This window comes from Streptomyces sp. NPDC050263, assembly GCF_040655955.1.
Classification (GTDB): domain Bacteria; phylum Actinomycetota; class Actinomycetes; order Streptomycetales; family Streptomycetaceae; genus Streptomyces.
Genome location: NZ_JBFAKW010000078.1, coordinates 1 through 43,917, shown reverse-complemented (window position 1 = coordinate 43,917; position 43,917 = coordinate 1). Strand labels below are relative to the sequence as shown.

General features: G+C 70.0%; 31 protein-coding genes and 2 pseudogenes. 22 read left to right on the top strand and 11 right to left on the bottom strand.

Features of this window, described 5'->3' with window-relative positions; translation table 11 throughout:
- Window positions 1-46 precede the first annotated feature (46 nt).
- Entirely contained in the window at window positions 47-1,030 is a 984-nt protein-coding gene (locus AB0J04_RS29390; protein WP_363171586.1) for a Gfo/Idh/MocA family oxidoreductase, read from the bottom strand.
- Window positions 1,027-1,647: a TetR/AcrR family transcriptional regulator gene (locus AB0J04_RS29385; protein ID WP_363171585.1), complete on the bottom strand. Its 621-nt coding sequence runs from the start codon at window positions 1,645-1,647 to the stop codon at window positions 1,027-1,029. The genes AB0J04_RS29390 and AB0J04_RS29385 overlap by 4 nt, the downstream gene beginning before the upstream one ends.
- Before the next feature lie 184 nt (window positions 1,648-1,831).
- Between AB0J04_RS29385 and AB0J04_RS29380 the strand changes: the two genes are divergently transcribed.
- The 7 genes from AB0J04_RS29380 (at window position 1,832) to AB0J04_RS29350 (ending at window position 12,034) form a co-directional block, all read left to right on the top strand.
- The gene (locus tag AB0J04_RS29380) at window positions 1,832-3,055 is read left to right on the top strand and encodes a family 1 glycosylhydrolase (protein ID WP_363171584.1); all 1,224 of its coding nucleotides are present in this window, start codon (window positions 1,832-1,834) and stop codon (window positions 3,053-3,055) included.
- Window positions 3,052-6,099, top strand: a complete 3,048-nt coding sequence (locus AB0J04_RS29375) for a glycoside hydrolase family 2 TIM barrel-domain containing protein (protein WP_363171583.1) — start codon at window positions 3,052-3,054, stop codon at window positions 6,097-6,099. The genes AB0J04_RS29380 and AB0J04_RS29375 overlap by 4 nt, the downstream gene beginning before the upstream one ends.
- A gap of 61 nt (window positions 6,100-6,160) precedes the next feature.
- Window positions 6,161-8,020, top strand: a complete 1,860-nt coding sequence (gene uidA / locus AB0J04_RS29370) for a beta-glucuronidase (protein WP_363171582.1) — start codon at window positions 6,161-6,163, stop codon at window positions 8,018-8,020.
- Complete coding sequence (locus AB0J04_RS29365; protein WP_363171581.1) at window positions 8,017-8,688, top strand: TetR/AcrR family transcriptional regulator; 672 nt, start codon at window positions 8,017-8,019, stop codon at window positions 8,686-8,688. Before uidA ends, AB0J04_RS29365 begins: the two co-directional genes overlap by 4 nt.
- Window positions 8,689-8,863: 175 nt before the next feature.
- Window positions 8,864-10,528: an AMP-binding protein gene (locus AB0J04_RS29360; RefSeq protein ID WP_363171580.1), complete on the top strand. Its 1,665-nt coding sequence runs from the start codon at window positions 8,864-8,866 to the stop codon at window positions 10,526-10,528.
- Complete coding sequence (locus tag AB0J04_RS29355; protein ID WP_363171579.1) at window positions 10,525-11,283, top strand: enoyl-CoA hydratase/isomerase family protein; 759 nt, start codon at window positions 10,525-10,527, stop codon at window positions 11,281-11,283. Before AB0J04_RS29360 ends, AB0J04_RS29355 begins: the two co-directional genes overlap by 4 nt.
- Window positions 11,284-11,287: 4 nt before the next feature.
- Window positions 11,288-12,034 carry an SDR family NAD(P)-dependent oxidoreductase gene (locus AB0J04_RS29350; protein ID WP_363171578.1) on the top strand — a complete coding sequence of 249 codons (747 nt, stop codon included), beginning with the start codon at window positions 11,288-11,290 and terminating at the stop codon, window positions 12,032-12,034.
- On the opposite strand, the pseudogene AB0J04_RS29345 reads toward AB0J04_RS29350, so the two are convergent.
- Window positions 11,947-12,693: pseudogene (locus AB0J04_RS29345) on the bottom strand (MMPL family transporter); the annotation flags it as partial. The gene AB0J04_RS29350 and the pseudogene AB0J04_RS29345 sit on opposite strands and share 88 nt — an antisense overlap.
- Window positions 12,694-12,861: 168 nt before the next feature.
- Between AB0J04_RS29345 and AB0J04_RS29340 the strand changes: the two are divergent.
- Both AB0J04_RS29340 and AB0J04_RS29335 read left to right on the top strand, forming a co-directional pair.
- On the top strand, window positions 12,862-13,593 hold the full coding sequence (locus tag AB0J04_RS29340; RefSeq protein WP_363171577.1) for a response regulator transcription factor: 732 nt from the start codon (window positions 12,862-12,864) through the stop codon (window positions 13,591-13,593).
- Window positions 13,587-14,978: an ATP-binding protein gene (locus tag AB0J04_RS29335; protein WP_363171576.1), complete on the top strand. Its 1,392-nt coding sequence runs from the start codon at window positions 13,587-13,589 to the stop codon at window positions 14,976-14,978. Before AB0J04_RS29340 ends, AB0J04_RS29335 begins: the two co-directional genes overlap by 7 nt.
- A 170-nt stretch (window positions 14,979-15,148) precedes the next feature.
- Here the strand turns inward: AB0J04_RS29335 and AB0J04_RS29330 are convergent, their stop codons facing one another.
- A complete protein-coding gene (locus AB0J04_RS29330; protein WP_363171575.1) occupies window positions 15,149-15,916 on the bottom strand; it encodes an SDR family NAD(P)-dependent oxidoreductase in 768 nt (255 codons plus the stop codon).
- Between the two features lie 82 nt (window positions 15,917-15,998).
- Here AB0J04_RS29330 and AB0J04_RS29325 point away from each other — a divergent pair, with 82 nt between their 5' ends.
- Window positions 15,999-16,574, top strand: coding sequence for a helix-turn-helix domain-containing protein (locus tag AB0J04_RS29325; RefSeq protein ID WP_363171574.1), 576 nt, complete (start codon window positions 15,999-16,001; stop codon window positions 16,572-16,574).
- Window positions 16,575-16,590: 16 nt separating this feature from the next.
- On the opposite strand, the gene AB0J04_RS29320 is transcribed toward AB0J04_RS29325, so the two are convergent.
- Window positions 16,591-19,062, bottom strand: a complete 2,472-nt coding sequence (locus AB0J04_RS29320) for a glycoside hydrolase family 2 TIM barrel-domain containing protein (protein ID WP_363171573.1) — start codon at window positions 19,060-19,062, stop codon at window positions 16,591-16,593.
- A 929-nt stretch (window positions 19,063-19,991) separates the two neighbouring features.
- Here AB0J04_RS29320 and AB0J04_RS29315 point away from each other — a divergent pair.
- The gene (locus AB0J04_RS29315) at window positions 19,992-20,609 is read left to right on the top strand and encodes a TetR/AcrR family transcriptional regulator (RefSeq protein WP_363171572.1); all 618 of its coding nucleotides are present in this window, start codon (window positions 19,992-19,994) and stop codon (window positions 20,607-20,609) included.
- Between the two features lie 33 nt (window positions 20,610-20,642).
- On the opposite strand, the gene AB0J04_RS29310 is transcribed toward AB0J04_RS29315, so the two are convergent.
- Window positions 20,643-22,106, bottom strand: a complete 1,464-nt coding sequence (locus tag AB0J04_RS29310; RefSeq protein ID WP_363171571.1) for an MFS transporter — start codon at window positions 22,104-22,106, stop codon at window positions 20,643-20,645.
- 144 nt (window positions 22,107-22,250) lie between these two features.
- On the opposite strand from AB0J04_RS29310, the gene AB0J04_RS29305 reads away from it, so the two are divergent.
- The 3 genes from AB0J04_RS29305 to AB0J04_RS29295 are packed head-to-tail and all read left to right on the top strand — an operon-like array spanning window position 22,251 to window position 25,654.
- The gene (locus AB0J04_RS29305) at window positions 22,251-24,467 is read left to right on the top strand and encodes a glycoside hydrolase family 3 C-terminal domain-containing protein (RefSeq protein ID WP_363171570.1); all 2,217 of its coding nucleotides are present in this window, start codon (window positions 22,251-22,253) and stop codon (window positions 24,465-24,467) included.
- On the top strand, window positions 24,464-24,640 hold the full coding sequence (locus tag AB0J04_RS29300) for a hypothetical protein (RefSeq protein WP_363171569.1): 177 nt from the start codon (window positions 24,464-24,466) through the stop codon (window positions 24,638-24,640). The genes AB0J04_RS29305 and AB0J04_RS29300 overlap by 4 nt, the downstream gene beginning before the upstream one ends.
- Window positions 24,641-24,661: 21 nt before the next feature.
- Window positions 24,662-25,654 carry an alpha/beta hydrolase gene (locus AB0J04_RS29295; RefSeq protein WP_363171568.1) on the top strand — a complete coding sequence of 331 codons (993 nt, stop codon included), beginning with the start codon at window positions 24,662-24,664 and terminating at the stop codon, window positions 25,652-25,654.
- 57 nt (window positions 25,655-25,711) lie between these two features.
- Here the strand turns inward: AB0J04_RS29295 and AB0J04_RS29290 are convergent, their stop codons facing one another.
- Window positions 25,712-27,061: an alpha/beta hydrolase domain-containing protein gene (locus AB0J04_RS29290; protein ID WP_363171567.1), complete on the bottom strand. Its 1,350-nt coding sequence runs from the start codon at window positions 27,059-27,061 to the stop codon at window positions 25,712-25,714.
- A 197-nt stretch (window positions 27,062-27,258) separates the two neighbouring features.
- Here AB0J04_RS29290 and AB0J04_RS29285 point away from each other — a divergent pair, with 197 nt between their 5' ends.
- Window positions 27,259-29,046 (top strand): CocE/NonD family hydrolase, encoded by a 1,788-nt coding sequence (locus AB0J04_RS29285; RefSeq protein WP_363171566.1) that lies wholly within the window; start codon window positions 27,259-27,261, stop codon window positions 29,044-29,046.
- On the opposite strand, the gene AB0J04_RS29280 is transcribed toward AB0J04_RS29285, so the two are convergent.
- From AB0J04_RS29280 to AB0J04_RS29270, 3 genes are all read right to left on the bottom strand, one after another.
- Window positions 29,031-29,150 carry an SDR family oxidoreductase gene (locus AB0J04_RS29280; protein WP_363171565.1) on the bottom strand — a complete coding sequence of 40 codons (120 nt, stop codon included), beginning with the start codon at window positions 29,148-29,150 and terminating at the stop codon, window positions 29,031-29,033. The genes AB0J04_RS29285 and AB0J04_RS29280 overlap by 16 nt on opposite strands.
- Before the next feature lie 354 nt (window positions 29,151-29,504).
- Complete coding sequence (locus AB0J04_RS29275; protein ID WP_363171564.1) at window positions 29,505-31,475, bottom strand: right-handed parallel beta-helix repeat-containing protein; 1,971 nt, start codon at window positions 31,473-31,475, stop codon at window positions 29,505-29,507.
- A gap of 137 nt (window positions 31,476-31,612) precedes the next feature.
- Window positions 31,613-32,380 (bottom strand): FadR/GntR family transcriptional regulator, encoded by a 768-nt coding sequence (locus tag AB0J04_RS29270; protein WP_363171563.1) that lies wholly within the window; start codon window positions 32,378-32,380, stop codon window positions 31,613-31,615.
- Window positions 32,381-32,501: 121 nt separating this feature from the next.
- Here AB0J04_RS29270 and AB0J04_RS29265 point away from each other — a divergent pair, with 121 nt between their 5' ends.
- From AB0J04_RS29265 to AB0J04_RS29245, 5 genes are all read left to right on the top strand, one after another.
- Window positions 32,502-33,617, top strand: a complete 1,116-nt coding sequence (locus tag AB0J04_RS29265; RefSeq protein WP_363171562.1) for an enolase C-terminal domain-like protein — start codon at window positions 32,502-32,504, stop codon at window positions 33,615-33,617.
- Between the two features lie 235 nt (window positions 33,618-33,852).
- Entirely contained in the window at window positions 33,853-35,070 is a 1,218-nt protein-coding gene (locus AB0J04_RS29260) for an extracellular solute-binding protein (protein WP_363171561.1), read from the top strand.
- Between the two features lie 9 nt (window positions 35,071-35,079).
- The gene (locus AB0J04_RS29255) at window positions 35,080-35,997 is read left to right on the top strand and encodes a sugar ABC transporter permease (protein WP_363171560.1); all 918 of its coding nucleotides are present in this window, start codon (window positions 35,080-35,082) and stop codon (window positions 35,995-35,997) included.
- Between the two features lie 9 nt (window positions 35,998-36,006).
- Window positions 36,007-36,966, top strand: a complete 960-nt coding sequence (locus AB0J04_RS29250; RefSeq protein WP_363171559.1) for a carbohydrate ABC transporter permease — start codon at window positions 36,007-36,009, stop codon at window positions 36,964-36,966.
- An 11-nt stretch (window positions 36,967-36,977) separates the two neighbouring features.
- Window positions 36,978-39,410 carry a TIM-barrel domain-containing protein gene (locus AB0J04_RS29245; protein WP_363171558.1) on the top strand — a complete coding sequence of 811 codons (2,433 nt, stop codon included), beginning with the start codon at window positions 36,978-36,980 and terminating at the stop codon, window positions 39,408-39,410.
- A 25-nt stretch (window positions 39,411-39,435) separates the two neighbouring features.
- On the opposite strand, the gene AB0J04_RS29240 is transcribed toward AB0J04_RS29245, so the two are convergent.
- Window positions 39,436-39,705 carry a hypothetical protein gene (locus AB0J04_RS29240; protein WP_363171588.1) on the bottom strand — a complete coding sequence of 90 codons (270 nt, stop codon included), beginning with the start codon at window positions 39,703-39,705 and terminating at the stop codon, window positions 39,436-39,438.
- Here AB0J04_RS29240 and AB0J04_RS29235 point away from each other — a divergent pair.
- Together AB0J04_RS29235 and AB0J04_RS29230 are read left to right on the top strand one after the other, a co-directional pair.
- Window positions 39,617-39,952: pseudogene (locus tag AB0J04_RS29235) on the top strand (TetR/AcrR family transcriptional regulator); the annotation flags it as partial. The gene AB0J04_RS29240 and the pseudogene AB0J04_RS29235 overlap by 89 nt on opposite strands.
- 410 nt (window positions 39,953-40,362) lie before the next feature.
- Entirely contained in the window at window positions 40,363-43,737 is a 3,375-nt protein-coding gene (locus AB0J04_RS29230) for a S8 family serine peptidase (RefSeq protein WP_363171587.1), read from the top strand.
- The last annotated feature ends 180 nt before the right edge of the window (window positions 43,738-43,917 follow it).

The following is a 43,917-nucleotide window of genomic DNA, read 5'->3' as shown; positions in this document are numbered from 1 at the left end:
GCCCGACTCGCCTTCGCGGGCGGCCGGTCCGGTCGCGGTGCCTCTTTCAGGGGGCGGCGGGGGTGCGCGGTGGCAGGCCGCCGGCCCGGTAGACCGCGTCGATGACCCTCATCGTCGCCGTCGCTTCCCGCGCGTCCGTCAGATTCGGCGCCCCGTCGGTCACGGCGTCGCGGAACGCCTCCAGCTGGAACGAGTAGGTCGTCCGCGGGTCGCCCTGTTCCACGACGACGCCCGAGTCCGTCGTGAGCGTCAACTCCCCGTACAGGTAGGGGTGGTAGGGCATGCGCACGTGCAGAGTCCCCGCCGAACCGGTGACGCGGAGCTCGGCGGCGTGACTTCCGGGCCCGTCCATGCTCGCGACGACCTCGCCGGACAGCCCGCCCGCGAAGGCGAGTCGGGCTGTCGTCGAGGCATCGACGCCGTCCACGTCACGGATCCGCGCCCCGGTCACCTCCGGCTCGCCGAACAGGTGGCGCAGCAGCCGTACCGGATAGCAGCCGAGGTCCATCAGGGCGCCGCCGCCGAGGTCCCGCTGCCACCGGATGTCGCCGGTGTCGGCGTGCGGCACGGTGAACTCCGCGCGGGCCGTGCCGAGTTCGCCGAGTACTCCGGAGTCGACGATCTCGGTCATCCGGGCCCACATCGGGTGGTACCGGGAGTGGAACGCCTCCATCACGACGAGCCCGCTCGACTCGGCGAGCTCCGCGATCGCCTCGGCCTCCTCGGCGTTCGCCGTGAACGGCTTCTCGCACAGCACGTGTTTGCCGGCCTCGACGGCGCGGCGTGTCCAGTGTCCGTGCAGGGCGGCGGGCGTGGGGACGTACACGGCGTCGACGGCGGGGTCGTCGACGATGGCGTCGTAGGTGGGGAGCGTTCTCGGGATGCCGTGTTCGGCCGCGAACGCGACGGCCCGCTGCGGGTCGCGGGCGGCGACGGCGGTGACCTCGACGCCGTCGAGGGTCGCGGCGGGCTCCAGGAGCGCCGACTGCACGATGCGGGCGGCGCCGAGTACGCCGATGGAGAGGCTCATCGGGCCAGTCCCGGGACGGCGGACAGCAGGAAGGCGTGGATGGCGGACTCCATCTTCACCGAGTCCCGGTCGAAGAGCCACTGGGCCTGGAGGCCGTTGATGAGGGCGAGCGTCATCGCGGCGAGGGTCTCCGGGTCCGCCGCCGAGCGCAGTTCGCCGCGTTCCGCGAGCGCGGTGTACGCGTCGGTGTAGAAGCGGCGGACGCTGTGGTAGCGCTCCGCGAAGTAGGTGTGCGCGGGGTGGCCGGGAGAGGTCGCCTCGCCGGAGAGGACGCAATGCAGTTCCATGATTCCCGGCTGCAGTTCGCTGTCCACGATGATGGCCAGCATGCCCCTCAGGGCCTCGACGGGGTGCGTCACCGGGTCGATCGCGTCGGCCGACCTCAGGAACCGGGCGCTGCGTTCGTCGCGCAGCTCCAGCACGGCGATGAGCAGGTCCTCCTTGCGCGCGAAGTGGTGCAGCAGCCCGGTGTGGCTGATGCCGGCGCGCTTGGCGACGTCCTTCATCGTGGCGCCGTAGAAGCCGGTCTCACCGAAGGCGTCCACACAGGCTTCGAGGATCCGTCGGCGCACCTCCGCCGATTTCGCGTACGGCCCACGGCCGCTGCTTGCGTTCATGCGCTCTCTCCCGGTGCTGCTGGATGCCGGACCGGTCCGGCGGCCTCATTGTCGGCCACCGCGAAGAGGGCGACCGCGAAAATAGTATCGCGATTCGAATTTCATGCTAGCGTAGAACCATCGCCGCCGGTCCCCATCGACCGAGCCGCGGCCTCTTCTCCGGTCTCCAGCAAGGATCTCGACGGTGACTGAACTGATTCCCGGCTTCCTCTGGGGGGCGTCGACCGCCCCGCACCAGATCGAAGGCAACAACGTCAACAGCGACTGGTGGGCGAACGAGCCGCACATGCCCGGCATGGCGCGCAGCGGTGACGCGGTCGACAGCTACCACCGGTACGCCGAGGACATGCGGCTGCTGGCCGACGCGGGTCTGAACTCCTACCGCTTCGGGATCGAGTGGGCGCGCATCGAGCCGTACGAGGGTCATGTGTCCCGCGCCGAACTGGCCCACTACCGGCGGATGATCGACACCGCCGTGGGCCTCGGCCTCACCCCGGTCGTCACCCTGCACCACTTCACCCACCCCCGCTGGTTCGCCGAGGACGGCGGCTGGATGGGCGACCGCGCCATCGACCGCTTCCGGTCCTACGTGGAGACCGCCACCCGGATCCTCGACGGCGTCGAGTGGGTCTGCACCATCAACGAGCCGAACATGCTGGCCCTGATGGCGACGATGAGCCAGGCGATGGAGGCGCGGTCCGAGGAGGACGCGGCGAAGTGGCTGAGCCCCACGGTCGAGGGGGCCGCGCGCCCGGTGCTTCCCTCCCCCGACCCGAAGATCGGGCGCCGGCTGGCCGAGGCGCACCAGGCCGCCCGCGAGATCCTCAAGGAGCGCACTGACGCCAAGTCCGGCTGGACGGTGGCCAGCCAGGCCCTGACCCCGACCCCGGGCAACGAGGAGAAGCTGCGCGAGATCCGGTACGTCCGTGAGGACCTGTACCTCGAAGCGGCCCGCGGCGACGACTTCATCGGCGTGCAGTCCTACTCCAGCCAGGCAGTCGACGCGAACGGCATCGTCCCCCACCCCCAGGGTCCCGACACCACGCTGACCGGGAACGCGTACCGGCCCGACGCGATCGGCATCGCCGTCCGGCACGCCTGGGAGACGACGGGCGGAGTGCCCGTCCTGGTCACCGAGAACGGCATCGCCACCGATGACGACACCCGGCGCATCGCCTACACCTCGGAGGCCCTGCGGCACCTCTTCGACGCGGTCGACGACGGCATCGACGTACGGGGCTACCTGCACTGGACCGCCCTGGACAACTACGAATGGGGCCACTGGGAGCCCACGTTCGGACTGATCGCGGTCGACCGCGAGACGTTCGAGCGGCACCCGAAGCCGAGCCTCGGCTGGCTGGGAGAGGTCGCCCGCAGCGGCGGCAAGGGACTGGAGGGATCGGCATGACGACGACGGAGAACACGATGGGTCCTTGGGACGCCTCCGGGCTGCACTCCGTGGGCCGGCTGCCGATGCGCGCCCTGCGCCGCACCCCCGAGGTGGAGCTCGACGGCGCCTGGGACTTCCAGCTGCTGCCGACGCCCACCGCGCCACTCGGCCTGACCTGGAAGAAGATCCAGGTCCCGAGCCTGTGGACGATGCAGCCGGACCTCGCGGACGGTGACGTGCCGCACTACACGAACGTGCCGATGCCGTTCGACGAGGTGCCCCCGCAGGTTCCCGCGGACAATCCGACGGGCGTCTACCGCCGGGTCATCCAGCTGGCGCCCGTTCCCGGACGCCGGACGGTCCTGCACGTCGGAGCCGCCGAAGGCCTGTTGCGCGTGATCGTCAACGACCGTCCGGTGGGCAACAGTTCGGACTCGCACCTGGCGGCCGAGTTCGACATCACCGACGCCGTCGTGCCCGGCACGAACCGGATCGACCTCCGGGTCGCCAAGTGGTCCGCCGCCACCTACCTGGAGGACCAGGACCAGTGGTGGCAGTCGGGCCTGACCCGCTCGGTCTACCTCTACACGGTGCCGGACATCGCGCTGGCCGACGTGTCCGCCGTCGCCGACTACGACCCGGAGACCGGGCGAGGCGACCTCAAGGTGGACGTGTCCACGTCGGGCCTGGACCACCTCTACGACACCGGCGGCTGGTCGGTGCGGATCGACGTGCTGAACCGGTCGATCAGGCTGCCCGTCTCCGCCCGCCTCGTCACCCGCACCCTCCCCAAGCCGTCCCTGGACCGGTCGGTGCGCCCCGAGCCCCTGCTGCCCCCCGACTTCATGGACCTGCTCAGCATCAACGCGGCGGGCGCGCCCGTCCCGCCGGAGTTCCGCGCGATCCCGGCGACCATGACCCAGCTCCCGGCCCCGGCGGCGCCCGCCGGCTGCGTGGCCTTCTCCCTCTCCGACCTCCCCGTCACGCCCTGGTCGGCGGAGACCCCGCACCTTGAGGACCTCGTGGTCCAGCTCGTGTCACCGGACGGGAAGGTCGCCGACGAGGCCCGGGTCCGGATCGGCTTCCGCCGGGTGCGTGTCGAGGGCCGCGACCTCCTCGTCAACGGCGAGCGGATCCTCATCCAGGGCGTCGCGCGCCACGACGTCGACCCGCGCACCGGGCGTGTCATGTCCCGCGAACGGCAGCTGGCGGAGCTGTCCCTGCTCAAGCGGTTCAACGTGAACGCGATCCGCACCTCCCACTACCCCAACGACCCGCAGTTCCTGGACCTGTGCGACGAGATCGGGTTCTACGTGGTCGACGAGGCGGACGTCGAAGGGCACGCCTTCGCCTCGACTATCGCCGACGACCCCGCCTACCTGTCCGAGATCGTCGAGCGCGTCTCCCGGATGGTGCTGCGCGACCGCAACCACCCGTCGGTGATCTCCTGGTCGCTGGGCAACGAGACCGGCTACGGCGCGGCCCACGACGCCGCCGCCGGCTGGATCCGGAGCTTCGACCCCACCCGGCCCCTGCACTACGAGGGCGCGATCTCCGCCGACTGGCACGTCGGGCACGCCGCGACCGACCTCCTGTGCCCGATGTACCCGGCCCTCGCCAGCCTCACCGGCTACTCCGCCGACCCGCGCGCCGACCGCCCGCTGATCACCTGCGAGTACGCGTTCTCCATGGGCAACGGCACCGGCGGGCTCTCCGACTACTGGGAGCTCTTCGAGTCGCTGCCCGGACTCCAGGGCGGCTTCATCTGGCACTTCACGGACCACTCCCTCGACCCGGACGGCGACGGGAGGTACCGCTACGGCGGCGACTTCGGCGACGAGACCCACAACGGGCCGATGCTCGCCTACGGCGTGGTGTTCCCCGACCTCACCCCGAAGCCGGCCATGTTCGAGGCGCGCGGCCTCTTCAGCCCGGTCCGCGTCGTCTCCGACGCCGAGGAAGCGCGGGCCGGAACGCTCCGGATCCGCAACCGCCAGTCGTTCGCGGACCTCGGCGCCTACACGCTGGAGCTGCGTGTCGAGACCCCGGCCGGTCCGGTCGGCGCCGTCGCCGTCCCGACCCCGGAGGTGGCCGCGGGCGCCGAGGGCACGATCGAGATCCCCGCCTCGGTACGGGAACTGGTCAAGAGCGGGCCGCTCGCGCTCACCCTGACCGTCCGCACCCGTGAAACCGCCCTGTGGGCCCCGGCCGGCACCGAGATCGCGGCCGAGCAGGTCACCTTCCCCCAGGCGCCCGTACGGCTTCCCGCCGCCCCGGCGCGCAGGCCCGTGCTGCCCGTCGACACCAAGGGCAACCTGAACCACCCCCTCCTTCGCCGCTCCCCTCGGCTCAGCCTGTGGCGGGCACTGACCTGCCACGACAAGTCGTTCTCCCTCGACAACCGGTTCGTCCGCACCGGCTTCTTCCAGCTCACGCCTGCCGACGTCGAGGTCAAGGAGACCGGCGACGGGGCCCTCGTCACCACCCGCTACGAGGCCGCCTTCGGCGACGAGGTCGTGCACCGGCGGACGATCACCGCGCTCGGCGACGGCGACTGGGTCCTCGCCGAGCAGGTGTCCCTTCCGGAGGGCACCGGCGACGGGCTGCGCGTCGGCGTGGAGTTCGAGCTCGTCGACGGTTTCGAGGATGCGGGCTGGGTCGGTCTCGGCCCGTGGGAGAACTACCCCGACCGGCGGGCCTCTGCCCTGCTCGGCGCCTGGGAGAGCCCCATCGACGACCTGGCCGTGCCCTACATCCTCCCCCAGGAGAACGGCACCCGAGGCGGGGTCACCGCACTGACCCTGACCGGCCCCGCCGGCACGGTCAGCACCACCCACCCGACCGCGCTCCACATGAACGTGGGCCGGTACGAGGTGAGCGAGATCGAGGCGGCCGAGCACTGGTGGGAGCTGCAGCCGAGCGGCAAGACCGTGGTGCACCTCGACATCGCCCACCGCGGCCTCGGCACGGCGGTCCTCGGCCCGGACACCCACCCGCGCCACCGGCTCGCCGGCAGCGAGTACGCGTGGGAGTGGCGTCTGACGCTCTCCCAGACCGACTGACGGCGCGCTGACACGCACGTCCGCCGGGCCCCCACCACAACACCGCGTAGGAGAACCCTCGATGCTCAAGCCCCGCCCCACCGCCACCCGCGAGCTGGTGAACCTCGACGGGATCTGGCGGTTCGCCGTAGACCGAGGTGTCTCCCCGGCCGTCGGTTCCGAGCCCTGGACCGGCCCGCTCGACACCCGGCTGGAGGCACCCGTACCGGCCAGCTACAACGACCTGTTCACCGACAGCGCGATCCGCGACCACGTCGGCTGGGTCTGGTACCAGCGCCAGGTTCGGGTACCGCGCGGCTGGGCGGGCGAGCGGGTCGTGCTGCGGGTGGACGCGGCCACGCACGAGGGGAAGGTGTACGTCGACGACGTGCTGGTCGCCCAGCACGTGGGCGGCTACACGCCCTTCGAGGCGGACATCACCGCACACGTGCGGTCCGGCGGGGAGTTCAGGCTCACCATCGGCGTCAACAACGAGCTGACCAGCGTCACGATGCCGCCGGGCACGATCACCGTCTCCCACGACGGCCGGCGCAAGCAGACGTACCTGCACGACTTCTACAACTACGCGGGGCTCGCCCGCTCGGTGTGGCTGTACAGCAAGCCGACAGTCCACGTCCAGGACATCACCGTCGTGACCGACCTCGACGGCACGACCGGCACCGTCGACTACGCGGTCGAGACGAACGCGCCCGCCACGGTCCGGGTGCGCGCGCTCGACGCCGACGGCATCGAGGTCGCCGCCGGGGAGGGAACGAACGGCACCCTGCGGATCGACGACGTGACGCTGTGGCGGCCGGGCGCGGCATACCTCTACGACCTCGTCGTGGACGTCCTGGACGGCGACGGCGAGGTCGTGGACACCTTCGCCGAACCGTTCGGGGTGCGCACGGTAGAGGTGCGCGGCACCCGGTTCCTCATCAACGGGGAGCCGTTCTACTTCACCGGCTTCGGCAAGCACGAGGACTCCCCCGTGCGCGGCAAGGGCCACGACGACGCCTATCTCGTGCACGACTTCCAGCTGATGGAATGGATAGGCGCCAACTCCTTCCGTACCTCGCACTATCCGTACGCCGAGGAGGTCATGGAGTTCGCCGACCGGCACGGCATCGTCGTCATCGACGAGACCGCGGCCGTCGGCCTCAACCTTGCCGTGGAGGCCGGGCTCATGGGCACCCCTCCCCGGCCCACCTTCTCCGACGACACGTTCAACGACGACACCCGCGCAGCGCACGCCCAGGCGATCCAGGAGCTGATCGCCCGCGACAAGAACCACCCCAGCGTCGTGATGTGGTGCATCGCCAACGAGCCGTCCTCCAACGAGGAAGGCGCGCGCGAATACTTCGAGCCCCTCGTCGAGCTGACCCGCAAGCTCGACCCCACCCGTCCGGTGACCTACGCGGCGGTGATGTTCGCGACGCACGAGAACGACCGCATCGCCGACCTCTTCGACGTCCTGTGCATCAACCGCTACTACGGCTGGTACATCGCCACCGGCGACCTGGCCACCGCGGAGACGTACCTGGAGGGCGATCTGCGCGGCTGGGCCGAGAAGTTCGGCAAGCCGATCATGATGAGCGAGTACGGGGCGGACACCCTGCCGGGGCTGCACTCCGTGTGGGACATGCCGTGGACGGAGGAGTACCAGCTCGCCTACCTGGAGGCGAACCACCGCGCCTTCGACCGCGTCGACGCCTTCATCGGCGAACACGTCTGGAACTTCGCCGACTTCCAGACGTCGAACGGCATCCACCGGGTCGGCGGCAACAAGAAGGGCGTCTTCACCCGGGAACGCCACCCCAAGGCGGCCGCCCACGCGCTGCGGCAGCGGTGGCTGCCGCTCGGCGGGCGCAAGCCTTCGAACGCCTCTGAATCGTCCCGCGAAGCCGACGGCCCGGGGCCCTCACAGTGCGATGAGGCATGATTTCGTACCCGAACAGTTCGTCCCCGGTGGGGAGCGGCGCCGCCGCACAGCCCGGTTCGCGGACCGGCCGGCGCGCGGCCGGCGCCGGGCGCAAGCGCCTCGACGACGACCGCCGGGACGAGCTGCTGGGGCGGCTGCAGACGATCGTCCTGGCGGAGGGCTTCGCCGGGCTGACCGTCGACACGCTCGCCGCCCGGCTGCAGTGCTCGAAGTCCACGCTGTACGCGCTCTCCTCCAACCGCCACCACCTCGTGGCGACCGCTCTCAAGAGCTTCTTCCACGACGCCGCCGAGCAGGTGGAGAAAGAGGTCGCCGCGGTCGCGGACCCGGCCCGGCGGATCGCCGTCTATCTGGCGGCGGTGGGCAATCAGATGCGCCGCATGTCTGCGGCCTGCTACGCAGACATGCTCGACAGCGACACGGCCCGGGAGATCTACACGATCAACTCGCTCGCGGCGACGAGCAGGGTCCGCGGGATGATCCACGTGGGAGTGGAGTCGGGCGACTTCCGCGCGGTGCACGCCGAGTTCGTCAGCCAGGCCGTGGGGCTGCTGATCGACGGCATCCACAGCCGTGAGCTGCTCGATTCGACGGGGCTGTCCTCCGGGGACGCCTTCATCGAGCTGAGCGACCTCGTCCTCGGAGCGGTCTCCAAGACGCCTCGCTGACCGGCGGGGAGCCACAGACCTCACCAACGATCACGCTATTTACGCGTTTACCACGACATCCATCCTTCACACTCTCTTGATGAATACTTCATAGAGTACTAAAGTACGCGAAATCGTACCCACCCGTCACACCCGCACCGAAGGTCGCCTTCGTCGTTCCGTTATGAGGCAAGCGATGGACCTCTCCGATCCCCACTCCGCCGTGGACCCGCTCGACCGGGTCCACGAGCTGATCGCCCTGTGCAGCGACCCGCACGCGAGCGTCGCCCACCTGCTCTGCGACGGGCATCCGTCCGACGCCGTCGCCTACACGGTCGTCGAGCCGGACCTGTCGGCCACCGTGCTCACGTACGGGCGGCTCAAGACCGAGTCCGAGCGCTTCGCCGCCGCCCTGGCCGATCTCGGCGTCGGGCCGGGCGACCGGGTCGCGACGCTGATGGGCAAGAGCGTCGACTACCTCGTCGCGCTGCTGGCGACCTGGCGGCTCGGCGCGGTGACGGTGCCGCTGTTCACCGCCTTCGCGCCCCCGGCGATCGCCCTGCGGCTGCTGGCCAGTGACGCCAAGGTCGTCATCTGCGACGAGACGCAGCGGGCGAAGCTCGAACCGGGCGAGGACATCCCCGCGGACGCGACGTGGCGGATCGTCGTCAGCGGCGGCGCCGGCCGGCCCGGCGATCTCCGCTTCGCCGAGCTGCTCGACGCGCACACGCCCGGCCTGCCCGCCGCCGCCCTGGGCGGGGACGCGCCGCTCGTGCACATCTTCACGTCCGGTACGACGGGCCGCCCCAAGGGCGTCGTCGTGCCCGCCGCGGCGATCGCCGGCTTCCGCCTCTACGCCGAGTACGGCTGCGGCGTCACGAAGGACGACGTCTTCTGGAACGCCGCCGACCCCGGCTGGGCCTACGGGCTCTACTTCGGCGTGATCGCCTCGCTGAGCCTGGGGGTCCCCAGCGTCATGCTGCACTCCGGGTTCTCCGCCGAGCTGACCTGGCGGGTGATGGACGACCTCAAGGTCACCAACTTCGCCGCCGCGCCCACCGTCTACCGGTCGCTGCGCGCCTCCGGCGTCCCGGTGCCCGACGGTCTCGCGCTGCGGCACGCGTCCAGTGCGGGCGAACCGCTGACCCCGGAGGTCAACGCCTGGGCCGAGCAGGCGTTCGGCATCCAGGTGCACGACCACTACGGGCAGACCGAGGCGGGCATGCTGATCAACAACCACCAGCTCCCGGCGCTACGGCACCCGGTGCGGCCCGGGTCGATGGGGCATCCGATGCCCGGGTGGAGCCTGCACGTCCTCCACGAGGACCGCGACGAGATCGCCCCCGCGGGCACCGTCGGCCGCATCGCCGCCGACCTCAAGGCGAGTCCGCTGGCCTGGTTCCGGGGGTACGAGGGCGATCCGGCGAAGAGCGCGGAGAAGTTCAGCGAAGACGGCCGCTGGTACTACACCGGCGACGTCGGGCGGGTGGACGACGAGGGCTACTTCCACTTCTCGTCACGGGACGACGACGTGATCATCATGGCCGGTTACCGCATCGGCCCGTTCGAGGTCGAGTCCGTCCTGGTCACCCACCCCGCCGTGGTCGAGTGCGCGGTCGTCGCCGCACCCGACGAAGTCCGCGGCGAGGTGCTGGAGGCCTTCGTCGTCCTCCAGGACGGCGTGGAAGCCTCCGACGCGCTGGCCACCGAGCTCCAGCAGCTCGTGAAGAAGCGCTTCGCCGCCCACGCCTACCCCCGCACGGTGCACTTCACCGACCTGCTGCCGAAGACGCCCAGCGGAAAGATCCAGCGCTTCGTCCTGCGCCAGGGGCGCCGGACCGACCCGAAGGCCCGCCCGTGACCACCGCAGTGCTCACCGAGCAGACCGGGGCCGTCCGCCGGATCCGGCTCAACCGGCCCGAGAGCCGGAACTCGATCAACCCGGAGCTGATCCGGGCCCTGGACGCCGCCGTCTCGGCCGCGATGCAGGACCCGGACACCGAGGCGGTGGTGATCTCCGGGAACGGGCCGAGCTTCTGCGCCGGAGCCGATCTGCGCCACCTGCTGGAACTGGCCCGCACGGGCGGCGATCCCCTGGCGTTCCTCGGCGCCGTCTCCGAGTGCTTCACCCGGCTGGAAATGGCGCCCAAGCCCGTCATCGCCGCCGTGCACGGCCATGTCGTCGCCGGGGGGCTGGAGCTGGCGCTCGCCTGCGACGCGGTCGTGGCCCGGGCGGGCACGGTCATCGGCGACGGACACATCCGCAACGGCCTGCTGCCCGGGGCCGGCTCGAGCGTAAGACTGCCCCGCAAGGTGGGCGATCCGCTGGCCCGCCGCCTGATGCTCACCGGTGAACTGCTGCCCGCCGAACACTTCGTGCCCAGCGGCTTCGTCCAAGCCGTCGCCGAGGCCGAGGAGTTCGAAGCCACCGTCACCGCCGTGGCGCGGTCCTTCACCGGACTGCCGCCCGGCCAGGCGTGGATGAAGCAACTGCTCGCCGATCCGAGTGTGGCGGAGGACCTGCTGCAGGAGCTCGACGTGTTCGCCGAGCACTGGCACGAGCAGGACATCGCCGCCAAGCTCACCCGTTTCTTCGACCAGCGAGCCGTGAGGTAGCACCGTGCAGCGTTATACAGAACGTGTCGTCCTGATCACCGGAGCCGGGCAGGGCCTGGGCCGTGCCATGGCCCTCCGATTCGCCGCGGAGGGCGCCCGGCTGGCGTTGTGCGACCTCAACGAGACCTCGGTGAAGGAGACGGCCGAGGAGTGCGGCGGCGACGCGAGCACATCGGTCGTGAACGTGGCCGACCCCCGACAGGTCGACGAGTGGGTGGCCCGCACCGTGGACGCCTTCGGCCGGGCGGACGTACTGGTGAACAACGCCGGCGTGATCCGGGACAACCGCCTGGAGCGGATGACCGACGACGAGTGGGACGCCGTCGTCGACGTCAGCCTGCGCGGCATGTTCCACTGCTGCCGGGCCGTGTTCCCGCACATGAAACGGCAGAACTACGGCCGGATCCTGTCCTTCTCCTCCATGTCCTGGCGCGGCAACTTCGGGCAGGTCAACTACGCGGCGGCGAAGGCCGGCGTGGTGGGCATGGCCCGCACCATCGCCCTCGAAGGCGCCCCGCACGGCATCACGTCGAACGCCATCGCACCCGGCCTCATCAGCACACCGATGCTGGCCTCGATGAACGACGCAGCCCGCGCCAAACTCGCCGCCCGGGTGCCCATGGGGCACATCGGCGACCCCACGGACATCGCCGAGGCCGCCGCCTACCTGTGCTCGGAGGCGGCCCGGTACGTGACGGGCGTGGTCCTCGACGTGGACGGCGGGATCAGCACCGGCAGCGCCCTGCGCTGACACACCACGAACCGACGGGAAGGGCACGACAACATGGCTGACACCGCTGAACTCGAGCCCGCGGTGCCGACGGCGAGGCCCGCGGACTCCTCCGGGTCCATGCCGTCCCTGACCTGCGTCTGGTGCCGGGAGACGATGAACAGCGCGTAGTCCACGCCGACGGCCAGGCCCAGCATCACGGCGAGCATCAGCGCGGTGCTGTCCATCTCGACGACGCTGGTGAGCGTCAGCAGCGACAGGACGCCCAGTGCCACCCCCACCACGGCCATGGCCAGCGGGACGACGGCCGCGCGCAGCGAGCGGAACACCAGGATCAGGACGATCAGGGTGATCAGCATGCCGGCCGCTTCACCGGCGCCGCCGGCGGCCGACTCCACGGGGTCGAACGCCTGGCCTCCCAGGGCCACGGTCAGCCCCTCGGACCGCGCCTGCTCCGCCGCCGCCTCGATCTCCCTGACCGAAGCCGCGGCGATCTTGTCGCCCTGCTCGGTGGTGAAGGTGACCTGGCCTATGCCGGTACGGCCGTCGCGGGAGACGCTCCCCGCCGCGGCCGAGGGGACGGTCACGGACTCCACGCCGGGGGTCTTCGCGATCCGGGCGGTGGCCGTGCGGATCGCGTCGGCCGCCGGACCGGCCGTCACCTTCTCGCCCTGCGGAGCACGGACGAGAGACCGCGGGGCCCGACGACCGCGACGCCATGAGCCGACCGGGTCCCGAGCCCCGTTCGGCCCCGCCGGGGACGCTTCTCACACGGAACTCCCATGGAAGACACCTGGCCCGTCGGGCACCCTTGACCAGGTACGGCACGCAGGGAAAGGGCTCCACCGATGAACGACGAGGCGACCGCCGACGCGGACCGGAAGGAGCCGCGCGTGCGGGAGCGGCTGCTGGTGGTCGACGACGAACCGGCGATCGTGGACACCGTCACCCGATTCCTGCGGTTCATCGGATACGAGGTGCGCACCGCGGCGACCGGCCGTGAAGCGCTGTCCCTGGCAAGGGAGTTCCTGCCCGACCTGGTCCTGCTCGACATCATGCTGCCGGACAGCGACGGCTTCGAGGTCCTGCACCGGCTGCGCGCCGACGGCCTCCCGGTCGCCGTCGTCTTCCTCACCGCCCGCGACACGCGCAAGGACCTCGTACGGGGCCTCACCGCGGGCGGCGACGACTACATCACCAAGCCGTTCGGCCTGGACGAGGTCGCCGCCCGCGTCGGCGCCGTCCTGCGCCGCACCCGGGCACACCGCCCGAGCGACCCCACGGTCGGGGTCGCCGACCTCACCCTCAACACCTCGACCCACGAGGTGCGCAGGGCCGGCGCCCTCATCGACCTGTCCCCCACGGAGTTCCGGCTGCTGCGGTATCTGATGCTGCACCAGGGCCGGGTGATCACCCGCGCCCGGCTTCTGGAGCATGTGTGGTCGTACGACTTCAACGGCGACGACACCGTGGTGGCCACCTACATCAGCTATCTGCGCCGCAAGGTCGACAGCCATGGCGAGCCACTGATCCACACGCACCGAGGTGTCGGCTACAGCCTCCGGGCCACGGAGTGCTGACCCGGCGCTGGTGGCGGAACCGGCCCCTGCGCACCCGGATCAGCATCCTGCTCATCGTGCTGTTCAACGGCGTGCTGACGGTCACCAGCATCGTGACGTTCTCGGTACTGCGGTCCTCGTTGTACAAGGAACTCGACCACCGGCTGACCACGACGACCGCCGGCATGACGACCGCCGACGCAGCCGGCATCACGATCGCGGGCAGGGACTCCACCGGCTACGGGTGGGTCCGGTTCGGCGGTGATCTGTACATCGCACTCCTCGGCGGCGCCGAACACCCCCGTGGTCCGGGCCCGCGCTATCCCGACCCGGCGCCTGCGGCGGGCACGCCGTTGACCGTACCGGCGAACGACCCGGCGAGTTCCGCGAAGTACCGGCTCGCCACCGCCCGGCTCGCCGACGGCCGGACCGCCGTGGCCGCCGTCGACACCGCCGCGACCGAGGCCTCGGTCCGCCGGGCGGTCCTGGTGGTCGTCGCCGTCCAATTGCTCGCCGACGTCGTCCTGGCCGTGCTGGGCGTCCTCGTCGTACGGCGCTCCCTGCGCCCGCTGGAGCACGCGGCGCAGACCGCCGACCGCATCGCCACCGGCGACTTCGCCCCGCGTCTGGTCGAGGCTCGCGTCGCCCCGAAGACCGAGGTGGGCCGGCTCTCCGGCGCCCTCAACCGGATGCTGGACCAGATCCACGCCGCCCTCGCCGCCCGCGATGTGTCGGAGGAGCGGCTGCGCCAGTTCGTCGCGGACGCCTCGCACGAACTGCGCACCCCGTTGCAGTCGATCCGTGGCTATGGCGAGCTGTACCAGCGCGGAGCCCTGCCCGACGCCGAGGCCGTCGACGAGGCCATGGACCGCATGCTGGCCGAGGTCCACCGGATGACCCGCCTCGTGGAATCGCTGCTCATGCTGGCCCGCTTCGACGAGGACGACCCGGACGACCTCGAACCCGTCGATCTCAGCCGCGTGGTCACCGAGTCCTGCCGGGACGCGGCCGCGGTCGAACCGACCCGCCCGTGGACGGTCACCGTGACTCCGGACGTCACGGTACGCGGGGACGAGGCCCAACTGCGCGGAGTCGTCGCCAACTTGCTGGCCAACGTACGGATGCACACACCGCCCGAAGCGGGCTGCTCGCTCGAACTGTCGACCGTGGAGGAGCACGCCGTACTGCGTGTCCGCGACCACGGTCCGGGCATCCCCGCCGACGCCGTCCCCAAGGTCTTCGACCGCTTCTACCGCGCCGACAAGAGCAGAGGCCGGGCCCGGGGCGGCAGCGGTCTGGGGCTGTCGATCGTCGCGGCCGTCGCCGACCTGCACGGCGGCACCGTGCGCGTCGAGTGCCCGGCGGACGGCGGGACACTGGTCGAGGTGGCCCTGCCCGTGCTGTGAACGGCCCTAAGGGCTGTCCCGCAATCCCTGGCGGGCGCGCGACGACAGCTACGGCACCTCGCCGCGTTGTCGGAACGCCCGAATACATCCAGTATGCGGACGTGCCTCCGCCTTGCGATGCACCGCATCTGACGCCGCGCGCTGATCCACCAGGGATTACGGGACAGCCCTTAGATGCGCATGGTGGTGCCGCCGTCGACGCACAGGATCTGGCCGGTCGTCCACTCCGAGAGGTCGGAGAGCAGGAACGCGACGGTGGCGCCGATGTCCCGGGGCTCTCCGTGGCGTGGCGCGGGCGTCCCCGTGAGAATCATGTCGCGGAAGTCCTCGGGGAGGTTCAGCTTCGTCGCCTCCGTCATCACCAGGCCAGGGGCGACGCCGTTGGCGCGGATGCCGTCCTTTCCGTACTTGCGCGCGACATGGCGGGTCAGCGCGCCGATGCCGGCCTTCGTCACCGAGTAGGCGACCTTGTCCGCCATACCGGCGTACACCGCGCCGGACAGGGTGTTCACCACGGATCCGCCGCCGCTCGCGATCATGTGGGGCAGGGTGTGCTTGAGGGTCAGCAGGTAGCCCGTCAGATTGACGTCGATCGTGCGCTGCCAGGCCGCCAGGTCGATGTCGACGACGTTCGTGTCCTTGGCGACCTCGTCGGGATGGATGTTGGCGGCCACGTTGAAGAGTCCGTCGATCCGCCCGTACTCCTTCATCGTCCGGTCGATCTGGTACTTGACCTGCTGCTCGTCCGAGATGTCGACGACCATCGCGACACCGTCTCCCCCGGCGTCCCGAGCGGCCCGCAAGGTGGCCTCGGCCGAGGCCTCCACGACGTCGCTCACCACGATCGTGGCACCGCCGGCGCCCAGGAACTTCGCCGTCGCGGTGGCGAGCCCGCCCGCACCGGCGAGAACGACGACCTTGTTGTCGAGGCCTTCCATCAACTGTCTCCCTCAAAGTGGATGCCACGGTTCCCCATAAACGTACAATGGTGTACGGATAATGACCAGTAGTCTGCGACGCATGTCAGAAGAGGCTCAGCGCACGAAACGGCGAGACGCCGCCCGCAACCGGGAGCGGCTGCTGACAGCCGCCCGCAAGGCGTTCGCCGAACAGGGACCCGACGTCGCCTTCGAGGAGATCGCCCGCACCGCCGAGGTCAGCCGGACCACGATCTACCGCAACTTCGCCACCCGACAGGAACTCGCGGCGACGGTCTACGAGGACAACGTCACGCGCATCGAGCAGGAGGCCGCGGGACTGGGCGAGCGCCCGGACGCCGTCGTACGTCTCCTCGACTTCGTGCTCGACATGCAGCGCGACAACCGGACCCTCGCGCACATCCTGTCCGGCGCGGACATCGCCTGGCTGACCCACCTCTCCACCAGGACCGTCGCCGCGTTCCGGCCCCACTTCGAGCGCGGCCTCGCGGCCGGAGTCGTCCGCCGGGACGTCGAGGTCGAGGACCTGATGCTGACCTTCCCCATGGCGGCCGGAGTGATGGCGGACAACGACGTCGTCCACCGGGAGGAGCTGAACGACCGCGTCCGCGCCATGCTCCACCGAGCCCTCTTCACGGACCAGGAGCGCCGCGACTGACGGACGACCGCAGGCCCTACGACGGCTCGATCGCGTCCACGACGACCTCGACCGGAGCGCACCCGGCCGCCGTGACGGTGACGCCGATCTCTCCCGCTCCGCCCGGCCGGACGACCGCGACGACCCGTCCGTCGTACGTGCGACGCGTGGCGGAGGCGAAGGTCTCCTCGGTGGCCGGGTCGCCACTGCCCATCCCCTGCAACACGCCTGGACCGGTCACCGCGACCGTGACCTCACGCTCCTCCTCCACGAACCGGTTCCCCTCACCGTCGACCAGGGAGATCTCGACGTAGGCCAGGTCGGAGTCGTCGGCCCGGATCACCGCCCGGTCGACGAGCGCTCGGAGCAGCATCGGTCCGGTTGCCGACCGAAGGCCGAAGCGGCCCGTCTCGACGCCGTCGCGATAGGCGATCGCGGTGACGGTCCCCGGCGCGTACAGGGTGTCGAAAGAAGTGCGGAACCGGTGATCAGGGCCCGTCGGCCTGCGGCCGATCGACCGGTCGTTGACGAGCAACTCGACCTCGTCGGCGTCGCTGTAGACCTCGACCACGACAGGGCGCCCCTGGGATTCCCCCCAACTCCAACTCGCGACGCTGTCGCTCCACGCCCACGGACCGGTTTCGACCCGCCGGCCGTGGCGCGAAGGTCGCTGCACCGCGATGTACGGGGCGGCACGCAGGCCGTACACGATCTCCCGGTAGTAGGAGGCGGGGCGACGCCACCCTGTGATGTCGATGTCGCCGCATCCGGCGACCAGCCAGGGATACGGCCCGCTCAGCGGCTCGCCGGGGTGCTCGTCGTCCGGGTAGCGGACGCGGCCGATGCCGGCCTCGCCCAGGTAGTCCCAGCCCGTCCAGGTGAAGTCGCCGAGGACATGGGTGTTGCGCTCGACCAGGTCCCAGTACCGGTCGATGCGCGTCGGGAAGGTCTCGGTACCCAGGATGATCCGGTTCGGGAACAGCTCACGGTCGGTCTCGTAGCGACTGTCGAGATAGTTCATGCCGGCTACGTCGAGCACGCCGAACGACTCGGCCGTCTTGCGGGTGACGTTCTCGGAGGACCCGATGCCGTTCATCAGGTCTCCGAGGTCCGACATCAAAGTGTTGATGCCGGGGCCGTCGTCGCCGACCGCCGGCGCGGGGTCGGCGTGCGTCGGCTCGGTCTTCGGCTGCATCATCTCGACGATGTCGGGCATCACGGCCAGCATGCCGTTGATGCCGTTCGTCACGAACCTCGTGTCGTCGAGCGAGCGCACCTTCTCGGCGAGTCTGCGGCTCCACACCCCGCCCAGGGGAGTTCCGGTCTCCGGGATTTCGTTGCCGATCGAGTAGAGGATGACGCTGGGGTGATTGAAGCCCCTCGCGATCATCGACTCGAGGTCCCGCTCCCACCACTCCACGAAGTGCAGGGCCGCGCCGAAATCGGTCTTGCCCGAGGTCCACATGTCGAAGGCCTCGTCGATCACCAGCATCCCCAGCCGGTCACAGGCGTCGAGCATGGCCGTGCTCATGGGGTTGTGCGAGGACCGGAGGGCGTTGAACCCTGCCTCTTTGAGGATCTCCACTCGGCGCTCGTCCGCCCGCGCGATGGTGGCGGCGCCGATGACGCCGTTGTCGTGATGCACGCACGCGCCCCGCAGCTTCACGGTCTCGCCATTGATGCGCAGCCCCGAGACCGGGTTCAACTGCAGGCGTCGTATGCCGAACCGGACCGACCGCGACTCCGACAGCCGACCGTTGTCGTACAACTCGACCGAGGCGGTGTGGAGATGTGGCGTGTCGACGTTCCACAGCGCGGGGTCGTCCACGTAGTGCCTGAGGCGACTGACGGCCGGCTCACCGGGCAGCACGGTGACCGGCGTGGACGATGAGGCGACGGGTCGGCCGACGGGGTCGGTGATCTCGGTTCGGACCTCGACCGTGCGCGTGGCGGCGGAGTCGTTGGCCACCGTGATCTCGACTTCCACGACGGCCAGTCGGGGCTCGATGTCGGGCGTGCGGACACGGATTCCGTCGACCGCGAGATGCACCGGCTCCAGGACGTGCATCCAGACGTCCCGGTACACGCCGGCGCCGGTGTACCAACGGCCGTCCTGGTGATTGCGCGCCTCGACACGGATCTCGTTGCGGCCCTCGCGGACCAGATCGCTCACGTCCACGAGGAAACGGGCGTATCCGGAAGGTCGCTGACCGGCGTAGTCGCCGTTCACGTAGATCAGGGCGTCGCGGTACACACCCTCGAACTCGAAGATCACACGCTTGCCGAGCCCGCTCTCAGGGAGGTCGAAGGATTTTCGGTACTCGTAGACACCGCCGGGATAGTAGGCCGCCCAGGCTCCGTTCGGCAGCTGCGGATCACGGTCGCGGGTGATCATCGCGTCATGCGGCAGGGTGACGTCCTGGTAGGGGACCGCGGCCCTGCCCATGTCCGCGAACGGATTGGACTTCTCGCGATACTGCCATCCGCCGTTGAAGCTGCCACGACTCATCGGTGTTCCTCCGTAGCGGGTGAGTGCGGTATCCAGGCCGGCCACCGGGCGACATAAAACGTACGCCACTGTACGGATCCATGAACAGATCGCCGACCGATGTCGTCCCGCCGGCGGGAGCCGGGTCGGTCACGTGAGAAACCCGCCAGATCTGCGCAACTCCGTCCTCGGTGACCTCGATGAATCGGCCGGCCCGGTTCCCACTCCCGTAAACCGAGAACCGCTCTCCTTCCTGACCCGCTCGAACGAAGGACACGTGACACGGCCACCGGCGTCTCAGGTCCGACGGCATCCAACGCCTGCTCCCCACCTCACGTCGGAACAGCAGTTCGCTCGGCTCGGCGGCTTGATCGCTCCCGGGTCGTCGGCGCAGGCCCAGGACGGTACCGGAGCCGGCCCGCCAGCCACCCGAGCCGACCCTGGGAGTCGCGCCGGCGTCGGGCATCTCGCCCCGGTGCGGCTCTCGGTGACGATGCCCGCGGCTTGTGCGAGCCCGGTTGCGATCCAGGCCGTCGTACGCGAGGTGTCCCCGTTCGGGATCGGCGCGCCGGCCCATGACGGCGTCAGCGGGTTCTACACGCCTCCGGTTCGCAGTTCCCGACGTCGTGGGTGCGGACGGCGGCCCGGGAGCCCGAACCCGACCAGGCGGGCCGGGCCGCGGCCGTGGCCCGCGCGGCCGACCGCGGGTGCTCGCCGTACGGTTCGCGCACGCTCCCCCGGCACGGATCCGCCGTGGTTCGAGCCAGGCGGCGGATCCACCGGACACGCGGACCGGTCCGGCCGCCGGACAGAGTACCGACTCCGGCAGCAGTCGACACGCTGCCCGCAGGGTGCCGATCCGGTCGTTGCGCGGATGACGGCGCTCACGGCACAACAGCCCAGGCCAAGCCGTGAGCCGTCGCCGGACAAGGTGAAGTACGGTCGGACAGGTGACCAAGCAGCGAAAGCCACGGGGCCCGTACCGCAAGAGCGCGGAGCGCCGGGAACAGATCCTCCAGGCCGCCTACGAGGCCGTCGACGAGTACGGAGAGCGTGCCTCGCTGCAGGACATCGCCGACCGCGTCGGGGTCACCCAGCCGGCGCTGACGTACTACTTCCCCACACGTGACGAACTGCTGCTCGCCGTGCTGCAACGGCGGGACGTGCTGGGCAAGGAGCTCGCGGACGCCGCCGGATCGCAGACGGGCATGGTCGACACCATGGTGTCGACCACCCGACACACCACCGAGCACCCGGGACTGGCCAAGCTCTACGTCACCCTCTCGGCCGCGGCCACCGACCCCGAGAGCCCGGCGCACGACTACTTCGCCGAGCGCTACCGGAAGCTGTCGGGCGAGGTCACGCACGACCTCCAGGTACAGCAGGACAGCGGCGCCGTCCGGGCCGACGAGCCGGCCGACCACCTCGCCAGGGTGCTGCTCGCCGTACTGGACGGGTTGCAGATCCAGTGGATGCACGACCCCTCCGTGAACATCGCCGCGATCGCCGAGACCTTCACCCGGATGCTCGCCGCCTCGACCGACCCCGCGCAGGAGCCGGCCGAGTGAGCGCGTGACACGCGCCCCAGGTGGAGGAGTCGGTCAGACCGCCTGGCCGGCCTCCGCCTCGTCGAGGCGCTTGCCCCTGGGGATCAGCAGCACCAGCAGCGCGGCGACCGCGACCACGCCGGCGAACAGCAGGAACCCGTTCGTGTATCCGTCGTCGCCGTAGAACTCGGTGCCCTTCACCACCGTGCCGTCCCTGGACAGGATCACGAAGGCGACCTGCATGAGCAGCCCCTGCACGACACCCTGCACCATGCCCTGAGCGCCGTTCGCCAAGGCCTGCTCCTCCGGCTCCACCGACTCGATGATCATGACCGGGATCATGGACACCACCATCCCCATCCCCACCGCGCCGAAGACACCGAGGGCGATGAACTGGCTGACGTGGTAGTGGAACTGGGAGCTGAGACCGATCCCGACGGCCACCAGCCCCCCGCCGATCCCCAGCAACAGGCGTGAGTCGAAGCGACGGGCGAGCATTCCGCTCACCACCGCGGCCCCGATGATCAGAATGCTGCCGGGAGCGGCGACCCAGGCTCCCTTCGTGGCGGTCCAGCCCAGCCCGTCGGAGAAGCCCGGAATGCGCGGCATGAGGATGAGCAGGTTCGTCACGATGCCGCTGGCGTAGATCGCGCCCGCGACAAGCCCCGTGGCCAGGAAGGTGGTCCACACGCGGCGACGGCCCAGCAGGGCTATCGGGAACATGGGGTGGGCGACCTTCCGCTCCACCCCCAGGAAGGCGATCACGGCGGCGATCCCGCCGCCGACGCAGAGCAGCGTGCGGCCGCTGGTCCAGCCCCAGCCCGAGCCCTCGCCGATGCCGTAGACGATGGCGGTGAGACCGCCGCCCAGCAGCAGGCCGCCGGCCCAGTCCATACGGGTGCGTTCCTCGCGCACCGGGCTCTCGGGGACGAAGGCCAGCAACAGCACGAGGGCCAGCGCCGTCCCCGCCACCAGGAACCACAGCGCGGCCCGGAAGCCGTGGTCGTCGAGGAGCCAGCCGGACAGGAACGGACCGCCCAGCGCGACCAGTCCGACACCGCCGCCGAGGAATCCGCTGGCCGGGCCCACCAGGCGGCGCGGGAACACGTCCCGCGCCAGCGCGTAGACCAGCGGGACGGAGGCGCTGTAGAAGCCTGCCACGCCTCGCCCGACGAGCAGGGTCCCGTAGTTCGTCGCCAGGGCGGCGATCAGGTCACCGACCAGGCCGAGCGTGGTGATGACGACCATGACGCGCTTCTTGCCGTACATCGCGGCGGCCTTCACCACGAAGGGCGTCGCGAACACGCCGCCCAGCAACCCGATCTGGTTGAACCAGGAGATCTTGGTGGTGTGGAAGTGGATGGCGATCGCGGACTGGGCGTTCCCGGAGATCAGGCCGACCAGACCGGTCAGCTGGGAGGCCCAGAGCAACACGATCAGCATCAGTGCGTACCGCGTGCCGAAGCCGGCCTTCCCGGCTTCCTCTTCCTTGTGCTGCGACTCGACGTTGAGTGACATCCGGCACCCCGGCTTCCGTATACGGATGGAGCCTTTGTGCTCCTGGCGCGCAGGCTAGCTCTTAATTTTTTGGAGTGATAGATTTTCGACACGGAAACATTCCGGCCCCTCAGACGGGCCTGTGCCGCCGAAGGGATCTCGCCCATGCAGCAGCCCGACCTCGCCGCTCTCCCCCTGGAGGAGAAGGCGTCCCTGCTCGCGGGAGGGGACTTCTGGTCCACCCGGCCGCTCGACGAGGCGGGAATCCCCGCGGTCGCGCTGACCGACGGCCCGCACGGGATCCGCCGTCAGCGCGCCGACGCCGATCACCTGGGCTTCTACGCGAGCGAACCGGCCACCTGTTTCCCTCCGGCCGTCGCCGTCGGTTCCAGCTGGGACAGCGAACTCGCCGGACGGGTAGGTGAGTCGATCGGCCGGGAGGCCGTCGCGCTGGGGGTCGGGGTCGTTCTGGGCCCGGGCGTGAACATCAAGCGGTCACCGCTGTGCGGGCGCAACTTCGAGTACTACTCCGAGGATCCGCTCCTCTCCGGTGTCCTGGGAGCCGCCTTCGTGCGGGCCCTGCAGTCCCGGGGCGTGGGTGCGACCGTCAAGCACTTCGCGGCCAACAACCAGGAGACGGGCCGGATGCGCGTCAGCGCGGACGTCGACGAACGCACCTTGCGCGAGATCTACCTGCCGGCCTTCGAACGCATCGTCACGGAGGCCCGACCGGCCGCCGTCATGGCCGCCTACAACCGCGTGAACGGCGTCCCGGCCTCTGAGAACCACTGGCTGCTCACCCAAGTCCTGCGCACGGAATGGGAGTTCGAGGGTGTCGTCGTCTCCGACTGGGGCGCCGTCGGCGACCGGGTGGCCGCGCTGGCCGCGGGACTCGATCTCCAGATGCCCGGCCCGGACCCCGCGAACGACGCGGCGATCGTACGGGCGGTGCGCGAGGGTGTGCTGGACGAGGCCGTGGTCGACGCGAGCGCCCGGCGGGTGCTCGGGCTCGCCAGGCCGGCCCAGGAGACGGAGCCGGTGGTTCCCGCCGAACACCACGCGCTGGCCCGAGAGTTGGCCGCCGACTGCGTCGTGCTGTTGAAGAACGACGACGCCGCCCTCCCGCTTGCCCGGCACGCACGCATCGCCGTCGTCGGCGAGTTCGCCACCGTCCCCGCCTTCCAGGGCGACGGCAGTTCGCGGATCAACGCCACGCGCGTCGACAGCCCGTTGGAGGCGATCCAGGAACTCGGCGGCTTCGTCACCTACGCGGCCGGCTTCACCAGCGACGGGACGCGGGATCCCGAGGCGTTGCGCACAGAGGCCGTACGGGTGGCCGCGGAAGCCGAGACCGCCGTGGTCTTCGTCGGGCTCCGCGGTGAGACGGAGGGCATCGACCGGGAGCACCTCCACCTGCCCGCAGACCAGTCGGCACTCGTACGTGCCGTCGCCGCCGTCGCTCCGCGTACCGTGGTCGTCCTGTCCACCGGCGCTGTGGTGTCCCTGGAGGGCTGGCACGACGACGTCGACGCGATCGTGGCGAGCTGGGTGCTCGGTCAGGCGGGCGGCGGCGCCCTCGCGGACGTGCTCTTCGGCGTCGTCAATCCCTCCGGCCACCTGGCCGAGAGCATCCCGCTCCGGCTGGAGGACACCCCCAGTTACCTCACGTTCCCCGGCGAAGCGGGTCATGTCCGGTACGGCGAAGGCGTGATGGTCGGCTACCGCCACTACGAGACGGTCGGACGCGCGGTCCGCTATCCCTTCGGACACGGGCTGAGCTACACCACGTTCCGCACCGATGACCTGTCCGTCGACGTCACGGGCGATGACAGCGCCACCGTCCGGGTCACCGTGACCAACACGGGTGACCGAGCCGGAAAGCACGTCGTCCAGGTCTACGTCGCCACTGCCTCGGGACCGGTCCGGCGTCCTGCCCGGGAGCTGCGCGCCTTCACCAAGGTCGCACTGCGTCCCGGGGAATCCCGCACCGTCGAACTCCCGCTGGAGCGGCGCGCGTTCGCCTACTACGACATCGAGCAGGGCGGCTGGGCGGTCGCCCCGGGTTCGTACACGATCCAGGTCGGCGAGAACGCCTCCCTCGTCGTCGCCGAGCAGAGCGTCACGTTGACCGGCGACACCGATGCCGCCGTGCTGTCCCTCGACTCCTCCCTCGGCGACTGGCTCGCGCACCCGGTCGCGGGCCCCCTCCTGCAACAGGCGCTCGACGCCGGGGCGACCGAGGAGAAGCGGCAGCGGTCCGAGGCCGACAGCGGCCTGGTCCACATGGTCGCGTCCATCCCGGCACGCCAGTTCCTCCACTTCCCCGGCATTTCCGTCTCCGTCGACGACCTGACCCAGATCCTGGAGAAGGCGAACCGATGACTGACGAGACCCGCCTGCGCCCGGACTTCCTGTGGGGCACGTCGACCGCCCCCGCCCAGGTCGAAGGCAACAACACCAACAGACCTTCCAACGGCACCCGAAGCCGAGTCCGGCCTGGCTGGGAGAGGTCGCCCGCAGCGCGCGGCAAGGGGCTGGAGAAGCGGTCCGCATGACGACGACCCAGGAGACGACCGATGCAGACTGACCACACCCGTCCGGCTGTTCGACTCCCGGCCCGTGACATCCCGCTGCCCACCTCGGTCAGCCCCGCGGCGCAGGCCGCGATCGTCAGCGGGATGGCGGCGCGCGCCACACGTTATCCCGGGCCCGACGACCTCGACGGCTGGCGGGCGCTGGCCGCCGCGACGGACGAGGCCGTACGAGCAATGGTCGGCGGCACGCTCCCGGCTTTCGGAGGCGAGGTCGCGCGGATCGACCTGGACGGCCTCCCGGTGCATGTGATCACGCCGGAGGGACTCGCGCCCGGCGACCGCAGGGTCTACCTCGACATCCACGGCGGCGGCTGGATCTCGGGCAAGGGCGAGGTCTGCCGTGCCCGGGGCGCCCTGACCTCGGTGTCGGTCGGGGCCCGGGTATGGGCGGTCGACTACCGGATGCCGCCCGACCACCGCTACCCGGCGGCACTCGACGACTGCCTGACCGCCTACCGGGCGCTGCTGGACGAGCGGCGCCCCGAGGAGATCGTCGTCGGGGGAAGTTCGGCGGGAGGCAACCTCGCCGCCGCCCTGATGCTGCGCGCCCGCGCCGAGGGACTGCCGCTTCCGGTCGCGCTGGTGCTGAGCACCCCGGCCACCGACCTCACCGAGGCGGGCGACACCTGGCAGACGAACCTCGGCCTGGACAACGTACTGACAGCCAGCCTCGCTCCGGCCATCCAGCTGTACGCCGACGGCCACGACCTGCGCGATCCCTACCTCTCACCGCTCTTCGGCGACCTCGCCAAGGGTTTCCCGCCGACCGTCCTCGCCAGCGGCACCCGTGACCTGCTGCTGTCGGACACGGTCCGGATGCACCGGGCGCTGCGCGCGGCCGGCGTCGAGGCCGAGCTCCACGTGTTCGAGGCCGCCGGACACGGCATGTTCCTGGGGAACACACCGGAGGACAGAGAAAAGGCCCGCGAGATAAAACAGTTCATCGAGAGGCAGTGGGGCCGCGCGGCCGGATGAGCCCGTACCGGTCCCGTGAAGGTGCCGTCCACAGGCAATGGAGGCACCTTCACTCTCTTACGGGATCTCGATCCGCCGGGCCTCACGCCGCATGTCCTCGGCGTCCTCGGCAAGGAACCAGCCCTCGCTGACGAGTTCGTCCAGTCGTCGGTCGAAGCGCTCGGTGTAGCCCGCCAGGTCCTGGTAGAGCTTGGTCAGTCGCTGCGCGTCGAAGGGCTCGTCGCTGCCGACCGAGAGGTACGTGGGAGTGCCGTCCGGATTCACCGGGGTGGACCGGTAGACGGAGTGGGGAACGTCGAGTTGGACGCAGCGCACTCCTCCTCGGGTGTTGCCGTGCTCGTCCTTGGCGAAGTGGCCGTCCGGGCGCACCTCGATGCGCTCGGCCCGGGGTGGCACGGTGCCGCGAGCGACCCACTCGACAAGGTGATGGAGGCCCATGCTGAACAACTCGAAGTGGGGCAGGCTGTTCATCCGGGGCCCGATGGCGACGTCCGCCTCCGGGTGCGTCGTCCTCCACAACGACGGGTCGTCGTAGGGCGCGTGGCGGGTTCCCATGTGCGGGACCCCCGCGAGTTCGTACAGCCGGAACCGGTCGCCGGGCTCGTCGCTGTCCTCACGCCGGTATCGGCGGCCTTCGTAGCCGGGCCGGAAGGCGAAGTCGGGCTGGGCGATGTCGCCGTCGCAGATGACCTGCACGACCGGAGCGCCGACGTCGCGAAAGGGCTCGAACGGGAAGCCCGAGGGGAAGTAGCCGTCGTAGACGCAGGACCCGTCGGCGAGGCGTTGCACATGATGGACGTCGCGGATGTAGTAGGTGGCGACGCTGCCGGTCTGCGAGTGTCCGGCGAGCAGGACGTGGGCGACGCCCGCGTCCTCGAAGGGGCCCTGGGACGCCTTGACGGCGGCGCCGACCTGGGCGAGGATCGCGCCAGACGCCCGGTTGCGGCGTTCCAGCTCGGACCACAACACCCTTGAGCGCTCCCGGTCATGAAGGTCCAGCTTCACGTCGAGGTCCCCGGTGTCGGGCCCTTCGATGTGCAGGGACGCGTAGCGCCGCGGGTCGGACGCCTTGACGTGCATGTCGAGCGCCGTCCGCTGCGAGGTGACCTCCACCCAGGCGTGCCCGGACCGCATGAGGTAGGTGCCGCTGTAGATCCAGATCGGCGCGATCCCGAAGAGATGCAGGGTCTCGACGATCACGGTCCCACTGAAGCGGGCACGTTCGCGGGGGCGCCGCACCAGTACCGTCGTGGAATACGAGTGGCCCTCCTCCTCGCCTGTCGCGATCCACTCCTCCTGCACATAGTCGTACTCGGCGAGTGACGGAATGCCGGCGCCGTGGGGCATGAACGGCTCGGCGCCGTCGCGCGGCGATCGTCGAAGTACGGCGGGGGTTACGACGTCCATGGCGCTCCTGGCGATGGCTGCGGGTATGAGACCGGCTTCTTCCTGGATACCGGGTCCGGCGTCCTAAAATCTAGCAGTCATAAAATTTAAAGACTAGAGTCACCTCGCAGCTGTGGCCCGCGCGGTCGGTCACCCACCCGCCGACCGCGCGGGCACACCAACTCCCAGTTGGAGGGGGATGAATGGACATCTCGGCAATGGCTCCACCCGCATTCGTGTACGAGCGTGCGGTCACCGTCCCGATGCGCGACGGGACGGGACTCGACGCCATCGTGTTCCGCCCCATGACAGGCACCGCCCCGACGCTCTTCGTCATGACTCCGTACGGAGCGGCGTCACCCCAGACCGGCATGGCAGGCAACGGCGCGGCCGTCCCCCACGCGACCGTGCTCGTGGACGCCGGCTTCGCGGTCGTATGGGTCGAGGCTCGCGGTACGTTCGGTTCGGAAGGCGAGTTCACCCCTCAGGTGAACGACGCGCGCGACGGATACGACGCGCTCGACTGGATCGTCTCCCAGCCGTGGTCGAACGGCACGGTCGGCATGTACGGCGCGTCCTACCTCGGGATGACGCAGTGGGCGGCCGCCGCCGGCGGTCATCCCGCCCTGGCCGCGATCGCGCCGATGCAGACCACCATGCGCTGGTACGAGGGATTCTGGTACCACCCGGGCGGCGCGCTGTCGTTGAGCGCCGTCACGACCTGGCACGCGCTGATGTCGCTCAACGACGAGTTGCGTGCCCTTGGCCGAGGCGGCGGTGATCTGAGGCGGGTCATGGCTCTGAGTACCGCGCTCGGAGACGGGCTCTCCCTGAACGACCACACTCCGATCGCCGTACACCCGCTGCTGGCCGGCGCCGGGTCGTTCGACGAGTTCGTCGCCCGCCCCGACCACGGCGAGTTCTGGGAGGCGCGCGACTTCTCCCGGGACATACCGCAGATGAGCCCGCCTGCGCTCATGACGGCGGGCTGGTACGACCTCTTCATCGGGCAGCAGTTGCGCGACTTCGAGCTGTACCGGGACACAGCGGGTTCAGCCGAGGCGCGCGAGGGCTCCCGGCTGATCGTCGGTCCGTGGGACCACGAGCCCACGCTCGCGGGCCACTTCAGCGACCACGACTTCGGGAATCGCGCGAGCGCGTTCGCGACCGACCTGACCGGCGAGCACATCCGCCACTTCCGACGCTGGCTGACACCGTCCGACGCGGCTCCCCGGGGCCCGTCGAGCCGGGTCAAGCTGTTCGTCATGGGCGTCGACGAGTGGCGCGACTTCGAGGACTGGCCTCCGCCGGAAGCCCGGCCCGTCGAGTTCTTCCTCGCGGCCGAAGACGGCGACAGCGATGACGGCGGTCTGCGGAGCGGTACCTTGATCACGCGCCCGCCGACGTCCGGCCGGACATGGGAGTACACATACGTCCCGTCCGACCCGGTCCCGACCACCGGAGGAGCGCAGATCCCACCCGCGTGGGGCTTCACCGGCCCCACCGACCAGCGCGCCCTCGACGACCGCAGCGACATCGTCTCCTTCCAGACCGAGCCGCTCCCGACGGACACCGGGGTCATCGGCTATGTCAGGGCAACCCTGTTCGTCCGCTCGGACGCCCTCGACACGGACTTCACCGCCAAACTGATCGATGTCCACCCGGACGGAAGGGCCGCCCTCCTCTGTGACGGAATCCTCCGCATGCGCTACCGGACGTCTCTGCGTCATCCCCAGCTCATGGAACCCGGACGGACATACGAGATCGACATCGACATGGCGGCGACGGCCAACGTCTTCCAACAGGGCCACCGGATCCGCCTCGACGTCTCCAGCAGCAACTTCCCGCGGTTCGACCGCAACACCAACACCGGTGGAATCATCGACCAGGAGAGCATCGACAAGGCCGTCGTCGCCCGTAACGCGGTCCTGACCGGGCCCGAGCACCCAAGTCGCCTCGTCCTGAACGTCGTCGGCTCCCCTGAGCACGGTCAGGGAACGACATAGCCGCCGTCCACGGGCAGCGCGACGCCGGTGACGAACGACGACTCGTCGCTCGCGAGGAACAGCGTGGCGGCGGCCGACTCGGCGGAAAGGCCCCAGCGATGCATGGATTGAGCCTTCATCACCGCGTCCGGAGGGGCTGCGGGGTGTCCGTCGTGGCCCGGACAGGCCACCGCCTGGAGTTGCAGCGGCGGTGAGCCCCGGCTCAACTGCAGGTTCGGCCACGCCCCGGGGGCCGAGCGCGCCGCTCGTGGTGCTCCGGGCACCGACACGGGTCGAAACCGGACACCGGGCAGGGGCCCGGGATCACCCGGGCCCCTGCCCGCGCTCCGCCCACCCGGCGGTACACCCCCGGCTCGACGAAACGACCCTTCGAGCGCCGCCCGTGGGAACGAACTCGGAGCGGGGACGTCCGGGCAAGACGGGTCCTGCCCGTACCGCCTCGCCTCGCGGCGGGTGGGTCACCCGCGGTGGACGCCCGCCTCCTCCATGACCCGCTTCGCACCGCTGGGCCAGTTGCCGTCGCTGACGACGACGGTGCCGGTCACCACGTTGCCGCGCTGGCCGTTGCTCAGGCTGATGGAGCCGTTGGTCGTCCAGTTGTCCGTCACCGTGAGCGCGCCGGTGTTGTTGGTGGCGTTGGAGTTCTCGTGGTCCCAGTCACCGGTGTCGCGGAAGACGTTGTTGACGTCGGTGTAGTCGCGTGATCCCTCGTCGTGGTAGATGCCGTAGTGGCCGTTGTTGTCGGCGCAGTAGTTGCGGTCGATGCGGGTGCCCGGCGCGGCGGACAGGGTGTAGATACAAGCCCCGTCGTCCATCGTCTGCATCACGTCGTGCAGGTAATTGCCGGTGATCCTGAGGTTCTTCAAGGTGGTGGGGGTGGTGTAGCGGGGCTGGAAGTCGTAGAGCCCGCGGTTGACGTAGTCCTGGCTCCCGCCGGAGTCGTTGGTGCCCCAGCCGTAGCCGATCGCGATGCCGGTGTAGGGCATGTCGTAGATCTCGTTGTGGGAGACGGTGGCGTCGGTGGCGTAGGTGACCAGCACGGCTGTCATGTCGCGGTAGTCCAGCGCGAGGTCGTGCATGACGTTGTCGCTGACGGTGATGTTCCGGTTGGTCATCCGGGGGTCGCGGGGGTGGTGGGCGTCGGCCTGGATGCCGCCGACCACGACGCCGCCGCCCGCGTCCTGGGTGAAGACGTTGCCGGTCACGCCGATGGTGTCGGCGCCGAGCCCGACTCCCGTGGCGTGCGCGTTGGCGTCGTTGCCGATGCCGAGGGCCACCTGGCCGAGTTGGGAGAACCGGTTGCCGGTGAAGCTGATGTGGGAGGCGGCCGACACCTGGACGGCGGCCGGCATCTGATGCCAGTTCGGACGGGTCGCCTCGAAGAGCCGGCAGCCGTACTGGCAGGAGTTCAGCGCGTCCGCCGGGCGCTCCCAGTCGCCGTAGACGAATGCGCCGGTCTGCTGGTCGGCGTATCCCTGGCCGGTGGACGGCTGCAGCCAACTGGTGTGCGAGAACTGCAGGCCGGAGAACGTGATGTGGGTCGCCGGGGCCTGGTACGTGCCGCCGACGGACAGGAGCGACTCCAGCCTCGGCATCTCCACGTCGGCGGTGGACATCTTCTGGCCGGGGAGGGGCTTGTAGTACAGGGTCCCGGTGCGGGTGTTCAGGTACCACTCCCCCGCCGTGTCGAGGAGTTCATACGCGTTCTCGAGGTACAGCGGCCCCTTGCGGAAGGGGTTTCCGATGGTGTCGTACCCGAAGGTGTTGTTGTTCCAGGCCGGCTGTTCCATGGTGATGACGCCGTGGCTGATGCCCGCCACCGGCGAGTAGCGGTTGGTGAAGGAGCCGAGGGCGTCGATCTCGGTACGGCCTGGATCGGCCAGGCGGTTGAGGTACTCCAGAGCACTGCTGGTGAAGGTGTAGCCGCCTGCGTCGGAGGTCAGGTCGGCGCGGTTGAGTTCGGTGCGGGCGCGGGTGGCCTGGACGCCGTCGACGTACAGCTGCCGGATGTCGAAGCCCTTGCCGACCTTGGCCTTCCAGATGTTCTTCGCGCGGTCCTGCTGTGTCCAGCCGGTGGCCTTCCGCGCCCCCGACAGGACGGGGTGGGCACCTGGGGCGGCTTTCCAGGTGACGGTGTGTCCGTTGGTGCCGGAGTCGGCCCGGGTGAAGGTCAGCGGCGCGGAGAGCCGGTAGGTACCGCCCGCGAGTTGGACGACCACATCGGAGCGCATGTGGGAGCTGAGGGCCCGCACTTTCGCCTTGGCCTGCCCGATCGAACAGGGGTGGGCCGATGAGCAGGCGGCGCCGTGGCCGCCCGGCGAGGCGTGGAGGACCGTCGCCTGTGTCGCGAGGGCGGGCGCTGCCTGGGCCGGCACGGCCGCGGTCACCGTGGCGAGTGCGACGGCCGCGATCAGGGAGGTTCTGCTCACCCGGACCCGAGGGGAGAGGCATGGACGTATGAACCGCACGTGGCACCTTCCAGTGGCCGAAACTAAACGGCGGTTACATTAGTCGTCATACGAATAGGGGCAATAGATACCGCGCGGTAACTTAACTCGCCCCCGAGTCACCCCGCCGACCGGCGGCCGGCCGGCGAGCGGCGGCGCTGCCAGGCGTCCTCGATGTGCGACGTCATGGCCTGCGCGGCCCCCTTGGGATCCCGGGCGAGGAGGCGCTCCGTCAGCTGCCGGTGCTCCGCGTTGGCCAGTTCACAGGCACGGACGTCGGGTGCGCCGCTGTACAGGGAGGTGGCCCGGGCCTGGGTGTGGACGCCGCGGACGATGGAGCTCGCGAGCCGGTTGCGGGACGCCTCCATGATCCGGCCGTGGAAGACGAGATCGGTCTCGATGAAGTGATACGGGGCCGCGGTCTCCGCGTCCAACCGCACGAGCAGCCCTTCGAGGGCGCGGAGGTCCTCCTCCGTCGCCAGGACCGCCGCCTGGGCGGCCATCTGGGACTCCAGGGCCGACCGCACGCCGACGAGCTGGTCGAGGACCACGAGTTCGTCGTCGTGCCGGAAGGTGGCCGCCAGGACGACGGGGTCCAGCAGGTTCCAGTCCTCCTGCGGCGTGACCGTGGTTCCGGAACCCTGCCTGGCACGGACCAGCCCCTTGGCCTCCAGGGCCTTGACCGCCTCGCGGACGGTGGTGCGGCTGACCCCGAAGGTCTCGCACAGCTCGGGCTCGATGGGCAGCGCCGCGCCGGGCGGCATATGGCCCGCCACGATCCGGTCGGCGAGCGCCTCCACCACGGCGTACGCCAGCCGGGCGGGCCGCCTGAGCCAGGGCTGCAGCGGGGGCGGACCACCACCGTTGTCCGTGCCCGTCTCCGTCATGGCGACCGCCCCTTCCGCTGCGATGTGTGCGCCGCATTCTAGCCGCCCATAGCTTGACGGTATTCGTATGACGACTTATGTTACCGAGGCATTTCCGGCTTCTCTGTGAGGTAGGACACCGTTGCGCATCACCGATGTCGCGAGCCATCCGATCCGGGTGCCCGCCGCCGACCCGCCGTTCGTCTGGCGGCACGGCCTCAGGGGCAGCCCGCCCGAGGGCGAGGCCGCCGTGCTGCACATTCGCACCGACCAAGGGGTCGAAGGTGTGGCGATGAGCCCACGGCGGGGCTCCGCCGTCATGCTGGCGGACCTGCTGGACCGGGTGCTGCGCGAGGAGTTGGTGGGTCAGGATCCGCTGCGGCGCGAATGGCTCTGGCACCGACTGTGGGAGCTGGATCGCATCGAGGAGCTGCCGCTGTATCTCCTCGGTCTCGTCGACACGGCACTGTGGGATCTGGCGGGGCGCCTCGCGGGCCGGCCCACCTGGGAGGTGCTGGGCGGTTACCGCACCTCCATCGCCGCGTACGCCTCCACCGTCACCTACTCCTCCGTCGCGGAGTACCTGGACATCGCCGACCAGGCGCTGGAGCTCGGCTACCCGGCCATCAAACTGCACGCCTGGGGCGACGCGCGACGCGACGCCAAGCTGTCCGTGGCACTGCGCGAGCATGTCGGCGACGACGTCCCGCTGATGTTCGACGGCTCCGCGGGCTTCGATCTGCCCGACGCCGTCCATGTCGGCAACGCGCTCTCCGATGCCGGTTACCTCTGGTACGAGGAACCGATGCGCGAGTTCAGCGTCACCGCGTACCAGCGCCTGGCGAACGCGGTGAAAGTGCCCCTGCTCGTCGCCGAGACCTCCGACGGGGCCCATATGAACTCCGCCGACTTCATCCAGGCGGGTGCCGCCACCTTCGGGGTCCGCGCCTCCACCCAGCTGCGGGGCGGCTTCACCGGCGCGATGCGCACCGCCCACCTCGCCGACGCCTTCCGGCTGCGCGCCGAGGTGCACGGACCCGAGATCCCCAATCGGCACCTGTGCATGGCCATCTCCAACACGACCTACTACGAGTCCCTGGTGATGGGGAACCCCATCACCAGGGAGAGCGGCATCGACGCCGACGGCATCGTCCACGCTCCCACCGGCCCCGGCGTCGCGTTGCCCGCAGGGCTCGAGTACCCGGCCGCACTCCGGCCGTACGTCGACGACGAGACGGCCACCCCGCCCAAGGCGTGACCGGCGAGTGTCCGCGTCCGCCTCCCTCCATCCCCGAGATCGTCCGGCATCCCAGCGCAAAACGAGGTCAGCCATGAACAACGGCGTTCGGTACTCCTCCCGTCCGCACTCCTTTCGCCCACGTGTCACAGCCGCCGTCGCGGCTCTCGGAGTCATGTGTCTGCTCTCGTTGACCGGGTGCGCCAGCGCGGATCCGACGCCCGCCGCGGGCGGGCCTGCCGCGAAGTTCTCCCCCGTGCCCCAGAAGGCGGGCAGCGAGATCACGGTATGGGCGGACGCCACCCGCGTACCGGGCGTGGAGGCGTACCAGAAGGCGCATCCGGACGTGAAGATGAAGATCGTCACGTACAGCGGTGACGCCAACGGGGCCAACGACCTGCAGACCAAGGTGCAGCTCTTCGACCGGACCGGCAGCGGCTGGCCCGACGTCGCCTTCACCGCGAACGTCAACGACGGCACCTGGGCCTCCCAGGGCAAGAGTCCCTACGCCGCCCCCGTCGACCAGGACATCATCCCGAAAAGCACTCTCAGCGGCTTCGCCGACGGTGCCCTGGGCCCGTGCGTCTTCAACGGCAACACGTACTGCGTGCGCAACGACCTGGCCCAGAACGTCCTTTGGTACGACAAGAAACTGATGGACTCCTTCGGGTACACCGTCCCGACCACCTGGGAGGAGTACCAGGCCCTCGGGGAGAAGGTCGCCAAGGAGCACCCGGGCTACCTCGTCGGCACCGCCGGTGACTCCTACGCCCCGGAGGTGTACTTCTGGGCGAGCCAGTGTCCCGCGAGCACGGTCACCGGCGGCAAGAAGGTCACGGTGAACCTCGAGGACCCCAAGTGCACCCGGATGGCCGAACTGCTCGACACCCTGATCGCCAAGGGGTCGGTCTCCAAGGACACCGTCTTCGGCGCCGACTTCGTCAAGAACAAGGCCGACAAGGTGCTCATGCTGCCCGGCCCGTCCTGGTACGGCCAGGTGCTGTTCAACTCGACCTTCAAGACTCCCAAGGGCCGGATCGCGGCGGCCGCTCCCCTGAAGTTCGCCGGCGACACCAAGAACTACACCGGCAATGTGGGCGGCGGCCTGTGGTTCATCTCCTCCCACAGCGAGAACCTCAAGGCGGCCTCCGACCTGGTGACCTGGATGACCACCTCCAACGACTACCAGGCCACCGCCGGCACCTACCCCGCCTACAAGACGGCCGCCACCGCCTGGCTCGCCAACCAGGCCACGACCGGCTACTTCGCCGGTGACATCGGCCCCGTCTTCCAGCAGGCCGCCGAGCGGGTGTGGCCTGGCTGGTCCGCCACCCAGTACAGCCAGGAGGCGATCTACGCCTCCACCGTCGTCCCCGCACTCAACTCCGGGAAGTCGCTCACCGACACGCTCGGCGACTGGCAGACCGCCATCACCGACAAGGCCAAGTCCCTCGGCTACACGGTCGAGCGGTGAGGTGACACCATGACCGCCCCCTCCGTCCTCCCCTCCGCCCGGCCCAAGCGCGGCGACCGCAGCGCCCGCAATCCGCTCGGCCGCGCCGGATACCTCTTCGTCTCCGGTTACGTCGTCCTGCTGCTCGGCTTCGGCGTTCTGCCCACCGGCTACGCCCTCTGGCTGGCCCTGTCCAACTCCCGTGGCCAGTTCGTCGGACTGGGCAACTTCACCCGTACCTTCGCCGACTACCGCTTCGGCCCGGCCTTCGCCCACATCGGGCTGTACCTGGTGGTCTGGCTGGTCGTACTGATGGTGCTGGTCGTGCTGCTCGCCCTGATGCTGCACGGCCGGATGCGCCGGACCTCCTCCGCCCTGCGGTTCCTCTTCTATCTGCCGGGCGCGCTCGCCGGGGTGGCGAGTGTCCTGCTGTGGCTCATCCTGCTCGACCCGGCCTCGAGCCCGGTCGGATGGCTGCTGGACGCCCTCGGCTGGCACACCCTCGCCCAGGTCATCTCCCCCGGCCATCTGCCGGTGCTGTTCACCGTCATCGCCTTCTGGACCGGGGCCGGAGGCTGGATCGTGATCATGTACGGGGCGCTCAACAACATCCCCGACGAGATCCTGGAGGCGGCCCGGATCGACGGCGCGAGCACCCTGCAGATCGCGCTGCGCATCCAGATCCCGATGCTCACCAAGTGGATCGCCTACATGCTGATCCTCGCCTTCGCGGCGGGCACCCAGCTCTTCGTCGAACCGCAACTGGTCTCCACCGCCAGCTGGGGCATGATCCCGGACAGCTGGTCCCCCAATCAGCTCTCCTACCAGTACGCCTTCCAGGCGGGCGACTTCAACGGCGCCGCGGCGCTCTCCGTCGACCTGCTCCTCCTCGGGCTCGGCTGCGCGGCGCTCGTCGTCTTCCGTGCCGGGCTGTTCGACCGGGACTGAAAGGCCGCCATGACGCTCACCTCCTCCGCCGACCGATCCCGGTCCACGGCTGCCGAGTCCCGCACGGACTCCGGCCCTCCCACGACATCGCGGCGGATCCGCCCGAACAGCCTGGCCGCCCGCGCCGCGTGGATCATCGTCCTGGGCTTCTTCCTGCTGTTCTTCGTGCTGCCGGTGATCTGGCTGCTGCTCGCCCCGACCAAGAGCGACGGCCAGATCCTGCGCGGCGCCCCGTTCGCCCTCGGATCCCTGAGCGGTCTCGCCGACACCTGGCACAACCTGTACGGCTTCCAGGACGGGGCCATCCTCGACTGGTTGGGAAACTCCGCCCTCTACACCTTCGGCGCGCTGGTCATCACCCTCGTCACCGGCATCCCCGCCGGATACGGCCTGGCACTCACCCGGTTCATCGGCCGCCGGCTGCTGCTGACCATCACGCTGCTGGTCATGCTGATGCCCTCGGCCGCTCTGGTCCTGCCGCTGTATCTGGAGATCAACGCCGTCCATCTGGACGGCACGATCTGGTCGGTCATCCTGCCCTTCTCGTTCTTCCCGTTCGGCGTCTATCTCACCTACATCTACTTCTCCTCCAACATCCCGGCCGACCTGCTGGCCGCCGCGCGGATCGACGGCTGCTCGGAATGGCAGGTCTTCCGGCTCGTCGCCCTGCCGCTGGCCAAACCGGTCGTCGCACTCGTCGGCTTCTTCAACTTCGTCGGCAACTGGAACAACTTCTTCCTGCCGTTCGTCATGCTGCCGGACAGTTCGCAGTACCCGGCCCAGGTGGGGCTGAACAACCTGCTCACCTCGTCATCGGCCTTCAACACCTCCGCCGGCCTCGGAAACCAGATCATGCGCCCGGAACTCGCCCTGGCCGCCCTCGTCACCATCCTGCCCGTGCTTTTGGTGTTCCTCGTCTCCCAGCGAGCCCTGGTGTCCGGCATGCTGGCCGGCGCCACCAAGGAGTGAGCACGATGTTCGTGACCAGCCACCGTGTCGAAGCCGACGCGGTCGTCGTCCTCACGGCCACCGGGCGGATGAAGATCCAGGTCCTGGGTCCCGAGATCATGCGAGTGGTGCAGACGCGGCGGGACGGTTTCGAGAGCGCCGAGAGCCTCATGATCCTCCCGGCACCCGCAACCGCCCCGGACGTGAGCGAAGTCGACGGCGGACTCCTCGTCTCGACGCCCGCGCTGCGGCTCAGGATCGACGCCCTCAGCGGTGCGTTCACCTGGACGGACAGCTCCGGGCGGCTGCTGGTGCGCGAACCGCACGACGGCGCGGAGACGAGAACCCTGGAGGAGATCGACGTCCACCGCCCCCTCCGCGCCGCCGACGCGCACGTCACGAACGTCCAGGGAGCCGACGGACCGAAAGCGGTGACCGACTCCGTGCCGCGCGTCGTGGACCGCACGGCGTACTCGACCACACTGCGTCTGGAACTCTCCGAAGGAGAGGCGATCTACGGCCTGGGCCAGCACGAGGAAGGCATCCTCAACTACCGCGGGCACCAGCAGTACCTGTACCAGCAGAACATGAAGGTGGCCGCCCCGGTCATCGTCTCCACCGCCGGCTACGGAATATTCTGGGACAGCTGTGCCTTCGCCTCGTTCTCCGACGGCCCGGACGGAACCCGTTTCTGGACCGAGGCCGACGACGAACTCGACTACTACTTCATCCTCGGCCCGGAGATCGACGCGATCGTAGGACGCATCCGGACACTGACCGGCCAGGTGCCGCCCCTGCCCCGGTGGGCGCTCGGCTACTTCCAGTCCAAGGAGCACTACGCCTCCCAGGAAGAGCTTGTCGGGATCGCCCGCGAACACCGCCGACGGAACATCCCCCTCGACTGTGTGGTGCAGGACTGGAAGAGCTGGACCGGACAGCTGTGGGGGCAGAAGAGCTTCGACCCGGTCCGCTACCCGGACCCGGGCCGACTCTGCGCCGACCTCCACGCCCTGAACACCCGCCTGATGGTCTCCGTGTGGCCCAACATGCACAACGACGGACCCGACCAGGTCGAAATGCGGGAGCGAGGACACCTGCTCGGCAACGACGCCACCTACGACGCCTTCAGCGCGGATGCCAGGAAGCTCTACTGGAAGCAGGCCGACGAGGGGTACTTCCGGTTCGGGGTCGATGCCTGGTGGGCCGACTGCACCGAGCCGTTCGAAGCGGACTGGAACGGCACGGTGAAACCCGACGCCGCCACCCGGGCCCGTGTCAACACGGACGAGGGCAAGAAGTATCTGGACGCCGAACACGTCAACGCCTATTCCCTGATGCACACCCGCGGCCTGTACGAGGGCCAGCGCGGAGCCGACCCGCACAGACGACCGGTCGTGCTGACCCGGTCGGGCTGTCCGGGCCAGCAGCGCTACGGAGCGGTCACCTGGTCGGGAGACGTGACCGCGACCTGGGCCACGTTGCGCGCCCAGATCGCCGACGGGCTCAACTTCTGCATGACCGGCAACCCCCGCTGGTCCTGCGACATCGGCGGGTTCTTCGTCGACCGCGGGGAACAGTGGTTCTGGCGCGGGGACTTCCCCGACGGCTGCGACGACCTCGGATACCGCGAGCTCTACGTCCGCTGGCTGCAGTTCGCCGCGTTCCTGCCGATGTTCCGCTCGCACGGCACCGACACCCCGCGCGAACCCTGGCGGTTCGGAGACACCGGCGACACCGCCTACGAGACGATCCTCGCCTTCATCCGCCTGCGCTACCGACTGCTGCCGTACCTCTACACGCTCCAGGGCTGGGAGGCCCACCGCGGCTACACCGGCATGCGCGCGCTGGCCTTCGACTTCCGCGGCGACCGGGCCGTGTACGACATCGACGACCAGTTGATGATCGGGCCCGCGCTGATGATCTGTCCCGTGACCGAGCCCATGTACTTCGGCCCGGGCTCCACGCCCGTCACCGCGGCCACCCGGACCCGGCAGGTCTACCTTCCCGCCGGGTGCGACTGGTACGACTTCTGGACGGGCGAGCGGCACACCGGAGGCCGGACCATCGATGCCGCGGCCCCGCTCGAGCACCTGCCCATCTTCGTCCGGGCCGGCTCGATCCTTCCGCTCGGACCCGTGATTCCCCACGCGGACGCGGCAGTCGAGGCTCCGATGGAGATCCGTGTCTACCCGGGCGCCGACGGCCGGTTCGACCTCTACGACGATGCCGGTGACGGGTTCGGCTACGAACAAGGTGAGTTCACGTACACGTCACTGCGCTGGACCGACGGCGAGGCGCGCTTCCGCATCGAGGCGAACACCGGTGCGGGCACCGGAATCCCCGTGCACCGGGACTTCCGCCCCGTCGTGGTGAGCACGCACGGCGGCCTCGGGTCGAGCGAGCTCGCCACGGCCGGTCCCACTGTTCGCTACACAGGCCGGCCGGTGAGCCACCTGCTCAGGTGAGAGACGTCCTCACCACCGCAGGGCGTCACTTCGGAGTCGGGGCTCCGGCTCCTGCCGGCCCTGTCGCCGGCCAGCCGCGGGGGAAGGGCACTCCCAGGGACTCCGCGACGACCGGACCGTACGCGGCGGACGCGTGCAGCCGCCCGTCGCGCAGGACGACGGCGCCGCTGCGGAGCATCGTCTCGACCAGCTCGGCGGCGAGTGCCTCCGAGATGGTGCGCCAGTGGACCGACGAGTACGAGCGCGCCGGCTTCGCGGGCGGCTGCCCCGTGGCCGCCGCGACGGTGGACTGCACGGAGGCCATCGTCTCCACGCGCGAAGTCGCGGCCGACGCGTTCGCCGCCTGGGCCGGCCCGGTGACACAAGCCCTGATCGACATGGACGTGCCCGAGGAACGGGCACGCTCGCTCGCCACGCTCATGATCAGCGCCCTGGAGGGGGCCATCCTCATCGCCCGGGCGGAGCAGCACGTACGCCCGCTGACGACCGTGGCCCATGAACTCGGCCCGCTCCTCGACTCGGCGGTGAGCAAGCCGGGCTGACCGGTCGCCCTGTCGAGGCCGGCGGGGAGGCGGCCGCGCGCCTCCTCGCCGAACCGTCAGGAGGCCGCTCCCGTCCGACCGGCGTCGACTCCCCCTGAACCGGCTGGTCGGAGACTCCGGCCCTGACGGCGGGTCAGACGCCTGCCTCCTGGTTCGGCGCTCCGCGGCCCGGACGGCGAAGCTCCGCGACATGTCGCCGCCCAGCATCGTGTACGACCGACTCGGCACCTCACGTGGCTCGTTCGCGCCATGGCGCAGACAGGTCATCTCACGTCGTTGTTGCGCGTTCACCTGTCTGCCACCTTGTGGTGCGTGTGCCCACACCCCCCTTCCATCACTGCGGAGGCAGACACGTGAGACCCATCCGGAGACTGCAAGTCGCCTGTACGGCATTGGCGCTCGTGACATCGATGTCCTCCATGGCCGCGTCGTCCTCGGCGGCCGTTTCCCCGGTGGGAGCCGTCCAGAAGTCTCCCGGCACGCTCGGACTGCGGGCGGTGACGCTGATCACCGGGGACCGGTTCCTTGTGGACCAGAACGACGACCTGGTGTCGGTCGAGCCCGCAGAGGGCCGCGAGGACGTCGGCTTACGGGTCGAGAGCTCCGGCGATCATCTGTACGCGATCCCGGCGGACGCGGAGCAGATGATCGCGCGAGACACCGTGGATCGCAGCCTGTTCGACCTGAAGGCCCTGCTGGACGCGGGGTACGACGACGCGCACCGCGGCACACTCCCGTTGATCGTCGGCGGAAGCACTTCCACGTCGCTGTCCGCCACCCGGCTGGGCTCGCGGCCCGTTCCCGAGGGCACGGTCGTCACGAGGAAGCTACCGGCCGTCCGAGGCGTCGCCGTCGAGGTCGGAAAGAAGAAGGCCGGTGAGCTGTGGAAGGCTCTGACCCGCCCGACCGCCGCCCGCACGGCGGACGGCCAGCGGTCTGCGGCGGCCGGCGTCCGCAAGATCTGGTTCGACGGCACCGTGAAGGCCACACTGGACCGCAGCGTGCCGCAGATCGGGGCGCCGAGCGCGTGGGCGGCCGGTTACACCGGCCACGGTGTCAAGGTGGCCGTGCTGGACACCGGCATCGACACCGCACACCCGGACCTCGCCGGCCGTGTCGTCGCCGAGAGGAATTTCTCCAGTGCCACGGACACGGGCGACCACTTCGGACACGGCACCCACGTGGCGTCGACCATCGCGGGCAGCGGTGCCGCGTCCGGCGGCAGCTTCAAGGGAGTGGCCCCCGATGTCGACCTGCTGAACGGCAAGGTGCTGGGCGACCAGGGCGACGGGAGCTATTCGGGGATCCTGGCGGGGATGCAGTGGGCGGTCGACCAGGGCGCGAAGATCGTCAACATGAGCCTGGGCGGCACGGACAGCGCGGGAACCGACCCCCTCGAAGACGCCGTCAACGACCTGTCCGCCCAGCACGGCACCCTGTTCGTCGTCGCCGCCGGCAACGAGGGCAAAAACGGTGACAGTACGGTCGGCAGCCCGGGCAGCGCGGACGCCGCGCTGACGGTGGGCGCCGTCGACGACTCCGACGCCCTGGCTTCGTTCTCCAGCACGGGTCCGCGGCTGGGCGACAACGCCGTCAAGCCCGACATCACCGCCCCTGGTGTGCACATCGTGGCCGCCCGCGCGGCCGGCACGGCAATGTGCCAGAACAGTTGCGTACAGCCGGGTGACGGGCCCGTCGACGACAACTACACCTCGGCGTCCGGGACTTCCATGGCCACGCCGCATGTCGCCGGCTCGGCGGCGCTCCTGGCCGACGCGCACCCCGACTGGTCCGGAGAGCAGTTCAAGGGTGCTCTGATGGCCTCCGCCCGGCCGAGCACCGATCAGGGCGCGTTCCAGCAGGGCGCGGGCCGGATCGACGTCGCCGCCGCGCTCAACGAGCGGGTGACCAGCGAGCCGACTTCGCTGAGCTTCGGTTTCGCCACCTTTCCGCACGCCGATGACGCGCCGGTCGGCAACACCCTGACGTACCGCAACACCGGCGACCAGGACCTCGTTCTCGACCTGACCGCATCGACGACCGACCGCTCCGGCCGGCCGGTCAACGACGGCACGTTCACCGTCTCCCCGGAGCGGGTCACCGTCCCGGCCGGCGGCGCCGCGACCGTCACCGTCACCTCCGACACCCGGGTGGGCTCGGCCCTCGGCCAGTTGTCCGGCACGGTCACCGCGACCACGGCCTCCGCTGTCGTCGCCCGCACGCCGCTCGGCGTCGTCCGAGAGAGCGAGGCCTACGATCTGGCACTGCGCCATGTCGGGGCGGACGGGAACACCCCGGCGCCCGGGACCGGCGCCTCGCTCTACGACGTCACCACCGGCGAGATGTACTCCGCCTACATGCGGTCCGACGGCACGTCGGCGGTGCGCGTTCCCCCCGGCGTCTACCACCTCACCAGCAGCGTCACCACCCGCCGGGCGGACGGCACGTACGCGCGAGCAGTCCTCTACCAGCCCCAGATCGTCATGGACGAGGACACGTCCCTGACGCTCGACGCACGGGTCGCCAAGCCGGTCGACGTCACCCTGCCCGATCGCCAGGCCACGACGGCCACCGGCGTCCTGGCCGTCCGAAGGACCATGGACAACGGGCAGGGCCGCCTGACGAGTTCCTGGCTCGGCTCGTTCGACCGGCTCTCGTTCGCACAGATCGGCGGCCGTGCCACCACCGGATCGCTCCAGACGATGATCGGCGGCGTCTGGACCCGCCCCGAGGCGTACGACGGCGCGTCCCTCCCTCAATACCGCCTCGCGTACTCGCTGCCGGACAAGCGCGGCGCCGGTCTCACCCGGCGCCTGACCCGCGGTGACCTGGCCCGGATCGACAGCACCCTCGGCGCCTCCGTCGCGAGCAAGCGGGCCGACGTCTCGGCGGTACCGTACGCGGCGGACGGCATGACCTCCGCGGGCGTCGCCCTGCGCAGCACCGCTGCCCTGCCTCGTGTGCAGACCGACTACGTCAACACGGAGGCCGCGGTGTCCTGGGGCTTCATCGTGACGCAGAACGGCCAGACGCTGCAGAACGAAGCCAGCTACTACAGCCCCGAACGACGGTACCGGCCCGGCCGGACGTACCGGACCAGCTACGGAGTGGGCGTGTTCGGCCCCGGACTCGGCCTGGCCGAAGGCCGCGACAGTTTCGGCAGCGAGGGCTGGGGGCTCTTCCGCACCGGGGACACACTCCGGATGCGCCTCCCCCTCCACACCGACGGCCTCGGCCACCCGGGCAGCACGGGCCTGCGCTTCGGCGGCAGCGCCCGCACCACGCTCGTGGGCGACGGCTCCACCCTCGTCGACATCGCCGCCCCGCCCTCCAGCAATGTCACCGTCCCGGCCGGTGAACTCCGCTACACCCTGTCCACCGACCTCACCCAACAGGCCACCATCACCGGCGTCTCCTCCCGGATCACCTCGACCTGGACGTTCCGCTCCGCCACGGTCGCGACCGGCACCCAGCGGATTCCGCTGCTGAACATCCGCTACACGCCCAGCCTCACGGCGGACACGAGCGCACCGGCCGGCAAGCCGGTCCTCGTGCCGGTCTCCGTCGAGGGGGCCCGCGCAGGTGTACGGTCCCTGACCGTGGACGTCTCGTACGACGCGGGCAAGACCTGGCAGCGAGCACCCCTGAGCGGCCGGAAGCTGCTGCTGCGGCCTCCCACGGAGGCCGACTCCGTGTCGCTGCGCGCCAAGGCGGTGGACGGGCGAGGGAACACGGCCGAGCAGACGATCATCCGCGCCTTCAAGGTCGCCCCGCTCGACGACTGACCACCCGCCACAGTCACACCCGGCCCGGCCCTGACTCTCCGTGGAGAGGCGGGGCCGGGCGCCGTGTCGGACCGGGCCACCGGAGATCTAGTGCCGCGGCAGGCAACGTTCGCCCCGTCGCGACGCCCGGCACGCACTCTCGCCGCACCGGCCGAAAGCCCAAGTACGTCCAGTACGAGG

Coding starts and splice junctions, on each gene's coding strand:
- AB0J04_RS29390 (WP_363171586.1), bottom strand. CDS start 1,030: ATGAGCCTCTCCATCGGCGTACTCGGCGCCGCCCGCATCGTGCAGTCG.
- AB0J04_RS29385 (WP_363171585.1), bottom strand. CDS start 1,647: ATGAACGCAAGCAGCGGCCGTGGGCCGTACGCGAAATCGGCGGAGGTG.
- AB0J04_RS29375 (WP_363171583.1), top strand. CDS start 3,052: ATGACGACGACGGAGAACACGATGGGTCCTTGGGACGCCTCCGGGCTG.
- uidA (WP_363171582.1), top strand. CDS start 6,161: ATGCTCAAGCCCCGCCCCACCGCCACCCGCGAGCTGGTGAACCTCGAC.
- AB0J04_RS29365 (WP_363171581.1), top strand. CDS start 8,017: ATGATTTCGTACCCGAACAGTTCGTCCCCGGTGGGGAGCGGCGCCGCC.
- AB0J04_RS29360 (WP_363171580.1), top strand. CDS start 8,864: ATGGACCTCTCCGATCCCCACTCCGCCGTGGACCCGCTCGACCGGGTC.
- AB0J04_RS29340 (WP_363171577.1), top strand. CDS start 12,862: ATGAACGACGAGGCGACCGCCGACGCGGACCGGAAGGAGCCGCGCGTG.
- AB0J04_RS29330 (WP_363171575.1), bottom strand. CDS start 15,916: ATGGAAGGCCTCGACAACAAGGTCGTCGTTCTCGCCGGTGCGGGCGGG.
- AB0J04_RS29325 (WP_363171574.1), top strand. CDS start 15,999: ATGTCAGAAGAGGCTCAGCGCACGAAACGGCGAGACGCCGCCCGCAAC.
- AB0J04_RS29320 (WP_363171573.1), bottom strand. CDS start 19,062: ATGAGTCGTGGCAGCTTCAACGGCGGATGGCAGTATCGCGAGAAGTCC.
- AB0J04_RS29310 (WP_363171571.1), bottom strand. CDS start 22,106: ATGTCACTCAACGTCGAGTCGCAGCACAAGGAAGAGGAAGCCGGGAAG.
- AB0J04_RS29305 (WP_363171570.1), top strand. CDS start 22,251: ATGCAGCAGCCCGACCTCGCCGCTCTCCCCCTGGAGGAGAAGGCGTCC.
- AB0J04_RS29300 (WP_363171569.1), top strand. CDS start 24,464: ATGACTGACGAGACCCGCCTGCGCCCGGACTTCCTGTGGGGCACGTCG.
- AB0J04_RS29295 (WP_363171568.1), top strand. CDS start 24,662: ATGCAGACTGACCACACCCGTCCGGCTGTTCGACTCCCGGCCCGTGAC.
- AB0J04_RS29290 (WP_363171567.1), bottom strand. CDS start 27,061: ATGGACGTCGTAACCCCCGCCGTACTTCGACGATCGCCGCGCGACGGC.
- AB0J04_RS29285 (WP_363171566.1), top strand. CDS start 27,259: ATGGCTCCACCCGCATTCGTGTACGAGCGTGCGGTCACCGTCCCGATG.
- AB0J04_RS29280 (WP_363171565.1), bottom strand. CDS start 29,150: ATGCATCGCTGGGGCCTTTCCGCCGAGTCGGCCGCCGCCACGCTGTTC.
- AB0J04_RS29270 (WP_363171563.1), bottom strand. CDS start 32,380: ATGACGGAGACGGGCACGGACAACGGTGGTGGTCCGCCCCCGCTGCAG.
- AB0J04_RS29255 (WP_363171560.1), top strand. CDS start 35,080: ATGACCGCCCCCTCCGTCCTCCCCTCCGCCCGGCCCAAGCGCGGCGAC.
- AB0J04_RS29250 (WP_363171559.1), top strand. CDS start 36,007: ATGACGCTCACCTCCTCCGCCGACCGATCCCGGTCCACGGCTGCCGAG.
- AB0J04_RS29230 (WP_363171587.1), top strand. CDS start 40,363: ATGTCCTCCATGGCCGCGTCGTCCTCGGCGGCCGTTTCCCCGGTGGGA.